At 34.9% G+C, this 47,322-nt stretch carries 55 protein-coding genes and 2 pseudogenes (1 of these 57 cut by a window edge); 7 read left to right on the top strand and 50 right to left on the bottom strand.

Features of this window, described 5'->3' with window-relative positions; translation table 11 throughout:
- Positions 1–95: 95 nt before the first annotated feature.
- From ACSKT4_RS02875 to ACSKT4_RS02785, 19 genes and pseudogenes are all read right to left on the bottom strand, one after another.
- Positions 96–557 (bottom strand): annotated as a pseudogene (locus tag ACSKT4_RS02875) (methyltransferase); the annotation flags it as partial.
- Positions 558–723: 166 nt separating this feature from the next.
- Positions 724–1,185, bottom strand: a complete 462-nt coding sequence (locus ACSKT4_RS02870; protein ID WP_465822773.1) for a VOC family protein — start codon at positions 1,183–1,185, stop codon at positions 724–726.
- A 103-nt stretch (positions 1,186–1,288) separates the two neighbouring features.
- Positions 1,289–1,684 carry an NUDIX hydrolase gene (locus ACSKT4_RS02865; RefSeq protein WP_465822772.1) on the bottom strand — a complete coding sequence of 132 codons (396 nt, stop codon included), beginning with the start codon at positions 1,682–1,684 and terminating at the stop codon, positions 1,289–1,291.
- A 235-nt stretch (positions 1,685–1,919) separates the two neighbouring features.
- Entirely contained in the window at positions 1,920–2,339 is a 420-nt protein-coding gene (locus tag ACSKT4_RS02860; RefSeq protein ID WP_186871425.1) for an RDD family protein, read from the bottom strand.
- A gap of 71 nt (positions 2,340–2,410) precedes the next feature.
- Entirely contained in the window at positions 2,411–3,205 is a 795-nt protein-coding gene (locus ACSKT4_RS02855) for an MBL fold metallo-hydrolase (protein ID WP_465822771.1), read from the bottom strand.
- Between the two features lie 65 nt (positions 3,206–3,270).
- Positions 3,271–3,606 carry a peptide ABC transporter permease gene (locus ACSKT4_RS02850; protein ID WP_465822770.1) on the bottom strand — a complete coding sequence of 112 codons (336 nt, stop codon included), beginning with the start codon at positions 3,604–3,606 and terminating at the stop codon, positions 3,271–3,273.
- A gap of 120 nt (positions 3,607–3,726) precedes the next feature.
- The gene (locus ACSKT4_RS02845) at positions 3,727–4,182 is read right to left on the bottom strand and encodes an 8-oxo-dGTP diphosphatase (RefSeq protein WP_186871428.1); all 456 of its coding nucleotides are present in this window, start codon (positions 4,180–4,182) and stop codon (positions 3,727–3,729) included.
- Between the two features lie 188 nt (positions 4,183–4,370).
- The gene (locus tag ACSKT4_RS02840) at positions 4,371–4,988 is read right to left on the bottom strand and encodes a class I SAM-dependent methyltransferase (RefSeq protein ID WP_186871429.1); all 618 of its coding nucleotides are present in this window, start codon (positions 4,986–4,988) and stop codon (positions 4,371–4,373) included.
- Positions 4,989–5,371: 383 nt separating this feature from the next.
- Positions 5,372–6,004 (bottom strand): type 1 glutamine amidotransferase family protein, encoded by a 633-nt coding sequence (locus ACSKT4_RS02835; RefSeq protein ID WP_186871430.1) that lies wholly within the window; start codon positions 6,002–6,004, stop codon positions 5,372–5,374.
- Positions 6,005–6,078: 74 nt separating this feature from the next.
- A complete protein-coding gene (locus ACSKT4_RS02830) occupies positions 6,079–7,038 on the bottom strand; it encodes a helix-turn-helix transcriptional regulator (RefSeq protein WP_186871431.1) in 960 nt (319 codons plus the stop codon).
- Between the two features lie 297 nt (positions 7,039–7,335).
- Positions 7,336–8,214, bottom strand: a complete 879-nt coding sequence (locus ACSKT4_RS02825; RefSeq protein WP_186871432.1) for a CAP domain-containing protein — start codon at positions 8,212–8,214, stop codon at positions 7,336–7,338.
- A gap of 480 nt (positions 8,215–8,694) precedes the next feature.
- Positions 8,695–9,099 (bottom strand): VOC family protein, encoded by a 405-nt coding sequence (locus ACSKT4_RS02820; protein ID WP_186871433.1) that lies wholly within the window; start codon positions 9,097–9,099, stop codon positions 8,695–8,697.
- Positions 9,100–9,278: 179 nt separating this feature from the next.
- On the bottom strand, positions 9,279–10,490 hold the full coding sequence (locus tag ACSKT4_RS02815; protein WP_186871434.1) for a serine hydrolase domain-containing protein: 1,212 nt from the start codon (positions 10,488–10,490) through the stop codon (positions 9,279–9,281).
- 74 nt (positions 10,491–10,564) lie between these two features.
- Entirely contained in the window at positions 10,565–10,999 is a 435-nt protein-coding gene (locus ACSKT4_RS02810; RefSeq protein WP_186871435.1) for a GNAT family N-acetyltransferase, read from the bottom strand.
- A 69-nt stretch (positions 11,000–11,068) separates the two neighbouring features.
- A complete protein-coding gene (locus ACSKT4_RS02805) occupies positions 11,069–11,536 on the bottom strand; it encodes an NUDIX domain-containing protein (RefSeq protein WP_222619103.1) in 468 nt (155 codons plus the stop codon).
- 87 nt (positions 11,537–11,623) lie between these two features.
- Positions 11,624–12,223 carry a RibD family protein gene (locus ACSKT4_RS02800; RefSeq protein ID WP_186871436.1) on the bottom strand — a complete coding sequence of 200 codons (600 nt, stop codon included), beginning with the start codon at positions 12,221–12,223 and terminating at the stop codon, positions 11,624–11,626.
- Between the two features lie 357 nt (positions 12,224–12,580).
- Positions 12,581–13,504 (bottom strand): helix-turn-helix domain-containing protein, encoded by a 924-nt coding sequence (locus ACSKT4_RS02795; protein ID WP_186871437.1) that lies wholly within the window; start codon positions 13,502–13,504, stop codon positions 12,581–12,583.
- A gap of 276 nt (positions 13,505–13,780) precedes the next feature.
- A pseudogene (locus ACSKT4_RS02790) lies at positions 13,781–14,294 on the bottom strand (shikimate kinase).
- 81 nt (positions 14,295–14,375) lie between these two features.
- Positions 14,376–14,636 (bottom strand): nucleoside/nucleotide kinase family protein, encoded by a 261-nt coding sequence (locus ACSKT4_RS02785; RefSeq protein ID WP_186871438.1) that lies wholly within the window; start codon positions 14,634–14,636, stop codon positions 14,376–14,378.
- Positions 14,637–14,804: 168 nt separating this feature from the next.
- Between ACSKT4_RS02785 and tnpB the strand changes: the two genes are divergently transcribed.
- A complete protein-coding gene (gene tnpB, locus ACSKT4_RS02780; protein ID WP_186871439.1) occupies positions 14,805–15,938 on the top strand; it encodes an IS200/IS605 family element RNA-guided endonuclease TnpB in 1,134 nt (377 codons plus the stop codon).
- Positions 15,939–16,049: 111 nt separating this feature from the next.
- Here the strand turns inward: tnpB and ACSKT4_RS02775 are convergent, their stop codons facing one another.
- The 10 genes from ACSKT4_RS02775 to ACSKT4_RS02730 all read right to left on the bottom strand — a co-directional run bounded on the left by ACSKT4_RS02775 (position 16,050) and on the right by ACSKT4_RS02730 (position 25,059).
- Positions 16,050–16,373 (bottom strand): nucleoside/nucleotide kinase family protein, encoded by a 324-nt coding sequence (locus ACSKT4_RS02775; protein ID WP_186871440.1) that lies wholly within the window; start codon positions 16,371–16,373, stop codon positions 16,050–16,052.
- 281 nt (positions 16,374–16,654) lie between these two features.
- Positions 16,655–16,915 carry a hypothetical protein gene (locus ACSKT4_RS02770; protein ID WP_186871441.1) on the bottom strand — a complete coding sequence of 87 codons (261 nt, stop codon included), beginning with the start codon at positions 16,913–16,915 and terminating at the stop codon, positions 16,655–16,657.
- A gap of 449 nt (positions 16,916–17,364) precedes the next feature.
- Entirely contained in the window at positions 17,365–19,362 is a 1,998-nt protein-coding gene (locus ACSKT4_RS02765; RefSeq protein WP_465822768.1) for an ABC transporter permease, read from the bottom strand.
- Positions 19,349–20,116, bottom strand: coding sequence for an ABC transporter ATP-binding protein (locus tag ACSKT4_RS02760; RefSeq protein WP_186871443.1), 768 nt, complete (start codon positions 20,114–20,116; stop codon positions 19,349–19,351). Before ACSKT4_RS02760 ends, ACSKT4_RS02765 begins: the two co-directional genes overlap by 14 nt.
- A gap of 70 nt (positions 20,117–20,186) precedes the next feature.
- Entirely contained in the window at positions 20,187–21,197 is a 1,011-nt protein-coding gene (locus ACSKT4_RS02755) for a sensor histidine kinase (protein WP_186871444.1), read from the bottom strand.
- On the bottom strand, positions 21,190–21,897 hold the full coding sequence (locus ACSKT4_RS02750; RefSeq protein WP_186871445.1) for a response regulator transcription factor: 708 nt from the start codon (positions 21,895–21,897) through the stop codon (positions 21,190–21,192). Before ACSKT4_RS02750 ends, ACSKT4_RS02755 begins: the two co-directional genes overlap by 8 nt.
- 206 nt (positions 21,898–22,103) lie before the next feature.
- Complete coding sequence (locus ACSKT4_RS02745) at positions 22,104–22,790, bottom strand: VOC family protein (protein ID WP_186871446.1); 687 nt, start codon at positions 22,788–22,790, stop codon at positions 22,104–22,106.
- Between the two features lie 194 nt (positions 22,791–22,984).
- Positions 22,985–23,461: a GNAT family N-acetyltransferase gene (locus tag ACSKT4_RS02740; protein ID WP_186871447.1), complete on the bottom strand. Its 477-nt coding sequence runs from the start codon at positions 23,459–23,461 to the stop codon at positions 22,985–22,987.
- A gap of 141 nt (positions 23,462–23,602) precedes the next feature.
- Entirely contained in the window at positions 23,603–24,157 is a 555-nt protein-coding gene (locus ACSKT4_RS02735) for a CPBP family intramembrane glutamic endopeptidase (protein WP_186871448.1), read from the bottom strand.
- Positions 24,158–24,330: 173 nt separating this feature from the next.
- The gene (locus ACSKT4_RS02730) at positions 24,331–25,059 is read right to left on the bottom strand and encodes an alpha/beta fold hydrolase (protein WP_186871456.1); all 729 of its coding nucleotides are present in this window, start codon (positions 25,057–25,059) and stop codon (positions 24,331–24,333) included.
- A gap of 482 nt (positions 25,060–25,541) precedes the next feature.
- Between ACSKT4_RS02730 and ACSKT4_RS02725 the strand changes: the two genes are divergently transcribed.
- Positions 25,542–26,498 (top strand): acetamidase/formamidase family protein, encoded by a 957-nt coding sequence (locus tag ACSKT4_RS02725; RefSeq protein WP_186871449.1) that lies wholly within the window; start codon positions 25,542–25,544, stop codon positions 26,496–26,498.
- Positions 26,499–26,656: 158 nt separating this feature from the next.
- A complete protein-coding gene (locus tag ACSKT4_RS02720; RefSeq protein WP_186871450.1) occupies positions 26,657–27,187 on the top strand; it encodes a GNAT family N-acetyltransferase in 531 nt (176 codons plus the stop codon).
- Positions 27,188–27,370: 183 nt separating this feature from the next.
- Here ACSKT4_RS02720 and ACSKT4_RS02715 read toward each other — a convergent pair whose 3' ends face one another.
- Together ACSKT4_RS02715 and ACSKT4_RS02710 are read right to left on the bottom strand one after the other, a co-directional pair.
- On the bottom strand, positions 27,371–27,781 hold the full coding sequence (locus ACSKT4_RS02715) for an NUDIX hydrolase (protein WP_186871451.1): 411 nt from the start codon (positions 27,779–27,781) through the stop codon (positions 27,371–27,373).
- A 234-nt stretch (positions 27,782–28,015) separates the two neighbouring features.
- The gene (locus ACSKT4_RS02710) at positions 28,016–28,507 is read right to left on the bottom strand and encodes a DUF2798 domain-containing protein (protein WP_186871452.1); all 492 of its coding nucleotides are present in this window, start codon (positions 28,505–28,507) and stop codon (positions 28,016–28,018) included.
- Between the two features lie 347 nt (positions 28,508–28,854).
- On the opposite strand from ACSKT4_RS02710, the gene ACSKT4_RS02705 reads away from it, so the two are divergent.
- Positions 28,855–29,769 carry a class I SAM-dependent methyltransferase gene (locus ACSKT4_RS02705; protein ID WP_186868811.1) on the top strand — a complete coding sequence of 305 codons (915 nt, stop codon included), beginning with the start codon at positions 28,855–28,857 and terminating at the stop codon, positions 29,767–29,769.
- 62 nt (positions 29,770–29,831) lie between these two features.
- Here the strand turns inward: ACSKT4_RS02705 and ACSKT4_RS02700 are convergent, their stop codons facing one another.
- The 7 genes from ACSKT4_RS02700 to ACSKT4_RS02670 all read right to left on the bottom strand — a co-directional run bounded on the left by ACSKT4_RS02700 (position 29,832) and on the right by ACSKT4_RS02670 (position 34,997).
- On the bottom strand, positions 29,832–30,527 hold the full coding sequence (locus ACSKT4_RS02700) for an aspartate/glutamate racemase family protein (protein WP_186868810.1): 696 nt from the start codon (positions 30,525–30,527) through the stop codon (positions 29,832–29,834).
- Positions 30,528–30,813: 286 nt separating this feature from the next.
- A complete protein-coding gene (locus ACSKT4_RS02695; protein WP_186868809.1) occupies positions 30,814–31,170 on the bottom strand; it encodes a VOC family protein in 357 nt (118 codons plus the stop codon).
- Positions 31,171–31,188: 18 nt separating this feature from the next.
- Entirely contained in the window at positions 31,189–31,602 is a 414-nt protein-coding gene (locus ACSKT4_RS02690) for a helix-hairpin-helix domain-containing protein (protein ID WP_186868808.1), read from the bottom strand.
- A 105-nt stretch (positions 31,603–31,707) separates the two neighbouring features.
- Positions 31,708–32,676 carry an HD domain-containing protein gene (locus tag ACSKT4_RS02685; RefSeq protein ID WP_186868807.1) on the bottom strand — a complete coding sequence of 323 codons (969 nt, stop codon included), beginning with the start codon at positions 32,674–32,676 and terminating at the stop codon, positions 31,708–31,710.
- 129 nt (positions 32,677–32,805) lie between these two features.
- Positions 32,806–33,504 (bottom strand): FAD-dependent thymidylate synthase, encoded by a 699-nt coding sequence (gene thyX, locus ACSKT4_RS02680; protein WP_186868806.1) that lies wholly within the window; start codon positions 33,502–33,504, stop codon positions 32,806–32,808.
- A 170-nt stretch (positions 33,505–33,674) separates the two neighbouring features.
- Entirely contained in the window at positions 33,675–34,607 is a 933-nt protein-coding gene (locus ACSKT4_RS02675) for a cation diffusion facilitator family transporter (RefSeq protein WP_186868805.1), read from the bottom strand.
- Positions 34,608–34,670: 63 nt separating this feature from the next.
- The gene (locus ACSKT4_RS02670; protein WP_186868804.1) at positions 34,671–34,997 is read right to left on the bottom strand and encodes an ArsR/SmtB family transcription factor; all 327 of its coding nucleotides are present in this window, start codon (positions 34,995–34,997) and stop codon (positions 34,671–34,673) included.
- A gap of 177 nt (positions 34,998–35,174) precedes the next feature.
- Here ACSKT4_RS02670 and ACSKT4_RS02665 point away from each other — a divergent pair, with 177 nt between their 5' ends.
- The gene (locus ACSKT4_RS02665; RefSeq protein ID WP_465822765.1) at positions 35,175–35,900 is read left to right on the top strand and encodes a ZIP family metal transporter; all 726 of its coding nucleotides are present in this window, start codon (positions 35,175–35,177) and stop codon (positions 35,898–35,900) included.
- 188 nt (positions 35,901–36,088) lie between these two features.
- On the opposite strand, the gene ACSKT4_RS02660 is transcribed toward ACSKT4_RS02665, so the two are convergent.
- A complete protein-coding gene (locus ACSKT4_RS02660; RefSeq protein WP_186868802.1) occupies positions 36,089–37,540 on the bottom strand; it encodes a DHA2 family efflux MFS transporter permease subunit in 1,452 nt (483 codons plus the stop codon).
- A 248-nt stretch (positions 37,541–37,788) separates the two neighbouring features.
- Between ACSKT4_RS02660 and ACSKT4_RS02655 the strand changes: the two genes are divergently transcribed.
- Positions 37,789–38,028: a Parvovirus coat protein VP1-like protein gene (locus tag ACSKT4_RS02655; protein WP_186868801.1), complete on the top strand. Its 240-nt coding sequence runs from the start codon at positions 37,789–37,791 to the stop codon at positions 38,026–38,028.
- Between the two features lie 98 nt (positions 38,029–38,126).
- On the opposite strand, the gene ACSKT4_RS02650 is transcribed toward ACSKT4_RS02655, so the two are convergent.
- The 9 genes from ACSKT4_RS02650 to ACSKT4_RS02610 all read right to left on the bottom strand — a co-directional run bounded on the left by ACSKT4_RS02650 (position 38,127) and on the right by ACSKT4_RS02610 (position 45,635).
- Positions 38,127–38,927, bottom strand: coding sequence for a PHP domain-containing protein (locus ACSKT4_RS02650; protein WP_186868800.1), 801 nt, complete (start codon positions 38,925–38,927; stop codon positions 38,127–38,129).
- On the bottom strand, positions 38,917–39,636 hold the full coding sequence (locus ACSKT4_RS02645; protein ID WP_186868799.1) for a phosphonate C-P lyase system protein PhnL: 720 nt from the start codon (positions 39,634–39,636) through the stop codon (positions 38,917–38,919). Before ACSKT4_RS02645 ends, ACSKT4_RS02650 begins: the two co-directional genes overlap by 11 nt.
- Positions 39,637–39,655: 19 nt before the next feature.
- A complete protein-coding gene (gene phnM / locus ACSKT4_RS02640) occupies positions 39,656–40,831 on the bottom strand; it encodes a phosphonate metabolism protein PhnM (RefSeq protein ID WP_211741433.1) in 1,176 nt (391 codons plus the stop codon).
- A gap of 12 nt (positions 40,832–40,843) precedes the next feature.
- Complete coding sequence (locus ACSKT4_RS02635) at positions 40,844–41,686, bottom strand: ATP-binding cassette domain-containing protein (protein WP_186868797.1); 843 nt, start codon at positions 41,684–41,686, stop codon at positions 40,844–40,846.
- Positions 41,676–42,542, bottom strand: a complete 867-nt coding sequence (locus tag ACSKT4_RS02630; RefSeq protein ID WP_186868796.1) for an alpha-D-ribose 1-methylphosphonate 5-phosphate C-P-lyase PhnJ — start codon at positions 42,540–42,542, stop codon at positions 41,676–41,678. The genes ACSKT4_RS02635 and ACSKT4_RS02630 overlap by 11 nt, the downstream gene beginning before the upstream one ends.
- Positions 42,532–43,641 carry a carbon-phosphorus lyase complex subunit PhnI gene (locus ACSKT4_RS02625; RefSeq protein ID WP_465822764.1) on the bottom strand — a complete coding sequence of 370 codons (1,110 nt, stop codon included), beginning with the start codon at positions 43,639–43,641 and terminating at the stop codon, positions 42,532–42,534. The genes ACSKT4_RS02630 and ACSKT4_RS02625 overlap by 11 nt, the downstream gene beginning before the upstream one ends.
- 2 nt (positions 43,642–43,643) lie before the next feature.
- Positions 43,644–44,237 carry a phosphonate C-P lyase system protein PhnH gene (gene phnH / locus ACSKT4_RS02620; protein ID WP_186868794.1) on the bottom strand — a complete coding sequence of 198 codons (594 nt, stop codon included), beginning with the start codon at positions 44,235–44,237 and terminating at the stop codon, positions 43,644–43,646.
- 33 nt (positions 44,238–44,270) lie between these two features.
- Positions 44,271–44,693 (bottom strand): phosphonate C-P lyase system protein PhnG, encoded by a 423-nt coding sequence (phnG, locus tag ACSKT4_RS02615; RefSeq protein ID WP_186868793.1) that lies wholly within the window; start codon positions 44,691–44,693, stop codon positions 44,271–44,273.
- 222 nt (positions 44,694–44,915) lie between these two features.
- Positions 44,916–45,635 (bottom strand): GntR family transcriptional regulator, encoded by a 720-nt coding sequence (locus tag ACSKT4_RS02610; RefSeq protein WP_222618976.1) that lies wholly within the window; start codon positions 45,633–45,635, stop codon positions 44,916–44,918.
- A gap of 259 nt (positions 45,636–45,894) precedes the next feature.
- Between ACSKT4_RS02610 and ACSKT4_RS02605 the strand changes: the two genes are divergently transcribed.
- Positions 45,895–46,377: a ribonuclease H-like YkuK family protein gene (locus ACSKT4_RS02605; protein WP_186868829.1), complete on the top strand. Its 483-nt coding sequence runs from the start codon at positions 45,895–45,897 to the stop codon at positions 46,375–46,377.
- A 12-nt stretch (positions 46,378–46,389) separates the two neighbouring features.
- Here ACSKT4_RS02605 and ACSKT4_RS02600 read toward each other — a convergent pair whose 3' ends face one another.
- Together ACSKT4_RS02600 and ACSKT4_RS02595 are read right to left on the bottom strand one after the other, a co-directional pair.
- The gene (locus ACSKT4_RS02600; protein ID WP_186868792.1) at positions 46,390–47,049 is read right to left on the bottom strand and encodes a DNA alkylation repair protein; all 660 of its coding nucleotides are present in this window, start codon (positions 47,047–47,049) and stop codon (positions 46,390–46,392) included.
- Positions 47,050–47,117: 68 nt separating this feature from the next.
- Positions 47,118–47,322 carry the final stretch of a CAP domain-containing protein gene (locus ACSKT4_RS02595; protein WP_186868791.1) on the bottom strand. Its footprint extends 416 nt past the window's final position, so the window shows 205 of its 621 coding nt (coding positions 417–621); the start codon falls outside the window, past its right edge; its stop codon occupies positions 47,118–47,120.

The following is a 47,322-nucleotide window of genomic DNA, read 5'->3' as shown; positions in this document are numbered from 1 at the left end:
GTCCATTTTTGCTTCGAAGCTTTGGACACCTCGTATGATACCAAGAGGGCTCTTTTTGTTTCAATCCTCAAATTTCTTCATTACAGGAATGCTCCTAGTTCATAAGACGACATACCTGATATCCAATGTGGTTCAAAACATATGATTTTTCCGCCATCTATAACTGAATCTACCATTCTTTGAAGCATTTTTTGAGGCTTGGGCATGTGTAATAAAAATGCATGGCAAATAGCTATGTCATATTTACACTCTAATTCAACCTCATTCGTATCTGCTAAAATGAATTCTGTGTCAAAAGGAAGATCTTGAAAATAATCGACCGCCTTATTAATAAGTTGTTGTCCTTTGTCAATCCCTGTATATTTGGATCCCTTTGGTAATAAGGGTAATAATTTCAGTCCTAAATACCCATACCCACAGCCAAAATCAATAATATTTACCGGATTAGTAATCTTCCAAACCCTACTTACTAAGAACTCTAAATAGTCATCATTATAATATAAATCTCTTGTTCCTTTGAGGTATTCCAGTTGGGTATCCCAATAATAGTCCTCCATTTAAGTCCTCTCCTAAATATACTTTTTTAATATTCTAGTAATCTTACTCGTTTAGTTTGACAATTATTGTTCACCTTTATAGTAGCTCCTTCGTTACAAGTAATTCAAAAACACTTATTACTGTGTCATTCTAATTAAGTTAAAACATTCCATTGTGTAAAAAGGATTATAATTGTATTACACTAATCATATTTCCATTTATATCAGTCAAATCAAACCGTTTAGGTTCTCCATCTCTTATAGGAGATAAAATTACACCTTTTTCTTTTAGTATATTTCTTACCTTTTCTATATCACCAACCACATAGTTAAAAGGAGTGTATTTATCTATAGGCTGAAAACCCGAAATTTGCACTAGATGAAATCCGCAATTGGTTGCTATCGATAGACTACACATTCTTTCATTTTCCCATAATAACTTAAAACCAAAAATTTCTTGGTACCAATTCATCGATTCTTTAAGATCTTTCACAGGAAGAAATACTGCATCAATCCGTTCAATAAATTTGTCTTGTACCTGTTCACGCATAATGCTCATCTCCTTGGAATATAGTTTTTTGCCATTAAAAAATTGATTGTCATTAACGTTATCTTTTTTTAAATGTGTTTGCTTATCTTCTACGAACACTTTTCCGTTAGTAACATACTCAACTAGTTTTGTGAAGGAATATTCAGAAAGTAGCGATTGAAAGACTTCGTTCAATGGTAATGCAGCTTAATTTTTGTAGTAGCTACGTGAATAAGTTTTGAAGTTGTATAGCAACTTCTTTTGGTTTAACATCTAATTCAGATAATCTACTTATATCTACCCATTCTGGTAAATATATACCTCTATTTCTCTCTTTGTCCGTGTATTCTTCACCTCGGCCAGTTCCGAATGTACCATTAATGATCTCAGATAAGAAATAGTACTGAATTCCATTATATTCAACTTCTGCTATACATTCTTTGACCTTTACTTCTACTCCCAATTCCTCAAAAGCTTCTCTTCTTGCACCAGATTCTGGTGTTTCTCCTTTTTCTATTCCACCACCGGGATACACATAATAAACTGCACCAGCATTTATTCTTTTAATTAGTGCAACTTTTTGATTTTCGATTATTACTACTGAAGCTCTATCTCGCATATCCAAAACCTCTTTATTATTAATACTAAATTTCATTAAAGTAGGAACGAATTATAGGTGTCGTTCTCATAATCTTTATTGCCAATATGCATTTATTGTTAAGTATTTCTTCATTTTATATTAACATAATTTTCAAAAAACAAAAAAGAGGCAACTGTATTAATGGTAACCTTGCCTATGCACCTATTTGATTTAACTAAGTAAGATACTGCAGTCCAAAATCCAGATTTTCACTTTACTCTGGTATATTAGATGTAACGTAAGTTCGAGCCAATAAATCATGAATAGAGCGTCTATCAGCTCTTGTGGATACTAAATAAATACTAGCAATTAGTAGAATTCCAGCAGATATGCTATAAAGTAGTTGCGCTAAAAACCCTCTGATAATCATCGTACCGAAAGTCAACTTTTCTCCTGTTAAAGAGGCTATTCGGATACCTAGAATTCGTTTCCCTACGGTATAACCATTCCAAAATAATGGAAGGAAAACATCATATAAATAAGAGAAAATCAATGCAACAATTAAAGGATGAAAGTCAAAGAGAAAATGCATTAAAAATGAAAAAACGATCATTATTACTAAATCAATCATCAACGCAAAGCCACGTTCTGTAATATCTACAGGACTATCCTTTATGATATCAATAAGAACCATTCCTCTCTATGTCATGATATTTTTAAGTATGCAATTTTTTATTCCATCCTGTTTATATTAATTCTCTAAATCTATTCCTCTATAGCTATTCGCTTATTATCATCATGAATGCTCTTCCTCCCCTCAAAAAAGCGGAACTTAGAACGACATTTGGTTTCTAAATCTCCATTATCATGAACTAGTTGTTGTAAATAATATTTAGAGAAGTTTATTCTATTTAACATTTCTTCCTTTTTTGTCGTGGTCGAACCGTGACCAGGTATTAAATAGTTGATATTGAAATGATTTAAAATATACGAAGCTCTCTCGATGGTATCTACATAATCCTTATAATTACTAAATATAAAAGGAAATTCCACATCGGATAGATAGTCACCTGAGAGGAATATCCCGTATGGTTCAATGATAGTAAATAAACTATCATTTGTATGTCCTGGTGCTTTATAAAACGTTAAAGATAGATCTCCTATATTTTTACTTTCACCATCTTTCACAATGGGTAGGTCAACCACTGGATAAGTAGGCACATAATTTCTATCGATATAATACTTTTGGTCAAACTCATAAATTCTCTGAATAATTTTTTCTTTATCCGGATTATTGATGAATTCCTCTGTTGCGATTACTTTTGCTTCTGGAAAGGCACCAGAACCTATTATATGGTCGTAATCACTATGTGTATAAATAATATAGAGTTCCTTATTATCCAAGTGCTCATCTATGAAATTCCTAACTTCCTGGATTTCACCAGGCAGCCAATTAGGATCAGTCATGATAATAACCTCATTAGATTGTATGATAGCGGTAGAAGTCATGTACAACGAGCTTTGAAAAACAGTAATATTATTCTCTTGAAAGTGAAGCATAAAATCCCCCGTTCTAAATATAAGTCTATTGTGTATTCATACTTTCGGTCTTGATAGACACTGTCTTATTTGCTGAATATCGATAGAAAGTACGAATGCTTCTTTCTTTTTAGAAGATAACCTAGTGTTAATAAAATGATGGTATAGATACTGAAGAAACCAATCATAAGAACGGCTTCACCTGTATAACTAATCGGCTCATTTCCACTATGTTCATTAATATGTACTTCTTCTGCTTTATAGCTAAGCCATAAAATACTGGAAATCATTAGATACAAAAGTACTAGGGATGCTGACTTGACATAAAATAGTACTCTGTTATTTGAAGGAATTATTTGAATTATAAATAAAAACAGACCACTATATATAATCATAAAAAAGATTATCTCTGATATCCCCATCTTATCCCCCTAAATCTAAAAACCATATAAGAACGCTAACACTTTTGTTCAATGGGAAGCTTTTGCTTCTATTGAACCATTTCTTTTAGTTCTGGTATCCTTTTACATAGTTTACTACCGTTAAAGAAACTTTGAAGTTAATCTTTCTCCCTCTTTGAAATAATACAATTCGCTAATGTCTTCTGATTCAAATAGTTGAAGCATTTTCTCAAAATCATCTGCTAGATTATAATTCAAGAGCTCCTCTCTCTTGATCCAAAATACATACCCTTCTTGAGAAGATCTTAATTCACCTTCAAACTTATTTGTTTTATAAAGAAGGACAACATAACGCTCTCCTTCTGATGTCTGAAATTGTTTGATACCACAAAGAGTTGGTGATGTAATGGTCAAACCTGTTTCTTCATATACTTCACGTATTACGGAATCAGCGAAAGATTCGGATTCGTTTACATGACCACCTGGAAATGTAATACCAGGCCAATTGGAATTTACTCTATCTTGTACCAGAACGCTTCCTTTGCCATCATAGATCATACACATATTGGTTAATACGACATTTTCACTTCTACTCACAAGTATCACCCTTCTACGTTGTTTATTGTTATAATCAATTAATTAACTGGTTTATGTATCCTGAAATAAGTCGCCAACCAGTTTACACCAATCTCCCTATGTTTCAACATAATATTCCAATAAAAATCAGCCCATCTGATGCGCTGTTTTTCGACTATAGAAACTAATAATTTCATGATAGCTCATTTCTACTTATTTCTTAAAATAACAGATTGGAAGTGTAAGGTACCCCCAACTATTTCTTTTGGTACCACGTTAAAGTATTCTATTATAAAGAACTTCGATAATAATTCTTTTAGGGTGTGATCTTCATAAAAGGAGAAGAATCTTTTAGGAATATAAGCATCATCTTGCCAGATTCCCTCTGAATTTTCACCACCATAAACTCCTAAATAAAATAATCCATTTGGTGTTAAAACTCGTTTAATTTCATTAAGAACACTTTGTATATCTTCTTTAGAAACGTGAAGTAAACAATTCATTGCCCAGATAGAATCAAAATGTTTATCAGAAAAAACAAGATTTGAAAAACTCATTACTTGAGCATTTAAACCTTTTTCTTTACATAGTTTAATCATTTCAGGCGATATATCCGTACTAAAAGTGTTTAACCCTTTTTCTTTAAAAAACAGGCTATCTTTCCCTGGTCCTGCTCCAATTTCCAATAGACTATTTACGTTTTCACTTTGTATGTAATCTAAAAAAACTTCTCTTTCTTTGACCTTCCATGCTTGCATTGTAGATGAATCTCTTTCCTGTGCCTTTGTATTATATGATTCTGCGATATTTTCTATTGTTCTTTTCATTAACTCATCCCCTTTGTTATTAGCTTATTAAACTATCTGCCTCTACTTATCCCCTTAATTTTAACATATAATTACAGAAAAAATTAAAATTTTAGAATAAAACAAGACGGCCAATAATTGCCGCCTTGTTAAAAACAATTGCCTCAGACCTTCGTTATCTTCATATATTTCATCTACATTTCTAATTTGACACCTTGATCCATCTAGTTAGCATACTCTTCAGGATTTGAGGGGGGTCTTTCAGGATTTGGGGCACCTTCTTCAGGATTTGAGAACTCCTTTTCAGGATTTCAAGCATCATCTTCAGGATTTCATTATAGGATTAACCTAAAGCATCGTTAGTTAAAGTAAATGTAATACTCATACTACAATAATCTTTCAGTTCATTTGTTTATTGAATTCATTAGCTGGTAGAAATGTTCAGGCTTATGAGTCTTATTAAGTTTATACCATGAATCTAATGTATCTGGTGCAAATACATTTAGTTTTTTCAATACTTCATTAGCAAATTCCAATGGTGCTACGCCGGAAGCAGTAATCAGATTTGTATCAGTTACCACAGGACTTCTCTCATAAAAATTATCTCCATTATAATTAGGACAAACCATTTTCAAATACTCTAAGTCATTACTAGTATGCTTTCTGGAATCTAAGTAACCCATATTCGCGAGTCCTTCTGTTGCACCACAAATGGCTGCGATAATTGTGCCAAGTTCAATTGCATCCCCAATTTTTCTCAAAATAGGTTGATGGATTTCTTCACTCCAAGTGGTACCTCCAGGTAAGATTAAAAGCTCCTCACCCTGAAGATTACATTCATCTAGGGTAATATCTGGTTTTATACTTAGTCCTCCCATTGTACTAATTACTTCTTTATTCATTCCAATTGTGACTACTTCTAAAGGTGCTAACCCTTTTTTAAAATATCTTCCTGAGTTTAGTTCAGCAATTAAATATCCATATTCCCAATCTGACATCGTATTAAATACATAAAGATAAGCAGTTTTTATTTGCATCCGTTAACACTCCAATCCTATTGATATTGCCCATTATAATACAACTTCCCTGACAGCTAACGTCAGGGGAGTTGTTATATTTGATGAAATTTTATTAAATCGGATAGAACTTCGATAAGCCTATCCTTAAGACTTATTGGCTCAATCACTTGAATAGATTTCCCATACGATAAGAGTATATTAGGTAAATATGTATGTATCATATCTTTTTCGAGAGTAAATACTGCTTGATTTGAAATACGTTCTTGCAAATAATGCCCTAAAAACCAATTTTGACAAATGTCATCTAGAGAATTTGTATTTCCTTTGATAACTACAGAAATAATTTCTTTCCCTTCATTCAAAGTTGGAAGTAGATTTTTCATAAAATAGCCCCGTGCTAAAAATTGATTTGGCTGATTAAATTTATGTTCAGTTATCAATAAATTTCCAACTCTTTCTATCCTAAAACTACGAATATCATTCCTACGGTGACAAAATCCAATTACATACCACTTATTGTTCCAATATATAATTCTATACGGATCAACCAATCTATCATTTGGTAGATTTTCACCACTTTTTTGGTATAGGATTTTTACGGAATATCCGTCTGTTATAGCCTTTTTTAACTCCTTCAAGTAAGGTACTGTAGAGGAACTTACTCCATTTATTACCTCAAGAATGGATGAATGTTGGTTTAACTTTTCTTGCTGTTCTTGATTAGAATATTTTCTTAGCTTTGAAATAGCCCTGTTTAACGATTCATCTCCGTAATATCCTGCTTCTTCTGCAAACACAGCAGCATGAAGTAATGAGGTTTGCTCTTCTAGATTGAAGATAAGGGGAGCTTGTATAAAATTATTCAATAAAGTATATCCGCCGTTATGTCCTGGTTCTGAAACTATGGGTACACCACTGATTGAAAGCGTATCAATATAACGATACACAGTTCTTATATTCATCTCTAACTTTTCGGAGATTTGTTTAGCAGTAATTTTTTCACCGGAACTTAGCATCCATAAGATTGCTAGTACATTGTCAATTTTAGGCATTTATTTGCACCTCTGTATGGTAGTTAATATAAGTCTAAACGATATTTTAATTGAGGTAAGTATTATAATAAAACAAGTATAGCGTAGTCCCCCTTTTCGTAACAAGCATCCTCGTATTATAAATTAGTAATCGTCTATTGCAGGACCATTCTTCACGCACTAAACAGGGATGGTAGCCTAATAACGTTTATACTTTATACGGAACATTCTTCCTTACAAATCCCAGGTATCTGGAACATTTTTTATCCATACAAAAAAAGAGACTAGCAATTTGCTAATCTCTTGATGAGTCCAAATTTATTTACCGATAAATTGTTGTGTCCAAATGTTCCCTTGTTCCACATACCCTACACCAATGTGTGTAAAGTTCGAATTTAGTATATTTGCACGGTGGCCTTCACTGTTCATCCAAGCATTAACTACTTCTTGTGGAGAGCGCTGGCCTTTGGCGATGTTTTCACCTGCAGTACGGTAAGTTATTCCAAAGCTTTTCATCATGTCAAATGGTGAACCATAATTTGGGCTATTATGGCTAAAGTAATTGCTTGCTGCCATATCGCGTGATTTTTCTCTCGCTACTTTACTTAATTCTGTATCAACTTTCAAGGGAGCTAAGCCATTTTTCTCTCTTTCTTGATTTGTAAGCTCGACTACTTCTTGCTCGAATTGACTTAGTTCAGATGCTTGAGATTGGTTTTTCTCAGTTTCTTCTGCTATTTGTTCTGTTGCTTGATCTTTAGCTGGAGCCTGTTCAGTTTGTTCCTTAGCCGGCTCTTTCACTGGTTGTTCTTGTTGCTCAGTCTTCTCTGGTTGAGCAGGTTCTTCCTTTTGTGCAGGTTGCTCTTGTTGCTCAGTTTTTTCCGGCTGAGCAGGTTCTTCTTTTTGTGCTGGCTGCTCTTTTTGTTCAGACTTTTCTGGTTGAGCTGGTTGTTCCTTTTGAGTTACGTTCTTATTTGCTTCTTTCCAATCAATATGATATTTTTCCATCAGTTTATTGATTAGATTATGAATTTTTGCTTGTGCTTCTTGTCCAGTCAAACTACCATTTTCTCCATTGATTGAATAGTAGAATTTATAGTTAAACGAATGATTTGATTCGGCATTTGCTGTATCAAAACCTGCTCCAAAGATAAGAGCTGCTGATAAAGCTGTAACCATTCCAATTTTCTTAAACATTGAAATTTCCCTCTCCTTTTCGCTAAATGTTTGTTTATCAACTTACGAACACATCATAACACACGTTTTTTGTAATATTTATGGATTAATTTCCCATTAACATGGTCGGAATCTACTCGTAACTCCATCATTATATAAAAACACTAGAGTTATTAACTAGAACAGAAGAATAATAGTCTTAATTTTATTGCTATAAAATAGGAAAACAGGAAATTAATTCTAGGAATATAGTATTGACAACTTTTCGCGAATGCGCTTTTTGTAACAATTATCGCTATTTTGTAATATAAATTCCGACTTATTTACGGACATAGAGGCAGAATTACTAGATAAGGAAAAATACACTTGCAGCTAATATCTCCTAGTTTCCTTCTAGTCTTCAATCCTAGCAGGGAAATGTTAGTAAGTAGTCCAGCAATCTAAATTCAGTTCAAAAGAAAAACACCTCCAAATGGGGTGCAGTCGAAGTATTATCACTATTTAAAGCTTATTTTCTGATACTCGTAGAATAGTTTCCATACGTTCTTTCTCTTCTTTTTTATTTTTATATTCAAAGAATCCAATGATATTTCCCCACGGATCAGAAAAGGTTCCCCATCTTGCTGGTACATCTTTTCGTGAATAAATCTCAAAGTTTTCTACATTCAAATCATGAATAACTCTGTTTTTCTCTTTCTCCATGTTTAAAACTCCTAAACGAAGTGGACCACTCCCTTTTGCTGGTGTACCCTTAGCAAGTTGCAACCAACTACCTGGAACAACCTCCCATTCTGCAAATCCTTCATGGGGGACAAAATCAGGTTTACGTTGAAACAGTTCTTCGTACCATTTTTGCCCTTCTTCCATATCTGGTACTCGAATCTGAACAGTCATTTCAAAAATCAAAATAATCACTCCTAAAACTATGTAATTGCATCTTAAAGATAACACTTAATGCCTAATTCAAATTCTTCTGGTTTGCTCTCTTATATTCTGTGGAGATTAAATGCTATAAGGTTAATTAGAGTGTTCTCGTTTGTATGTATGCCATAATAGTTATGATACTTGCAATCTGGGTTGATTAGCTAATCTAGCTTACTTGATAATTCAAACAAAATCTCTGGCCACCAGTCTACCTTTCCAGTTGTTATTCCATTACGAACTATAACAACATTATATTTAGGGCTAACGTAAATAACTTGACCATATTTACCATGTGCAAAGAAATCATATTCTTCTTCTCCACGATTGTAGCCTAACCACATATATGCATAATAACCGTGGTTACGGTTAAAAAAGTCCCATTGTGTAGAGCCATAATAAGAATCCTTCAAGCCCTCAATTGGTTTTGTAGAATCAATTACCCATTGACTCGAAATAACCTGTTCTTCGTTCCAGTTACCTTCATCTAAATACAATTTGCCAAATTTAGCAAAATCTATAGGTCTAGCATTTATACCACTTTCCATTTTTTCGAATCCATGCTTTTTACTGTCTATACTCCAAGAAGCTGAGAACTCCATTCCTACTGGTTCCCATAACGTCTTTTGTAAATATTCAGAAACACTTTGTTTAGTTGACCTCTCTAAAATTATCCCTAATAATAGAGGATTATAATTGTTGTATAGGAACTTCTCTCCTGGTATATCAACTAATTCAGTTTCTTCTAGAGCTAAACTCCTTAGATTAGGAGAATAATATGTTTTAGCGTCATCTCCAAATAATAATCGACCTTCCTCATAATGTATTCCAGAGGACATCATGAGTAGGTTTTGTATACTAATATCTTCAAATCCTTTATTTGTCAATTCGGGTATATAGTTAGTGATGGGTTCTTCAATACTCTCGATATATCCATCCTCTATTGCTTTACCAATCAGAAATGATACAAAAGATTTTGCAGCAGAGAAAGACGTATTTATAGACTCTCTGTTATAATCGTTAAAATATTTTTCATATATTATATGATCATCCTTAATAATAATAAATGAAGTTGTATCCGATTCGGTAAAGAACTGTTCAGCTTCTCCAATCGTATATTTTTCTTGATTATAGTTATAGCTAATATCCTTTAACACATCATCGATCAATTCTTCTTTCAAATTATAGTCGAAGGTGAAGCTATTATCCCCTTTCACAATTTCTCTGTATGCAAACTTCTGATGATCGTAAAAATCTGATTCACCCCAGAGAATATTCCTACTAACATAGGTGAATGATTTATAATCCGGTAATATGAACAGATACGATAATAAAACTAGAATTAATCCTATTAGCAAGATACTAATTTTTTTCATAAGTCCCCCATCGATTTCAATTTTCTAACTCTCTTTTATCTATAATTGACATTGGTGACCCATATAACGAATGTTTAATACAAACATGTTCTAAAAACATAGCTAACCTTATCGTAATTCATTTTTTCCTCATAAAAATGGTGTGCATTTGTTCTTTGTAAACCTGAAGACAAAGCAACACTTTCATAATTGTTTTCTTTTGCCCAATTATGAACAAAAGTAAGTAGCTTTTCTCCATACCCCTTTGAACGCCTTTTCGCATCGGTTACTAAGTCACAAACCCAAACAAATCTACCGTAGTATAGTGTAATCATAGGTTTAAAACCAATTACTGCAACTAATTCTCCTCTATCAAATAAAGCGAACATTTTATATCTATCCGTATCTCTTGCATCCAACACTAATTCGAGATATGTTTCTTCGTCTAGATGAGTTCGTAGCTGTTTCATAACCGTGAATGCTTCTAAAATTTCGTTTTGTGAATTTAATTCTTTAATTGATATAGTCATTATTATTCCCTTCTTCATCTTTAGTAGTATTTATTGAAAGTAAAAAATTAGATGCCCTTTATGGTCTCCTTACCCCATATCCCCAACATAAGTGGCAATAACATCACCTTCTGTTTCATATTTTAATAGAATTGGTATCATTGCTTTCGGGTAAAAATCAGAATTAGATAATTCTTTCATAGGTATCCACTCAATCCCTATTTGATCAGGGTCAGGTTCGATATTCTTACCTAATTTATTTAGATCTGAAGGAACTGTGCAGGAAAAAAGATGAACCACTACGTGAGTTTCGCTATCCCAACGAGCGTGTTCATGGTTTTTTCCGATATACTCACTTACAAATAGAAGCTCGTTTACTTCAACCTTTACCCCTATCTCTTCTCTACATTCCCTATTTACTGCTTCTTTTAGAGTCTCGCCTGGTTCCTGACCACCACCAGGGAGTATGTTCATAAACTTGTTATAATCATATTTTTTTACAGTTAATAGTTTCCCTTCATTGATGATAATCGCTTGAACAGAGCTTCTTATTTTCAACTATAACTCACTCCATATTCCCATTAGAATTATATAATTTATAATATTTTTAAAAGCGGATCCAATAAAGTTTCTTTCTGACTAACATTATTGCTTAAATTTATAGTGCACCCACACAGAACCTGAACCAACAAGCTTTACCTGAATCATATCTAATTTAGTTATTTCATGTACAGATTGTAATTCATCGCAATCGAATAGTGATGGTGTTCTTCTTCCGCCCACTACTAATGGAGAATACACAATACTAATTTCATCTATTAAACCCTGTCTTAAAAAAGCTCCGTTGATTGCTCCTCCACCACTTAAGCCAAGTTTTCTAAATCCCATTTCATATAACTTTTGAAGTGCTAAAGTTAGGTCAATATGGTCATCCTTGCCTGCAATAATATAGGTTATTTCTTTCGCTTCTAGTTGTTCAAAATAAGCAGGAGGAGCATCTTCTCTCGTTACAACGATGAGCCCATCTGTTTGATACCAATTAATTCGACCTCTCCCGTCAAAAACGATGTAAGCTTTTGATTTTTTAGGTTCATAAACTGATTTTTCTAATTCAATCCAGTGATTGCCATACACCATCAATGTTTCACTTCCAGATAATAATGCAACACATTCTAAGTCATCATATAACCGATGGCTTAGAATGTGCATCTCCATCAATTCCTTCTTTTGTCCATTCTGATACATTATGGTTTGGGGCAGTTGTCAGTTTTCCATCTATTGAGGAGAAAACATTTAGTATTACTTTCGGTCTATTCATTTCTCTCACCTCTATTCTTTTACTCATACATAATGGTAACATAATATTCAAAAAATAAAATCGATTTTTCTCCTGTAATTATCGGTGATAGACTACTAGAACAGAATGAATTCATTGGTTATAGTAAGAGATACCAATGTTTAGAATTAGTATCTCTTACTTTTGACTATTGATTACTATAACGGGTACTAGTTTGTCTATTTAATCAATGTAAAATATTTAATACCATCTCCGGATAATAGGCGTAAAACAGCTTCCCCATCTTCAACACTACAGTGATTTAACTATTTTTCTAACAACTCCTGAATCCATCTGCTCAACGTTGTTTTGTCAACAAACGGCGCTAGACGAGTAATCGCTTCTGGATTAACATTAGCAATTTTTCTGTCTTCCACAAGTCGATTTAAATATTCCCTTCCAAGAAAAGGTGCTAAAGAGGTGAGAAGGTGTGAATCTAAATGCCATTCCATCGTCCGGTCAACTATACTAATTAACTTTTCGCGGCTGCAGAATGGAGCAAGGTTAACGATCGTTTTCATCTCAACCTCATCACTGATTGCCTGCTCCATTAACTCATCCACTACTTCCCTTCCAGTAAACGGTGCTAATCTTGAAACAGCCTTTAAATCCATTCCATCTTTATTTGCTTGGTCAATTAATCCCCTTAACACATCTTTACTGAGGAATGGAGCCATTTTCTGAACAAACCTTATATCAAATTCATCGTCTATCGTTCTGGCTACAACCAATTCATCTAACAATTCTGTTTCGATAAATGGTGCTAAACGTACAAGCAAATCCGTATTTAATAACCGTTTATCCAGTTTTGATGTAACTTCAGTCAATTCACTTGATTTTAAGAGAGGGGCAGCATTGACTAGTCCTTCCATATCCGCTTCTCCTGTATTAATCATAGAAGAAACGTCCTCATGTCGGCTTTCAGAAAAACCTTTCATGACGTGCCCAAAGTTCTTAATATATACCGAACTATCTTCATCTGCTCCCCCATTCATTAACTCATCAATAGATACCCCAAAAGTTTGCCCAATAGTCATTAATGTTCCTATATCAGGCAATGAATCACCTCGTTCCCATTTCGACACGGCCTGATGACTAACATTCAATTTATCCGCCATTTCCATTTGTGTCCAATCTCGTTCCTTCCTTAGCTTCGAAATATAGCTTCCAACCTTACTTGTATTTAACATCCTAATTTCCTCCTAAAATTGTTTCAGCGCGCACTGTTACTGAAAGCGTAGCATATAGATCACAAGATGCCTATCAACAGTTAGTTGAGTAGAAAATTCTACTACCAGTAGAATGTAACAACATAGAATTCGGTCTTACGGCTTGTAGGTTATCATAGTGTGCAAAACAATACATCTGAATCACGGAAAAAACATAGCAGAATTAAGCTGTTTTTACCGTTCAGTTACTATAAGGTTGTAAATTTAATTATCAGCAAGAATAGTTGAGGTTTTACGTTATAAATTAAATCTTTGTTTGATCATTTCTGCTACAACTTCCGTACTTATGTTGGTATTATCTATCTTTATATAGTTCTTAAATTTAATTTCATCTTCCAATGAATTCAAACTATATTTTTCCATTGATTGGATTAAATCTTTTTCTGACCACTCAATATTCCTCTTGGAAGGTTTATGTTCGATTCAAACTTTTATTTCGTAAAAGTCTTTTCTCTATATCAGCTTCAAGCTCTACTTAATAAACAGTGCCACCTCTTGATTCAAACAGTCGGGACACTTTATTAACGTATTCCCAATGGGCTTTTAAATCAAAAGCCCAGACATATGTAAAAATAATACCGTATAAATTACTTTTGGATACCTCTTCAAAAATCTCCTGTCGAAACAGATTAACAAGCCTCTTTCCTTCTTTTGTACCGTAGTCGAAAAATTGACTAACTAAATCGATTGTCATGTGATTATAAAACAGCTTTAACTTTGTTATTTTGGCTAACTCCTGTCCAACAGTCATTTTACCAACTGCTTGAGGTCCAAAAAGAAGTACCAATTCTTTTACTACCTCCTTCCTATAAATTTAATAAAGCCAGTAAATCTATTCGTTTATAATATTATGATAAATTTTATCTACTATAATAGAAGGTGGTAGTGTTCCATCCACAATGAAATCCGAACAGGGTTTAATAGACTGGATCATTTCCAAATAGCCTCTTCTCCCTCTCGATAAGTAGTTCTCCATTTCATTTAATATACTTTCTTTAGAACGATTATTATAATCTCGGACTACTCTACGCGCCATGGCAATATCCAAAGGCGTATCAATATTAACAGCCAAATCTATTGAACTTTTTATCATCAATAGGCGAGAAGACTCCCACCTCAAGGAATGGGAAATGAGTAGGTGGGAGATGAATCGCCATCTCTTGTCCGACTATTCAAGTGCTTCCATTCTTCCCTGAAATGACCTATCCACCATGCAACATATGGTATAATAAGGTATCTGATACAGAGAGAGGTGAAAGCAATGCTCATCAAAAAAGCCTACAAATTCCGTATCTATCCAACAAATGAACAGAAAAGACAGATTGCGAAAACCATCGGCTGTTCTCGTTTTGTCTTCAACCATTTTTTAGTAAAATGGAACGACACCTACAAACAAACCGGAAAAGGACTGACGTATAACGCTTGTTCTGCTCAACTACCTCAATTGAAAAAAGAATTAAGCTGGTTAAAAGAAGTAGACAGCATCGCAGTCCAATCTTCCCTCCGAAACCTCTCTGATGCCTTCTCCCGATTCTTCCAAAAGCAAAATAAAGCCCCGCGATTTAAGTCCAAAAAGCATCCGGTTCAATCCTACACAACGAAGCAGATCAACGGAAATATCTCCATGGAAGGGAACAAAATCAAACTACCTAAATTAGGGCTCGTTCGCTTTGCCAAAAGCCGTGAAGTACATGGTCGTATTATCAATGCTACGGTAAGACGTAATCCAAGCGGAAAATATTTCATCTCTATACTGGCAGAAACAGACATACAACCATTAGCAAAAACAGAATCCGCTATCGGAATCGACTTAGGCATCACGGACTTTGCGATTCTTTCTGATGGTCGCAAGATTGACAATAACAAGTTTACTTCCAACATGGAAAAGAAGTTAAAACGAGAACAACGCAAACTATCCAGACGTGCTTTGCATGCGAAAAACAACGGAATCAACTTACTCGATGCCAAAAACTATCAAAAACAAAAACGCTACGTTGCAAGATTGTATGAAAGAGTGCTGAATCAACGTGCCGACTTCCTGAATAAGTTAAGTACAGCCATCATCAAAAACCACGATGTCATCTGTATCGAAGACTTGAACACGAAAGGAATGTTGCGCAATCATAAACTAGCGAAATCTATCGCTGACGTATCATGGTCTAGTTTTGTGACGAAATTACAGTACAAAGCGGATTGGTATGGTAAAACCCTGGTGAAAATAAGTAGGTGGTTCCCATCCAGTCAACGATGTTCTGCTTGTGGACTTCACACTGGCAAGAAGTCGCTTGAGGTAAGAGAATGGACTTGTCCAGCTTGTCACATGCATCATGATCGAGATGTCAATGCGAGTAAAAATATTCTAGCTGAAGGATTACGAATCGTAGCTTCAGCTTAAACAACCTATAAAACCGTAGGGACTACGGGGATAGCTTGGTAAAGAAGAGAAACCGCTGTTAGTTAAGAAATACCACGAACAAGTACGCTCTGTTCCCAAGAATCCCCCACTTCAAACATCCTGCAAGGAGGTTAAGTGGGGGTAGTTCAACTTAGCGTGTTTATAGGCAAACGGATAATCCAATATAATGTATTCTAATGGGGAATCAATCAATTCTTTTAAATCTACAAAAAACTCATCCAAATTCCATTCATCATAGACAGCTCCTTTGTCAACCCAATCAATAATATCAATAGGTCCCTCCACATCATAATCATCAAAGAATAATACTTTTGAATTGGTTAACCTTTTATTTAATCGTTTCGTGATGATTGTTTTTCCTCCACCAGACACTCCTGCAATGGAAATAACAAATGGATAGTTTCTTTTGTTCACCGTAACTCCCCTCCTATTTAACATCTACCTTACTCACTTAACTTAATTTTCAAAAATATATATGTAAAAATAAAGATCATCAATAAGATGACCTTACTATTTCTTTTACTGATATGCTTACATATCTTCTATTTTCTTATTCCAATCAATATGATTCCGTAATAAAACATAGTAGATTGTATTTACTTGAGGAAGTGTAAATATACTTAACATAACCATTTATACAAAATTACTCAGCGTTCATTCTATTGAAGTAACATTTGAGCAAATTAAAAAAGAAACTAAACCAGTATAAAAAGTACTACGATCAATATGGTTACAAAGGCAATACTAAAAATAGCTTTTTCTCTAGTTGTAACACCTATCTTATTTTCAGCAAAACGCAAAAAGCTAATAAGTAATATAGAACCCATCACGGCCAAAGCCTGCCCAAGCGTATCTTGAATAATCGTTATGTATCTTACTATAGCTAACACGGTAAGTAATAAACCTAAATAGCCGATTATTAAATAAACATACTTTTTCTTTCCTTCATTATTCACACCATATCCTCCTAGAAGTCTAATTCAATAACAGTCCCTATTCGTTTTATGTTGAGAATTGGACTAAAAATATATACTAATCTCGCAAAGTTTTTGCTGCATATACACAAAACAACACCAAACTTATCTATTATTTCCAATTTATTCCAATAATTCTATGACAGGATTGTTTTGTTTTTCAATGGTTTTTAGCCTTTTTTCCATGATACTTGAAGAAAAAAATATAATTAGTACAATAGCAATTCCTATTATTAATTCCAACCCTATTCCCCCCGTTACAACATCGGCATCATTTCATTACATATAGTGCTTACTACTTATACGATTTACATCTATAAAAGTTACATACTTATTCTACAACATTTCTTCTCGAGGGAATGAGCTTGGTTACGATAAGAAGTAGAATAAAAGAAGGAAGTCTTTCCATAATAGAAGACTTCCCCCTTTTGTCATGACTTTTGATCTCCCATAATTTCCTTCATAAAACGATGCTTCGCTAGAAGATAATAGGCAATCTGTAATACAAAATAAAAAACCGCAACAATCATAAAATTTACCGTAAATAATGGGTTATCAACGATTCCCCCTGCATCTTTCGCAAAAATAGCAACATAACTAAAGGCAATACCCAAGCCTAACAACGGTGCTAAAAAGAATAGCAAACGCAACTCTTTTGCTAAAACCTTTCGTATTTCTTTTTTCGTCATACCAATTTTATATAACTTATGGAATGTCATTCGCTCTTGATCGATGGATGAAAAGATATTCAAATATAACACCATAAACGAAGAAACGAAAAATAGGGCACCAAGAAAGCTAGACATAAAAAATAGAATGCCCCCAGCTTTTCTATTGGAATTATAGACCTCTATTTTAGCTTGTGGCTCCAATAACACTTCCTCCGTGCTGTAATCTAACCGAGATAGTAATGGATCTTGTCCTTCTATTCCATTTTGTTTCTTTAATTGTTCCTTCCATGTCACATATGCATCACCAGATTTTTCCCAGTTAGATAGGTTTAATACATGAATCGTTGATTTGTACACTTCAAGTTTTTGAGCAATCCGATCATAATCATCGGGATGCACAATGATAAAATTAACCTCATATATGTTAAGTTGATCAAATACCGGTTCTATAATGGATTGCTTTTCCGTTAACTTGATTTCTTTTAGAGCAATTGAATATTTCCCTTCCCCATTCTCATGGTCTACATACGGGTCATGATACTCGGGGGTTATGTTATCTAATCGAATCATTTCTCCTGGAGATACTTCCACATGTTTCGAATACATTTGATTAAACTGTTCTGCAGAAAGAAAACTATACCGATTGAAATAATCTCCTAGAGGACTTTGTTCAAAGTAATCTAGGACATCTAAAGTTACATGCTCCTTAATCTCATGATTATCTGTATTAAATAGTTGTTTTAATTCATCATCCGAGATGGCGTTCTTCATAGCTGTCTGCGCAAAAGATACATCATAAATACGTTGTTCCTCAGCCAATTTCTCTGCAGAAGCGTAGAAATATAGTAACATAGAGGTGTAAAAAATCGTAACCATGGTCATCGTAATCAATAGTAATGAAATTCCTTTTACCTGTTTAAACTTATATTCCACATTTGCTAAAAATAACATCCGATTATAATAAACGGATTTTCTCGATCTCGCGAGCTGTATCAAAAAACTCCCAAAATGGGATATAGTGAAAAACAGACCGCTAAGTAAACTAATTAATCCAACAAGAAGTACTAAACCATCATTTATATCGTAATCAGAATTTGAGAAAAAATAATATTGAAAATTGATAGAACCAATAACTAATAGTAGCCCGACTCCACCAAGCAAAGGACTACGAACTTTATTCTTCTCTGTTACACGATCCTCTTTAAAGATTGTTAAAACTTCTTCTCTTCTAATATCGAGGATAGATTTAGCTACACCAATTGAAAAAACAATTAAAAAGACCCCTACCGTTGTAGCAAACATCGTTATATGTAGTTCAAAAGCAATTGATTCCATTTCTAAAACATGCATCAATAACAGAAAGAACAAACGGGAAAAGATACTACCTGATAACAGCCCTACTCCTAGTGATAATAGAGCAATGGCGCTATTCTCCAGTAAGAGAACTTTACTAATATCCTTATCCGACATCCCCACCATCATAAAGAGTCCAAATTCCTTTTTCCTCCGCTTGATAAAAACCGAATGGGCATAATGGATAAAAAACACCGTAAAGACTATTAATGCAACCGATGGAATCATTAAGATAGTAGATAGGGATTCTCCATCCATTTCATTCGCATTCCGAATGCCTTCATTAAAGTACACCGTAGAAAACATAAAGAAAACCATTACTACAAAGCTATTGCACAGAAAATAGAAGAGATATTTTCTGTAGTTAACCTTCGCCATTTTCCAAACGAGTTCAATGAACGTCATGGCTTTTTCCTCCTAAAACTGCAAGGTTGTCCATAATTTGATCCAAAAACTGTTTCCTGCTTCCCTTTTTATTTATCTGGGAATGAATACGCCCATCTTTAATAAAAATGACTTTTTGGCAATAACTAGCTGCAAACACATCATGTGTGACAATTAATATCGTTGTTTGCAATGTAGTAATGATTTCTTCAAAGCATTCCAAAATGGCAGTAGATGATTTAGAATCTAGGTTTCCTGTCGGTTCATCGGCTAATATAATATCTGGTTCATTCACCAAAGCCCGTGTAACTGCTGCACGCTGTTGTTGTCCACCAGATACATGATATGGATATTTGTTTTGTAAATGGCGGATACCAAATAACTCCATTAATTCGTCTGCTTTTTGTTCCATCTGGCTAGCAGATTTCTTTTCTAATACCATCGGTAAATAAATATTTTCTTTAATGGTTAAGCTATCCAGTAAATTAAATTCCTGAAACACAAATCCTAGCGTCTTCCTTCTAAATAAAGCAAGCTCCTCCTTCTCCATGGTGCTTAATTCATCTCCTGCAATACGAACAGAGCCTGCAGAGGGCTTATCTATCCCGCTTAAAATATTCAACAAAGTGGTCTTCCCACTTCCAGATGGCCCCATAATCGCAACAAACTCACCCTTTTGGATTGATAGATTAATTCCATCCAGTGCTGTTGTTGCTCCTTCTTGTTGATGATCTCCATAAATTTTCATTAATCGTTCCGTACGTACAATTTCCATTTCATCGCCTCCTCTCTGTATACTGTAATAAACTTCCAATAATACAGCCATCGGTTACACTAAAAATACCTTACATTTTTGTAAGGTACTGAATTGTGACAGTTGTCCCTTTCTCGACCCCTGATTGAATCGTTAAGCTATGTCCTAATTTCTCGCTAATTCTTCTAGCTAAATAGAGTCCAATACCGGATGCATTTCGTTCCGTTCGGCCGTTTTCTCCTGTGAAAAATGGTTCAAAAATCCGGTCTATGTCGTAAGAAGGGATGCCGATGCCTTGATCGATTATCGAAACCAAACACTTGTCTTCGACTATCTCCATCGAAATCTTGATTTGTTTTCCTTTCCCACCAGAATATTTAATCGCATTGGACAGAAATTGATCGATCAATATTTTATTCCACTTTTTATCTGTTAGGACGTATAACGAATCATAGGAACACTCCATAACAGGATAGACGTGATGGTAGATGAATTCACTTTTACGTTCATTAATAGCCTCCCGAAACGAGGCAACAAGATCAACCGCACGAACCTCTAGGTCATTTTCAAAACGTTGCATTCGAATCATCGTGAGACCTTGCTCTATCCTTATTTGCAATCTATTATTTTCTTGCTTTAATCTCGTGATATACTCCTCTTCTTTCCCTCGTTCATCAGTATGACGCTCCATGATAAGTTCCATCACAGAAACAGGTGTTTTCAAATGATGAATCCAATGCGATAAGAACGCCATATCTTCCTTATGCTGTTCCACTAATGTGCTATGTATTGCCTTTGCTTGACGATTGTTTTTATCAATTAGTTGCTTCACACGTGTTTGTTCTATTGTCATTGGATGAATTTCTGCATATTCATCCTCCAATAAGAGCCTAATACGTTTATGGAACTGATAATACTTCGCTCCATCCAAGCACATAATCACAACTAGAAAAAAGACGCCAATACCGAATGGATAAAAGAATTCCTTCTCCATCGGATCACTTAAATAATTAAATAAAATGATCGTTACGATACTTAACAAATAAGAAATGAGCAGTAATGTTCGATCTTTGACATAATCTCTCAGAATAGATTTACTCATCACTATCACCCATTATTGGGTACTCAAGCATATAACCTACCCCGCGTTTACTTTTAATCATCGTATCTGGTAGTCCAACTGCCACTAACTTCTGCTTGATTCTCGACATATTAACCGTTAATGTATTATCATCAACAAAGGTAATATCATCCCAGACTTCTTCAATTAATTCCTCTCTCGTCAAAAATTTCCCATGATAATCGATCAATTTCTTTAGGAGTTTATATTCATTTTTACTTAACTCTTCATGAATACCTTTATGGCTCATCGTTAGCTTCTGACTATCGATACATAAACCTTCCACACAACAAATACTAGTATCGGAATGTGCATACTCACCATACACTCTACGGATGGTAGCTTTTACTTTGGATAATAATTTGTCAAACGTAAAAGGCTTTGTAATGTAGTCATCTGCTCCAAATTCTATAGCCATGATTTGATCCACATCATCACTTTTGGCTGAAATCATAATGATAGGCACATTAGAATGTTTACGCAAACTGTGACATAAAAAATATCCATCAAAATATGGTAAATGAATATCTAAAAGAACAAGATCGGGATTATACTCTAAAAAATCTTTGGTTACGTTTTTAAAATCCGTTTGTATCATCACTTCATAGTTATGTTCCTCAAGTGATTCTTTCATCAATGATCGTAATTCATAATCATCTTCCACTATGAACAATTTGTACACAATTTTCTCTCTCCCTTAGCGACTAGATTAATACGAAGGGTATTCTACTAGCTAACTAGCTATCTCTCTTTCTAACTACTTCAAAACTTACAGTTACAACTATATCATTTGGTTATAGCGATGCAAAATGAAAAAAGACCATCAATCGATGATCCTTAGTTTCATTTCGTTAGCTTTTTCAATGAGCTGGTGGTATTATGATTCTCCTATTGTCCCTTATAAACCTCTAAAACATGCTCAGAGGTTACAACTATTTTACTATTAGTTGCGGTTACTATTTCCATGGGGTATGTAGCGGATAATTTATCAGAAAATATCCATTCCCTACCAGGCTGATTTAGTATTATAAATATTCCCTTTGATCTATCTCCCATAAAGTTAAGGGATGTTGAAGATAAAGGAGCATTATCTCGTTCATGAATACCAATCGTCATTAGTTTTTTCCCAGCACTTATAGCATCCTTCATGGTAAGTCCAATTTCACTAATATTTACTATTCCTTCTTCAATGGAAAAAGGCTCCTCACCCTTTTTGGATATGGAATGTCTTGAAATGAACTCCACAATGTTACCTGCAGGATCATAAAAATATAAAGCATGAGCTGGTAGGTTAGAAAAAAATGCTTCGTCTTCTTCTTCCCTTGTATTCAATTCTACTCTTTCTTTAACCCATGATTTCGCTTCAACAAACTTATTAGCTAGAATGTTAAAAGCAAAATGATAATATGGATTGCCTTTTACACCTTCAGAAGTAAACTCCAGTTGGCTTGTACCAACTCTAATACGAAAACTATACTCATCCTCCCTAACTAAAGGAAACCCGAACATATCGACGTAGAAGGCTCTCATTTCTTTTATATGACGTGTTTGGAGTGTCAATGATTTGATTTCCACTATGTAATACACCTCTTTTCTCGTAACTCTTTGGGAATTAGTATAGTTTATATAGATGAATTTTTAAAATACTATTTTTATATTGGAACATATAAGTAAAACTTATTACAAAATAGTAGATTTATAAGTAGATAGAACTAACAAACATCGGTGTTTCGTTACATTACAATTTTCCTTATGTTTGCTAGTAAAATTTATAAATCCAAATTAAAAATAAACTGTTCACCAATCCGACCAATTTTTCTCCTACCCGTATCCTTAAACCCTACTTTTGAGTATAATTTCTGAGCGGGAAAATTTTTATGATTAACCGCTAATACAATTTCATCGCAGCTAGGAAATTCACTTTTAACAAAATCGCGTAGAAGGAGCATTGCTTGTTTAGCATATCCTTTACCTTGCTCAGCATAATTAACAGACAGTGTCGTTAATAACATAGCATTGGGATTATTTGAATACTCCTTTATCCGATCAGTGGAGTGTAATAGAAAGAAACCAACTGGCTTATTTCCACATAGTAAGACAATACGATGCTGCCCTTCCTTCACTACCTTATATTTAGATGGTAATGCCGTAAATTGTGCTTGTTCTTCAGGAAGTTCAAAAGTAGCTAATTCCTTCATATGCTCATTCGAAAAATGCTCCAACTTAACTTCATCTATTGATTGCATAAACAAAATCCTTCCTCATCTATTTAAATTACTGTTTGCGTCCATCTAATACCAACAACTATATGACATTAACCTCCGTTTCTTCTTTTGAAATAAGCTGATTATAAGAGGCGATCATTCATCATATTTACCAATTGTACCTTAGTAGAAAACAGTTACTAGCAAATTATACAAAGAATGAAGAATAATGACAGACCAAAGCGAATTACTCTTTTTATACACAAATCCAAAAATAATCCCCATTACAAAGACATTTAATATAGAACCTAAAACATAAGGGAATCCGAACATATCTTTATAAAACCAAATAGGGAAATGAATCGATACAAAGAGTAAAGCTGTAATGGCATTCGCTACCCAAAATCGAAATGAATCCATAAGTTTTCTTAATATAAACCCCCTAAAGACAATTTCCTCGGTTATTCCAACTAATAGAATTGTATTAAGCCATTGGTTAAACCCTAATTGAAAATCAACTTGCTCTAAAACAGAAAAGTTTACTACTACAAAATAGAATATGAAAACGACAGATCCCCATCCGGCCCATTTCAAACCTTTTCTATCGTTTTGACGTAACCTTAAATAGGAAAATGCATTTCTTTGTTCTATCAGTCTAATTAAATATATAACTGGAACGATCCAGATTACTATTTTAACTATGGCTGATACTAATGTTCTCGGTATAGAATCTAACAAATCTAAATATTGAACTAACCATATCTCTCTAATACACCATAGGATAAAGAATATTATGAAATACACCCAGATATAATTTTTATTTACACTTGAGTTTATTAGAAGCTCCCCCATTTCTCTTATAAAATCATGCCTCTCTTACTTCATGAATTCTACAAAATAATAATAGTTTATTATGATTCTACCAGTACAAAGAATTCTTTCAACTCCTTTAGAAGATTTTCTATGTTAGGTTCAAATATATTATGATCGGAATCCTCCAATACAACTAAGTTAGAATTTGGAAATCTCTCCAAATATTGATTGCTATCTTTTGGTGATAGTAGTGACCCAGTTTTCCCACCTCGAATAATAAGAACAGGACACAGAATATTGCCTAATCTATCCCAAAATGATACTTGCTTTGATTCTCTTTGAATTCCATATAATGAATGTATTTTCATCCTTTCTGGTAAAGGCTTACCTCTCCAAATAGGTAAAGCGGTAAATTGCTCTACCCAATTAGTCGGGAGTTGGGAGTGATAAGCAGGATAATCCCCCAACACTAGACCTTTAATTGAATTTAAATTGCTTAGAGCATACCCTAATGTGTAGGAAACTCCTCTTGAATAGCCCATAATGATCAATTCATTTATTTTAAGGTGTTTAATCACTGCATCAATATCACTTATATGATCTTCTAACGTATATCCTACTTCAGGATCATCGCTTTTTCCCCTTCCTCTTAGCGAAATTGCAATACATCTCCTAGGATATAGCGATTGAATTAGAGGAATATAATCTTCTGCGGACTCTGAAAGACCTGGAACGATAACGAAAGGTGTTTCGTTTTTTGTTGAATTTGACTTGCTGTCTATAAATTCAATTAATGTACCTTTATTACTTACTAGATTACTATCCATTTTCACTCATACTCCCCTTTTTATTATTTTGCAAATAAATTCCATTTAAATATGAAAAATTCCTTCTATTTTCTAGAATTGTTTGTGGGCGAACGTGTAGTAATACAAAATGTAAACATATAGAGTTTTTTGTTCATTATTTCGTTTTTTCCACTCCTTTTATTTTCATATTTTTTGAAAGTATACTGTTATTACTTCGTAGAGTAATTTAAAATTAATCATAGCGTAATTTTAATTGAAATAATTAGATATTTCAATTATTATATATAAGAGGTCAGTAATCAGTAATAAATAACATAGCCAATCTTCTTTTATTTCTAATACGTAGTAGAATTTGCAGTGTTTTTAACAAAGAATACTTGCAAGCTTGCTTGTGACAACCGTTTCTACATTTTTAGGTAAGGTAAGTACCTTATTATCTCTCAAAAAAATTAGCGTTACGAAAACTTTACAATCATATTTTTAGAAGGAGGTTTTCAATTATGACAAAAATTCACCAATTAAGCCCGAGTTCTAAATCACTCCACGGCTTCTTCAGTAAAGATTTAGAACCTGCATTAGAAATAGATTCAGGAGATACCGTTCATTTTAAAACACTGGACAGCGCATGGGGTGTTGCGAAACGGAAAGCAATAGGTGAACCTAGAGAAAGATTTAGCGATGTTCAGCCACACCGGATACCTAAGGGGTTTGGTCATTCATTAATTGGTCCTATCAATATTAAGCAAGCAAGCCCAGGGCAAACTTTAGAAGTTCAGATTAATGAAATTATACCTGGGTTGTGGGGATGGACTTCAGCAGGTGGGTTCCCTAGCTACTGGAATCAGAGATTAGGAATGGTTGAAGAAAAAGAAGTAATGTTAGACTTTGAATTAGATACTAATCAAATGATTGGAAAAAGCCAATTTGGAAATTTTGATTTCACAGTAAAGCTGACTCCCTTCATGGGAATTATGGGTATGCCACCGTCTACACCAGGACAACATACCACCATTTCACCCCGGTCAACCGGAGGAAATATTGACTGCAAAGAGTTACAAGCCGGTAGCATATTGTATTTACCAATTGAAGTAGAGGGCGGTTTGTTTTCTACAGGAGATGGGCATGCTGCACAAGGAGATGGTGAAGTTAGTGGTCCCGCATTAGAATGTCCTATGGAAAAAGTCAGTTTGACATTTAATGTTTTAGACGATTTTCCAATACAAAGACCTATGGCTAAAACTAAGGATGGATGGCTTACGATGGCATTTCACGAAAACCTAGAGGAAGCAATGTGGATTGCTTTAGATGACATGCTACAACTTATATCAAATTTATACAATATATCTCGAACAGAAGCATACGCATATGCTTCGTTAGTTGTTGACTTAAGAGTTACCCAAATCGTAAATACTGCAAAAGGAGTTCATGCATTTCTTCCGTTTGATGCATTAAGATAGTTTACGCCATAAAAATTAATCCTTATTACAAGTAATCAAGTAATCCAATCATTTTTTTGTTATAATTATTTTGACTTTTATGTGAAGGGACTGAACTATGCGCAGATATCAATATTCCAAACCTCATAATAAAATAATACACATTGGAGGCTAAAATATTGATTACCGAACTACGAACAGAAAGATTACTGCTGAAAAAAATGGAAGTATCCCATTCTTCTAGTCTATTTAAAATCTGGTCTGATCCCGATGTAACAAAGTTTATGAATATTAATAGTTTCACAGATGAAAGTCAAGCAATAGAAATGATTGAAATGCTTGACATGTTATACGAAGAAAGTAAAGCTATTCGTTACTCCATTTTTCATTTAGAGTCCAACCAAATTATAGGTTCTTGTGGTTACAACTCCTTAGACTTTGAAAATTTAAAAGCAGAAATTGGATATGAAATTAGTAAAGAATATTGGGGTAACGGATTTGCTTCAGAAGCTATCCTTACACTAGTAAGTTATGCGTTTCATAATCTTAATTTCAATAGGATTGAAGCAAAAATTGAACCTGATAATAAAAATTCAATTAAGCTTGTTGAAAAGTTGAATTTTCAATTTGAAGGTACTCTAAGAAGATCGGAAAGATCAAAAGACACGTTTATTGATCTAAATATGTATTCAAAATTAGTAACTGATTAATTTTAGTTTAAAAAGCCTATATAAAAAATATAGGCTTTTTAATAACTTAAGGCTTCCAACAATTGAAGTGTATCTTTATCAGTAATCGGCTTTTACTCATACACTTCCCTGTCAGCACTTTTATTAAGTTCGTTGATAAAAAAATCTACTAGTACCCCTTTAACAAAAGAAATCGCTATAACATTATGATTGATAAGTATAAATAGAGGAAGATGTAATTAGGCTTTCTACACCGTTTGGATGGTATGGCATTAATGTATTTGCTGTGTTGTAATCAACCCATCTTACCTCTAGGATTTCATCCGTATACTTAATTTCACATTCTCCCCCTATTACATCTGCTTTGAATGTAATAAATAACACGTGGTGATTCTCTTCTTTAAAAAACGCTTCATTAATTGCTACTACACTTCCTACCTTAACAGTTAACCCTGTCTCTTCCTCTACTTCACGAATAACTGCCTGTTCTAGAGTTTCACCATTTTCTACTGCTCCCCCTGGTAACGACCAACCTTGACCAGCATTATTAACCATAACTATTTGCTCTTTATCCTTGTTACAAATCAAAGCATAAACAACGTCAATCCTTTGCATATTGTCCTCCCCCACATTAACTGAACCAATAATATTGGTTTATTGTATTAGTACTTAACTTTTCTAACTATTTTTAGAAAATACTTACTCCTTCTAAACTATCGTCTTTTATATTCATTATTTAGACAAATTTTAGAAAAAATACCATTACAGTATCTCAACCAAAAAAGCTTTTGCGTCTTGCAAAAAGTCTCCTTTTTCTATTTAAAATAACAGCGAACTGCTAATAAGCCATTACACTCCTCGTAACTCACTATGTTTAGTTGATTTAATATACCTACTAAATATAAAACGAACAAAAGGACCCATAATGATAATTTGTAGAGGTAAAGCCATAATCAAGTTACTGCTGAAAATGACAACATAATCTTTTACAACTGAACTAGAAGTAAAACCATTATGAATATAAGTTGTAACTAAACCGTAAATAGACATAAAAAAAGCCATTCCAATTACCATACATATTGAAATTGCTAGTACTGTATAGATTTTCTTTTTGGTATTTGCAGTTATTTTTAAAGCAATTTTTTTAGCATTAGGTCCTACTATTAACATATCTAGAATTAATGCAATAACAAAACCAATTAGAAAATCGGATAATCCTTCCATAATAGTCATTTTACCAATCATACCATTTAAATAATAATTATAAACAGTCATCAGTAAAACCATCCCAAAACACATCATTACTCCAAATTGTAGACTTTCTTTCTTAGTTGTCGGCAATTATATCATCCTCTCTTTTTATACCTTTGTATTATAGTGATTATATAAACACTTTCGTAAGTGAACATTTTGTGAACGTTTATGATAATAGAAGTTGCAGATCAATTTTGTTTGAGTTGACTTAGGCTAGTTCTTTAATATAAAAGTCTCTATAACGGAACTAACCTCAATCAAACTATAATCCACCTTAATAATAACCTAAATTCACCGGAAAAAAGCTAAAAAAATCACACCAAAAATATTGACAAATATTTTTATTTATGCTATAATTTACAATTATCAAATTGTTTTATATAATAAGGTTCTCCTGGCCAGGGGAATCTTATTTTTTTATAGGAGGAAATGGTTTGAAACAGAATGAGTCTAGTTTAACTTCCTTAGTATCAGCATTTGGTCGAGCTTATCACAGTAAAAATGACACACCAATCATTTTTGATGATTTTATAGTAATCAATTTAATTTCCGAAGATGATTTTGCAGCTATTAGCCAGAATATGATTAATGGTATAACATTTTTTAACAAGGATATCGGGGAAAGATTTAAAGAAAATCCAGATGAGATTTTAAAATGGATTACCCAAGTACAGCTCTCCCCAACACCTATAGCACGCTCAGCCTATTGTGAGAGTGTATTACTTAATGAAATTAATTTAGGCGCCCAACAGTATGTGATACTTGGGGCTGGTTTAGACACTTTCTGCTTTCGACATCCAGAATTAGAAGACAAATTAGATATATTTGAAATTGATTATCCTGCTACACAAGAATTTAAAAAGAAGAAGTTAGCAAAAGCTAATTTCTCTATACCAAACAATCTGCATTTTGTTCCTATGGATTTTACTAGTAAGTTATCTCACCGTGATTTAATTGATGTAGGGTTTGATAACAAGAAGACCTTCTTTAGCTTATTAGGTGTATCCTATTATTTAACGAAAGAGGAGATTGCGAGTTTAATAGGTGAATTATTCGCTACCGTTCCAACAGGTAGCTCTATTGTTTTTGATTATGCAGATGAAAATCTATTTAAAGTAAAAGGAAAATCTAATCGTGTTGAAAACATGGTTAAGATGGCTTCTGCAAGCGGAGAACCAATGAAATCGAGTTTCACGTATAGTGAGATGGAGAAAATGTTAGAACAATCAGGTTTACTAATTTATGAACATTTAACACCAACTAAAATAAATGAGGTTTATTTCAAAAATAGAACAGATTATTTGTCCGCATTCGAGACAATACATTATATCCACGCTGTTAAGAAATAGCCTGCTAATAAATTCAAGAGTCTCTCAATGATTACCATATTGAGAGACTCTATTTGTAATCTTCATGTATTGTCTATAGCAATGTTTACAGCTTCAGTGGCATGAATTACCGTTGTATCAAACAACGGAACTTCTGAATCTTCAGGTTTAAATAATAATCCAATTTCGGTACAACCTAAGATAATTCCTTCTGCACCATTTTTAACTAAATTATGAATTACATCCTTGTAATAATCCTTTGATGATTTATTAATTTCCCCTAAACATAACTCTTCATAAATAATCCTATTCACTTGTAACCTTTCTTCATTATTTGGAACAACCACATGGATTCCTTGTGACTCAAGTCGAGACTTATAAAAATCTTGTTCCATCGTATATTTAGTCCCAAGTAATCCAATTGTTTTTATGTTAGCTTTTAAGATTTGGGTTGCCGTGGCGTCAGCAATATGTAAAACAGGTATTTCTATCTTTTCTTCTATTGAATCAATGACTTTGTGCATCGTATTCGTACAGATTACTATAAAATCTGCACCGGCTTTTTCTAACGATAATGCAACTTCACCTAAAGCTTGACCTGCCTTTTCCCAATTACCTTCTGCTTGATATTGTTCAATTTCGCTAAAATCAACATTATACAAAAGACATTTCGCTGAATGTAAACCACCTAATTTATTTTTCACTTCTTCGTTTATGATGCGGTAATATTCTAAGGAGGATTCCCAACTCATTCCCCCTATAAGTCCAATCGTTTTCATTACTATCTCTCCCTACTTAAATAACTATATTTGATGCGTATAATTACCATAAAATTAATATGAATCAAATCCACTCTGATAGTCTGTACATACTTAGCCATTTAGTTTATGATACCATAATAAGGTTATTGTAACTGGAAAAATCAAGAGCTCTCCACCATTTAACATCATTTATGATTTATATTGGTAAATTGTAAAGATCTACCTTAAGCCTTCTATAAAAAAAGGATTCTACTTAACTGTTGAACAAATAAGTAGAATCCTTTATGTATATCTATTATAGGAACTAACTACCTGAATCTTGAACAAAACCTAACTCATTACCATCTAAATCACTTATAGTAAATTTTTTAGTCCCATAAGGGGTTGAAAACAGTTCTTCTATTACATTTACTTTATCTTTTACATCATTCCATAATATCTCTACATCTGTTACATTAAAATTAAAACGTCCATGTGATGGGTAATTTTTATCTTCCATGATGGCAAAAGTTGCTCCACTATCAGCCTCAAAATGGGCATAGTTAGGTTTTTCGGGTGGCCATGTTGCTGCAACCTTTAATCCTAAATTTGTTTGATACCAATCTATTGCTAAAGCTAAATCTTTCACATTAACTCGTACATGTGATAAGTTGGTCTTCATCTTTCCTACCCCTTCCTTTTAATCATACCAGGCAGATTGAGGTCTATTTGCTGGGTAACCGTTTTTTTCTCGATACTTTTTTCTTTCATGTGTAAAATCAAACCATTGCTTTTTACTAGTTGGGTGATTCGCATAGTATACGACACATCGAATTTGGTCCTCCACACATCCATCTGTCCATACGCCTAACTGTTGTTCTAATTCATCAAATAATTGTGCACCTTGTTTGTCTTTTATTTCGTTTAATGAATAGATGTTTAATTGATAAACCAATTTTTCAGCTAATTTATAACCAATAGATGGTACAGTTTGAAATTCAGCTAATCCTTTAATAATTCTCGCCCTATCAATTGAAGCATTTAATAGACTAGCTATTCTTTCCGTGTGAAGTGTACGTATTTCAGTTAATTTCACTTTAGCTTTCCTAAGCATTACTCTTTCTTCTAGTGTTAGTGGTAATTTAGGATTAGAACTCGAATGGTCTCCTCCTTATTCATTATTCGTTATACATCAAGAATCTTTATCAAATCTTTCAGTCTAGTTAGAAGCAATCACTACTTCTGAATGAAAAGATAATCCATTCAATTCTTCTAGTATTTTTTGTGCAGCTATACTATATTGTGTTATTGGTTTTCCTTCATACATTGGCACCTTACTGTATACTTTTCTAATGCTAATTGGATACCCACTTCCCGTATTGGAATCATTAATTGTAATTCGATCTGGTTCAAAGAGTAGCGTATTGATTAAGTCCTTGGCTTTACTAGAAGTAGATGCTTTTAACATCGACACAACTTCTGTATCTGTTAAACGCGCAAATCCACTCTTATTCATGGGCTCTGAAGACCAGTGAACCTTAATAGACTCAGCCAAGATTCTATCTACAGCGACCATGTATGGCGATAGAAACAGTTTATGATCTGACAAGATAAGTTCTAATAGGTAGTGTCCTGTTTCTAAATCCGTATCGATTCCTTTAGAGGTACATGTCATTCTGTCTAATAAATCTTTAGGAAGCATTTCCACCATACCAGCCATATACGTATCTCTTAAAAAACTATCCAAATGATCAATTCCAAGTATATTGTCCTTTCCTGTGATAGGTGATGGTTCATTTAAAATTTTAATGATTACATTCGGATCAATATTATGGGCCTTTAACATAGAAGATATTTCCTCTTCTTCTATATATTGTTCTGTTAATTGATGGTGATCAAATCCAAGCGTTTTTTCTACCGCGTGGGAGAAAGGCAGATGTCCGATATCATGTAACAAGGCTGCAACTCGTAATTCTATGTCATTTGGAAAATAGAAAGAAGTTAATTTCCAAACACCTATAGAATGTTCAAATCTACTATGTACAACAGGTGAAACGAGTGCTCCGGCACCGAAATGTGCTAATTGCTTCAGCCTTCGAAGCGGTTTGCTTTTAATTAATTGTATTTCGAGATCAGTTGGTTTGATTGGTGGATAAAGTGCTTCTAAGATTAGTTTCGTTTCGCTCATAAATTATTTAATTCCTTCCATTTTGACTTTTCTTAGTTCGATAGTGGAACCATTAGGTAGAGATACAAATAAGCGATAATATTCCTCATATTAATTGACTAATAATACTCTAATTTTATGGGTGATTTATCAATCTGAGTGTTTCAGAAGTGCATCCAGTGATATAGGGAATTTTTGGTAAGTTATTTCTTTAACTGCATTAGCAAGTATTCTAATTTCATACTGCGCATCCTCTGGTAGTCTCAATTTCAAGAAATGAGCTACACCCTGTAATGAGCCTGTCCAATAATATCTCACAAACATCGAATAGGCGGCAAGGAATAGTCGAGCTTGTTCCGGTGCAATTCCAGCTTCCATTGCTTCTTCGTATAGACGCTCACCTTCCGCAACATGTTCTTCTAGTTTCTTCGTAAAAGTACTACCTACGGATGGGTGTAATGCTTTACCTGATCCTTGTTTAGAATTTGCAGGCTTTGTTCTCCATTCATCATCATGTGGAATATAAAATGTTGGTTCTTCTGTAATATATCGGCGAGATGATTCGTTCCAAGCAACAAAAGGATCTTGGAAGCCTGAGCCGATGATATGCTTCCAATGTTGCCTTGCAACATACAGTGGGACATATACCTCAAATTGCAGCGAAGTGTGCCTAAATGGACTGGTATGTCCCTCCCGTGCCAGAAAATCTATCAGTCTTTCATCTTTTTCATCTAGCATTTCTTTTTTCTTGTTGTACGACACTCGAGCTGAATTAACAACAGATAGGTCTGAACCCATATGATCCTGTAAGATGACATAGCCACCATTTAATATGTCTATTTTCGTCATAGCATCCCGCCTCTCATTTTCCTGTCTAAATTTTACCAAAATTATATCCTATTTAAAACTAATCACATTTTAAATTTGGAAAGCTATCCCTTTAACATCTGTATTTTAGATTAAAATTACCTAAAAAAATAACCCCGATTGAAATTTCAATGGGGCCTGTTTCCTATTACCTAATATTCATGCGTAAAGGGTAATTGATTCTGTTGACATAATGGCGAATCTACATGTGGATGTTCCTCGTTCTCCATCTGTACCGTGACGTGGTTTATTCCTTTATGCTCTAATTCATGTTCAACCTCTCTTAAAATCTCTTGGCTTTGGAGAACAGATAGATTTTCATCTACAACCGCATGACATGAAAGAGCATGCTGCCCACTCGTAATACTCCATACATGTAAATCATGAATCTTTTGAATACCTTTTACACTCTCGATCGTTTTTATAACGGTCTCGGTATCGCAGCTTTTTGGAGCCCCTTCCATTAAAACGTGTACAGCATCTTTGGTCACTCTAAAGCCACTAATTAGCACAAGGATCGCAACTAGTACACTAGCTAGTGGGTCCGCCCATCCCCATCCAAAGAACATCATACATAATGCGGCTGTTACGGCTCCTACAGATCCAAGTAAATCACCTAAAACATGTAGAAAAGCTGCACGCATATTTAAATTTTCTTTCGTATCACTGCGCATTAATATCCAGGCAACCATTATATTAACGAGGAGACCAATAAAAGCGATAATGAACATACCGGTAGATGCAACCTCAGGTGGTTCTGAGAATCGATGATATGCTTCATAAAATATATATAGAGATATTACTATGAGGGTAACCCCATTAAATACTGCTGCTAATATTTCAAACCTTTTATAACCGTATGTTTTTTTATAATTTGCTGCTTTCTCCCCTAATCTAAAGGCTAGTAGTCCTACACCAAGAGAAATGGCATCACTCAACATATGCCCAGCATCAGAAAGGAGTGCAAGACTATTAGTGAAGATTCCCCCAACTGCTTCTACCACCATATATGTCGTAATTATAATAAAGCTTAACATTAACATTTTTTTATTTGTAGTGTGTGTATGGTTATGATCGTGTCCCATTATATCCCACCTTCTAATATTAAAATATGAGCATTTATTCATATAATGATGAAAAGGAACAAATTAGTTATGACAAGCATGATCAATCATTTGTTTCAGCATATTCATTACATGTTCATCATCTTGAGAATAATACAACGTTGTACCCTCCCGGCGATATTTTACTAAACGTAAATTTTTCAAGAAGCGTAATTGATGCGAAACTGTTGACTGCCTTAACTGTAAGGTTTCCGCTATTCCATTTACTGAGTATTCGTGATGAATTAAAAGATTTAGTATCCGGATTCTCGTTGGATCACCCAATGCCTTAAACGTTTGTGAAACAACGAATAACGTCTCTTCATCCAAATCCTTATTATTAAACGCTGTCTGATTTTGATTATTATCCATAAGATCTTCTCCTTTACACTTATTCCTAGGGTTAAGATAAATTCATTAATGTGTATATATTAGTATATGTTCATATTATAAAACAAGAAATGGATCATGGTCAATAATTTATAAATACCGTATAAATAGTGGGACAAGGCAATATAAATTAACAAAGGAAGGAAAAGGAGTCGTATGATGGCATTCATATGGTTATCAGGAGTAATTGCCTCTGCATTGGGTATTAGTGCTGGGGGTGGACTAGCATGGTTCATGAAGCGTATCCATGGTAGTGTTAGCTTTTTATATTCTCTCTGCGGCGGATTAATAATTGGCCTATTATTTATTGAAATGATCCCTAAAAGTATCCAACTTGGCGGTTGGGTTATATTTGCTCTTGGGACTGCAACTGGAGTTATTCTGTATCTATGTATTCATCGTGTCATAAACATGATAACCCTTGTAACAGATACTCAACAAAAAGTTCTCTTACTCCGTACTGGAGTTCTATTAACCATTAGTATTGCAATGCATAATTTCCCAGTTGGGCTGGCGCTTGGAGCAGCTATCGGTACGGAAATTGGCAAACCCATGTTATTAACCATCCTGTTACACAATATTCCTGAAGGAGTGATCATTTTTACTCCACTATTTTTAGCTGGGTACGGCTTCTTCACTTCGTTGGTAATCACAGCTGTGCTCACCGTCCCAGTAGCAATAGGCTCGTTACTTGGGTTATTTATTACTGCCGAAGTCCCTCTTTTATTTGCTTTTATGATTAATATTGCCATCTCTATGATTTTCATAGTCGCAGTAAGAGAAATTGTTTGGGAAGCAATGAAAAAATCTTCTATATGGTATGGTTTACTAGTTAGTCTATTTGGTATCACATTGGTCTATATGTATTTTACTTTTATTAACTAATATCTTAGGTTCATTTTAATCAACAATTAAACCTTCTTGAAATACTGTCGGTACATTGTACGAGACTAAACTGCAGTATTCCCTACAGTTGAACTTTTCTGTACAATAATACCCTTTTACACAGTAAAACTCCTCCACCACAAAGGAAGAGGAGTTTTATTTTGGATTATTACTCCATAAGGGAGATTTCATGATGATGCAGAATTAGTTTCTCTAGCTTTTAATCTCTCTTGATCTTTTCTTTCCAATTCTTCTTGGGATTGACGCTTATCTTTAATAAAGAGAGCAATCAACAATCCGACTAATGAAAGTGCTGCTACAACAATGAAAGCTACATTGGCACCATAAATGTCTGGATTGACAATTTCCCTACTTGCTGCACTCTCCTCTGATGTCGTCATGACTGTAACGAGAATTGCTGTACCTACAGAAGCCGCTATTTGTCTCATCGTATTATCCATTGCAGCCCCGTGTGGAATTAATCGTTTAGGTAATTGATTTAATCCAGCGGTTGCAATCGGCATCATTACCATCGACAGTCCGAACATTCGGATACTGTATAGAATGGTTATAAAAGCTAATGAAGTCGATGTATCTAATCTAGTAAACGGGATTGACGATACGGTAATGATTATTAATCCAATTATTACTAGTTTTTTAGCACCGAATTTATCAAAGATTCTACCTGTAATTGGTGACATCAATCCAGTAATTAATGCTCCAGGTAACAGAGCTAAACCAGCTTCAAAGGCTGTAAACTCACGCATATTTTGCATATATAGTGGTATTAATGTCTCCACGCCAATTAATCCCATAAAAGCGATCATGCCTATCGCAACGGCCAGCGGGAAAATGGAATAAGTAAACACTCTGAATTCGAGCATTGGATGCTTTAGCTTTAATTGTCTTAGAATGAATCCGAATAATGCTACCACACCAACACCAAGTGATATGATAGTCATCATAGCCAACCAGCCATTATTTCCTGCTGAAGTAAATCCATATAGTAATCCACCAAATCCAAATGAAGATAAAATAATGGAAAGAATATCGAATTTTGGTTTCTGTAACTCTGTTACATTTTTCAAAGCAAAGCAAGCTATGACAATATCAATTACTGCAATTGGCAGAATAATAAAGAATAACAATCTCCACGAGTAATGTTCCGTCACATACCCAGACAAAGCGGGACCGATCGCTGGAGCAAACGAGATTACCAGTCCAATTAGTCCCATTGCAGCACCACGTCTATGTACAGGGAAAATCATTAAAAATACCGTCTGCATCAATGGTAACATAACCCCAGCGCCAGCAGATTGGATGACACGGCCTATTAATAATGTGGAAAAGTTAGGCGCGATACCTGCAACTAGTGTCCCAACTGCAAATATACTCATCGCTGTAATAAACAATTGCCTCGTCGTAAAACGTTCTAATAAAAACGCACTAACTGGAATCATAATCCCATTAACCAACATGAACACAGTAGTTAGCCATTGTCCAGTATTCGCTGTAATTCCCATTTCTTCCATTATTGGTGGGATAGCGGTTATCATTAGCGTTTGATTCAAAATGGCAATAAACGAACCTGCTAATAACAATGGTACTATCATTTTTCTGTTTACTTCTATATTCTGCATAAATACCCTCTCTTCCACCTATCTTAATGTCTGTAATCATATACTTTATACAGGATACATGAATCCATTCTATTAATCTATAAGTTTGCTTACTGCCAATAGCTTACTTTGGCAAGTCTTGGAATGCTTGATTTAACAATAAACTTCCTAATTTCAATGACGATAAATATTAACGCCTATTATCTCGTTCTATCCCTAGCATACATTATTACATGTATGGCACTAATAAAGAATAGGAGGGAATCACGATGATCTGTTTACCAGGCTACCGTTATTGTGGGCCAGGATGTAGTGGTCCAGGAGCACCTACCAATAAGCTTGACTACTTCTGTCTGCAGCATGATCAATGCTACCAGAGAGGTCTACCAAGAAGACTTTGTGATGAACAATTTTTACGACAACTTGCACCATATATGACTAGACGAGATAAATTAGGTAGAGATGCGCGATTGATGTATCGGGTTATTTCGTTTAAATTGGGTTTCTAAACAAACAAAAACACTAACTTAGCCCATCAAGACTAAATAAGACAATCACAAATCCATTCGATTGTCTTATTTTCTATTATTTATTTTTTTATAGATGGCTAACTTAGTAGCGGGTTTAATGGACTAGTGATATCGCCTATTTGAATGGGGACACCAAAGCTCCCGTGATAATCTGACCCACCCGTCATAACTAAGTTGTACGATTTTGCTAGTACCTCCACTTTTCTGTGATCTTGTTCTGTATGATCGATATGGTTCCGTTCAATACCACCTAGTCCGACCTCTACTAGCTCAGGAACCAAATCATAGGAATCTAGTTGTCCAGGATGTGCGACAACTGCCAATCCACCATCTTTTACAATTGCCTCCACTGCAGCGAATACATCGACATACTCAATATCGCCAGCAATAAGATTTTTAAATAGCTTTTGATATAGTTCTTTATACGTTGTTGAGGAATAAGGGGCTTTTATTAAATAATCCATCACATGTTGTTTATAAATCGTCTGACTTGGTAACGCCTTTTCCTTTATGATATCCGGCTCTATTTCATAACCAAGTTTTCTTAATTGTTGGATTTGCCATAGCGATAACTCATTTCTTCTTTCCAATATAGGGTTACAAACCTTAAGGATATGGGATGCAACAGGTCTATAATGGTAACCGAGTATATGAACCTTACGTTTTCTTTTATAATCAAAGGCGGATATTTCAATTCCAGGGATGGTCGTAATATTATATGCTCGACCAACTTGACGGATTATATCTTGTCCGTCAACTGTGTCATGATCTACAAGACTAATGTGGGTTACACCATTTTGCTTAGCCTTCGTCATAATCGTTTCTATGGAATCAGCCCCATCAGAATAATGACTATGTACATGGAGATCAGCTTTCATTACGAACACCCGCTTTTATGATAGTTGGTTTCGTACTCATGTTAAAAATTTGATCACAGAGATTATCCATGAACGTAATATCGTGAAAAATTCCTACTAATGTCGTCCCACTTGCTTTTAATTTCTCGATAACTTCTCTAACCTTTTCTTTCGATTGATGATCTAGGCTAGCAGTTGGTTCATCTAACAACAATAGTCTTGGTTTTTTAACTGTTGCCATTGCTATGTTTAATCGTAACTTCTCACCACCAGAAAATGTATTCGGAAATGTGTCCCATAGACTTGGGTCCAGCTCGAAATGTTCGAGTGCTGCCTCCGCTTGGCACTTTGCACGGAAATCAGATTCTCCCATTTCCAAAACAGCCTTTTCTACTAATTGTCTGCACGTCCTTCTTGGCATGACATTTAAAAATTGAGAAACATAGCCAATCTCATGTTTTCGTAAATAAATCACTTGTCTTTCTGTTGCTTTCGTTAAATCAAGTCGTCCAAATCTCTCAGACTCAAATAATATATTCCCTTGATTGGGAATGTATGTACGATAAATGCTCTTTAATATGGTAGATTTGCCACTACCACTTTTTCCAACAATGCCAATAAACTGGCCCTTCTCTAGTTGAAAGCTAATCCCATTTATAGCTTGCCTTGTCGTACCGAGATAGTGATTAATAAAATTCTTTCCCAGATTATGAACTTCTAAAATGGCCATGACCTTCCCTCCTATCGTTCTACCTATAATTGGTTGTTGTGATGACTTGACCATTTACCATCGTCATCGTTAACATCGGATAGCCGTCTTCCATTCGTTCAATGATAAGTAAATCTGCCTTTTTACCAGGGTGAATCGAACCTAGGTCTTGGCCCAAATGTACAGCCTTAGCAGGATTGATCGTAACCATGTTAAACATATCATGTAGCTTGTTATTATGTTTTTCATGTAATTCAAAAATAGCATGTAGTAATGCAGATGGATAATAATCACTGCAAAGAATGTCGACAAACTGATGCTGGATCGCTTCAATAGCAGAAAGATTTCCCGAATGAGATCCACCTAGCAATACATTAGGAGCACCAACTAATGTTCGTAACCCTAATTCTTTTGCTTTCTTCGCCACTTCCAAGGTAATAGGGAATTCACTTATAGTCGTCCCGAAGGATTGTACTAATTCTAGCTTATCTATATGGTCATCATCATGGGAAGCAATGGCAATTCCATTGTCTATTGCTATCCTTGCTATTTCTGATATTTCACGTAAACTTAAAGACGCTCTGCTTTTTCGTTCTGCAATAATAACATCCACCTCATCATCTGATACGTTACGATAGCCTTTAATCGTATGGCGGAAGACTTCTAAATCACGATATTGGCCTTGACCAGGTGTATGATCCATGAAGGATAATAGATGAACCTTGTCTTGTTTTATATTTTGGATTAAGTTTTCCACACCATCCATATTATCTATCTCAAATCTAGCATGCAGACGATGACGAATTAAATGGGGCTGAGTAGCTGTTCGATCAATGGCATCCACCAGTCGCTGGACATTTTCAGGATAGCGCATTGGTTTATGGGAGAAGATATCTTCTTGGTAAAAAGATAACGAATGAAAAATGGTAGTAATTCCATGACTGATTAAGTTCTTCTCCGCTTCTCTAAGACTCATATTTACGTCCATAATACTTGTAGGTCTTGGCGAGACAATCGTCTCAATGTAGTCAGAATGGATGTCTATAAAACCAGGGGAAATATAGCCACCCTTTGCATCGATAAACTTCTTATCCGATCCATACTCAATATCGCTCTCTAAGATAATATCCTGAATGCGATCACCCTTAATCACGACAGCATGCCCTTCTATAATTCCTGTTTCCATGACAATTTTTCCGTTATGGATAATAATCAAAGTACGTACCTCCTATAACAACGAATAAACTAATTGTTGCGTATATTTATCAGTCGGATCCTCTAAAATTTGATCTGTTAATCCTTGCTCCACAATCTCACCATTTAACATGACAATAGTACGATCGGCCAGCATTCGGATGACAGCTAAATCATGCGATACAACAATCATACTAATCCCAAACTCACGTTGTATCCGTTTAATTAGGTCTAATACATCTGCCTGTACAGAAAGATCCAGTCCAGTTGTTACTTCATCTAAAAATAAAACAGGTGGGTTATTCGAGAGAGCCTTAGCAATTTGAACTCGCTGCTGCATACCACCCGAAAAATTCCGCGGCTCCTCTTTCATTCGAAAGACAGGAATTTGCACGATGTCAAGCAATCGTTTTCCAATTTCCTCCATATTACCAACATGGCGATTTCCAGCAGCAATTAATTTTTCTGCGATATTGCCTATAGAAGAAAAATTCATTTTTAATCCATGTACAGGATTTTGATAGACCATTCCATATTTGTAATTTCGAATATATCGCTTCTTTTGCGATGACAATTCAAATAAGTTGTCTCCGATAAATTCCTCATCATCGAGATACACTTCCCCAGTAGTTACTTCTGAGTCAAAATAAAGACATTTCATTAAGCTAGATTTTCCACTTCCGCTTTCTCCAACTACACCAAGTATTTCACCAGCAAATAAATCAAGTGAGATATTCCGACAAGCATAAACCGTTCCACATACTTCACAATAATTTTTGGATAAAGCTCTATTATCTGGGTTTTTACAGTTATTACACCCCGGTCCAAATTGCTGATTTAAATTTCGAACAGCTAATAGTGGTTGTTCATCCTTCACTAGTCCCCACCTCTTCTCTTTCCTTTTTATTCAACTGTTCTATACAGAAATTAGTATCATTACATTGAAACACCCGCTCACCTCTATGGTGATCGATTAACTCATCAAGAAATACACCACTTGTTCCGCATAGATGACATGACTTATCTGTAAAATCTTCTGTTCTGAAAGGATGGTCATCAAATGCCAAGGAAACGACATCGGTATAAGGTGGAATTGCATAGATTTTCTTTTCTCTACCCGCTCCAAATAGAATAAGTGCCTCGGATTGATTGAGCTTTTCATTATCGAAACGCGGAATAGGACTAGGTGCCATCACGTAACGACCATTCACATAGACAGGGTGATCTGCTCCGGTGGACGTTGTACCATGCTTCATGATTTGCTCAAATAGCATAAGCCAGGCACCACTATATTCTTCTTCTGAATGAAGTAGTTTCGTTATTGTATTTTTTGCTTCATATGTCCGAAGTGGTTCCGGTTCAGGCACTTGTAGCACAAGGATTTGATCATTCGTTAGATGAATTTCAGGAATTCGATGTCTTGATTGAATTAATGTTGCCTCCCTTGTTTGCTCGGTTATCGCTACACCTGTCGTTTCATGGACAAGTTTCTTAATATTAACAGCATTCACCGATTCATCTGAACCTTGGTCAATGACTTTTAATACATCCCTCTTCCCGATAACTGATAATGTAATCTGGAGACCGCCCGTACCCCAGCCACGAGCTATCGGCATCTCCCTTGATGCAAACGGTACTTGATATCCAGGTATCGCAACAGCCTTCAGAATGCTACGGCGTATTTCTTTTTTAGATCCTTCATCTAAAAAAGCAAAATGAGGGCTAGTCTTCATGTTTTTTTCCTCCTTGTTTCACGGTTCTCACACTATCAAGTTTGGATTGGAATGTGACATAATGCGGTAGTTTCAAATGGGATATAAAACCAGTCGACTCTACGGAATCAATATGTAATAAAACAAATTCCTCGTCATGGGTTGGAAAATCAGCTTCTGGATGCTCCAAGCATTGATCGAGAATGCTCATAGCTATTGCTTTCGTTTCATTCTGACCAAAACAAATCCCATAGCCAATCTCAAATTCTAGTTCTTCCCTTTGCTGCGTATGTTTCTTAACTGGAACAAACGACTCCACTTCTGTTAATTTCACTTCACCAATGTAATAATTTTCCTCCTCGTTTCCTGTTTCTGTAGCTGGTGCAATATAGATCGGTGCCATCCCAACACGAACCTCTCCGACTGTTGGATGGACTTGTCCATAGCCCCGTAACGATGCATAGCCCAATGATGTAACGGTACCTGTTTGACCGCGGGTTAACGTTTGTAATCGTTGACTTCGAGTAGCAGGAAATTGTAGACTTTTTTTCGTAATATCGTCAGGTGGTTCATTATTTTCCACATAACTAGTAAACAACCCCTCTTTACGTAAATACTCCACTACTTTAGGAAAATAGATTAATTCATTACGAGGATGGTCCTTGGATAGCTCCGCTTCATAAGCCGATAACCATTGCTTCATTTCTACTTTTGTCTCATTTAATAACGTATAATCTAGCAAACGGTGGCTATAATCATTTGTAGCCCCTAGTATCTGGCCACCCGGAATATCCTTAAAGCTAGCAGAAATCCTGCGTTCGACAAACATACTCTCTGAATCTACTGTTTCACTATAGTATAGTCTTGGTAATGTAGAGCGGTGGGCTCGAAGTAGAAATACAGCCTCCTCCATACTCCCTTCAGCTTGTTTAATTGCTAGTGCCGCTAACGTTAGTTCATATAGACTAGCTTCAGACATCACCTGATCAATTAATGACCGCATTGTAGTTAGGATGGTGTGTATCTCTAATACCTCTTGACCCTTTAATCGCTCATACCGTAATCGTTTCAACGATGCTTCAATTGCTTCAGTTCCACCTTTTACTGCTACATAACCCATTCCTAAGCACCTCCTAGCGATTCGATAGTAGTTGTACGTGGTATACAAACAACCTGTAAGCTTGCATCCGTAACAATCATATCTATACCTAACGGATACTCTTTCACTAGCTCATTTCGTTTAGCAAAGATTGCGTTCGATAGATTTACCTGGATAGTAGTTTGCTGGTTAATACCTGGTCCACTTAAACGCAAACTCCTTCCTGTCCTAATTGATGCACACTCCAGCATCCATGTTGCCGAATATTGTGGATCCATTAGATTACCTATCTTACACTCTTCCATTGCCTGTACAATGGTCCTGTCATCTGTACCTTGTAAAACAATCACAAAGTCAGCTTCTTCCATCGGTACTATTTTTGCAGATGTGTAATCCATGATCTGTTTTTGAAGCTCATTCTGCTGATTATTAGTCAAAATATGAAAGCCGATTTCTGCATCAAATAGAGTTAGCATTGTTAACATAGTTGCTTCGTGACATTTCCAACTAGAGAGGTTAAAAGAAGTCTCGTTTAATTTCGAAATTTCACCAGGTCGCGACATACTATGAAGTAAATTACGGAATACAGCTTGTGTGTCATGTACAATATTCATCATCATTACAAATCTCCTTTACATAGATAAGGCTAACTATACTTGCATCGTATCAAAATGGACTTTAGTCGCTAGTAGTTCAGTTTGTTTTTTAATTTTTGATTCTAAGAGCGCTTTTTCCTCTTTTAATAAGGGCTCTTCCCATTCTATTGTCTCTTTCAGATTCGCTTTATAAGCTGCATCGATGATGGCTAAGTGTTTTGCCAGCTCATCTTTCATCCCAGTTACAATACCGATTCCAATATGACCTTTTATATCCACTTTCGCTTCGGTTATGACTACCTCGCCAAGATAGAATAGCGAGCTTTTAGCGGTTTCTCTCATTTTTATCATCGTCAGTCCATATCTAGGGGAAATCACTTCTCGATATGGATATTGCAGCATAATTGTTTCTGCTAATTCTTTTGCTAATTCTGATCTCCCTTGAATAAGTATTTCGGTTCTTCTTCGACGATTCATTTAGCCATCTCCTTTCTTCTACGTCCATGGTAACTTGTTGCCAAGTTACCATGTGTTAAGAAATGTTGAAGTATTTGTAAATTCATTTAACAAAGATAATATAAAAAACTAGCACATTTGCTAGAAAATAAGCGAATGTGCTAGTTTTTATCATGAGGCGGTATGGTTATTTATATTCCCTATCTACGAATGTAAAAACACATACCTAATGATAAATGTTTTTCACGGATCGGTTGTGATATCATATTTAAATTGGTCACTACGATATAGTATTTTCGTATATTCTAAAATGCTATTTGAGTCTTGGTCTACACAATCCGTCTCCAGAATAATTAGTGGAACCATACTATTACAAGATAATAAATGTTGTTCCTCTAGAGTGGGAAACGTAATACTGAGATAGGTTTTTCTGCTAGAAAATCGTTCCGTCCCTTGTTGACGGTAGTAGTCAAACATAGAATGAATCGTTGGACTATCTTGTTTAATCGTTGGAAAACGATGCTCACTTACGTAGGAATAATGGATAGCCATTGGGACGCCATTTATGATACGTAACCTTCCAATTTGATAAACCGTATCCGTTTCTTTGGCTTGTAAAATATCATATATTTTTGGTTCGAAAAGAATTTTTTTACATGATATCGTGACGGTCTTTAAATCATGCCCCATAGATTTCATTTTTTCCGTAAAACTCGTTTTTCCTGTAAGCGAAAGTTGGATAGGTATGGATTTGTCTTTTAAATACCTCCCTTTCCCTTGTACAGAATAAATATAAGAGCGCTCTTCTAATTTAATCAAGGCATTTCTAACCGTTATTCTAGGTACATCATATTTTTCAGCGAGCTCATTCTCAGAAGGTAACTTAGACCCTGGTAGGAGCTTCTTTTCTATAATTTGTTGGATTAAGTCATCGATAATTACAGCTTCTTTATGGATACCCAACGCAACCGATTCCCCTCTTTCCTTACGTATAACGCATTTGTACTTTTAGCTTATAACATATTATAAGCGTATTGCATTAACTAATGGTAATAACAAAATTAAAATTGTTAAGATTTTCAAGGAAATTTTACATTAGCTAAGGAATAGTACTACATACTTTCGCTACACTAAGTAGTAAGAAGTCCCAAACATAGGAGGTTCTATCGTGGCTAACCTAAGATTATTAGATTTCAGCTTTCAAAATTTAACACATAAACATATGACCTTTCATGAAGTTTTCCAGCATATCGTTCGATTTATGAAAAAAGATCCAACCGGAAGGTATCGGTTAATATTTGGTACCGATTCACAAATACACCCAACCTACACTCGATTTATAACTGGAATTGTCATTCATTGTGAATCAAAGGGTGCATGGGCGTGTATTCGAAAAGTTGTCGTACCAAGAAAAATGACCAATCTACATGAACGAATTTCCTACGAAACAACCTTGACAGAGGAAGTCGTATCCATGTTCACCGAAGATAAAAAAAATCAATTGATTAATATTGTCTTACCCAATATATATAAAGGATCTTCCTTTACGATTGAAGGTCATATTGACATAGGCGCCAATAGTCAAAATAAAACAAGAATGTTTGTAAATGAAATGGTTGGAAGGATGGAATCTTTAGGGATAGAACCAAAGATTAAGCCTGAATCCTTTGTAGCGAGTTCCTATGCTAATCGATTTACTAAATAGCACGGCTCTCGCTTAGATGTATTTACTTCCTTCGCGTATGCTTAATTTTGCTAAATCATTTTCCTGGATAAACATTCTTACAGATGCAGGGTTGGTTTTGGAATATTCTCGTAAAGCCCAGCCAATTGCCTTTTGTATAAAAAACTCTGTACTTGAAGCATTTATTTTTATGTACGTATATAGCAATTCTTCATTTGTCCTATCCTTATATTTCAACTGAAATAAGATAGCAGTTCTTCTAAGCCACATATTTTCATGATGAGCCCATTGCGCTATTCTTTCTGGGATCACCTCTGGAGATTCCATTGCTATTTTGCCAATCGGCTTTTGTGCCAACATATCCACTGTATCCCACCAGGATTTTGTTGTAATCAACTTCTCCAATAATTCAAGTTGTTCTTTTCCCACCTTAGGAAGCATCTTTTCGATATAATCCAATGCAATATTCTGATACTCTCTTTCCCTCCGTTCCCATAAAGCTTGTACAAGATTCACATTAAACGGTTCTTTCGTTATACCGGTTTGTTTAAAAAATTGATTGGATATATTTCTTCTTTCCGGGGTTTTAATACCGAGGAAAGGAAAACGTTTCTTCATGTACCTTTCCATATGATAAGCGTTCTCATGATTACGATTTCGTTCAAGTTCAGTGACTAACCGCTCTAGCAACATTAATCTCCCCCTCATTAGTAAAATAGTAAGGTCTAATAAGACGTGAGCCAAAATTAGACCTTAACAAACTAAGATCCGGTAAACAATTGTACCCAAGCACCATGGTAATACCCCACACCAATGGAATCAAAGTTCGGATTTAATATGTTATCTCGGTGTCCTGGCGAATTCATCCATGCATTCATTACCGCTTGTGGGGAATCTTGGCCTTTCGCAATATTTTCACCTGCAGTTCGATACATAACACCAAACGTTTTCAACATATCAAATGGC

The sequence above is a fragment of the Ornithinibacillus liuyingii genome, assembly GCF_055550225.1.
The sequence above is the reverse complement of the archived record's forward strand: the minus strand, read 5'-3'. Positions and strand labels throughout refer to the sequence as shown.

Coding starts and splice junctions, on each gene's coding strand:
- ACSKT4_RS02865 (WP_465822772.1), bottom strand. CDS start 1,684: ATGCGAGATAGAGCTTCAGTAGTAATAATCGAAAATCAAAAAGTTGCA.
- ACSKT4_RS02605 (WP_186868829.1), top strand. CDS start 45,895: ATGACCTTTCATGAAGTTTTCCAGCATATCGTTCGATTTATGAAAAAA.
- ACSKT4_RS02655 (WP_186868801.1), top strand. CDS start 37,789: ATGATCTGTTTACCAGGCTACCGTTATTGTGGGCCAGGATGTAGTGGT.
- ACSKT4_RS02825 (WP_186871432.1), bottom strand. CDS start 8,214: ATGTTTAAGAAAATTGGAATGGTTACAGCTTTATCAGCAGCTCTTATC.
- ACSKT4_RS02785 (WP_186871438.1), bottom strand. CDS start 14,636: ATGATAAAAAGTTCAATAGATTTGGCTGTTAATATTGATACGCCTTTG.
- ACSKT4_RS02685 (WP_186868807.1), bottom strand. CDS start 32,676: ATGAGCGAAACGAAACTAATCTTAGAAGCACTTTATCCACCAATCAAA.
- ACSKT4_RS02765 (WP_465822768.1), bottom strand. CDS start 19,362: ATGACGTTCATTGAACTCGTTTGGAAAATGGCGAAGGTTAACTACAGA.
- ACSKT4_RS02810 (WP_186871435.1), bottom strand. CDS start 10,999: ATGACTATATCAATTAAAGAATTAAATTCACAAAACGAAATTTTAGAA.
- ACSKT4_RS02700 (WP_186868810.1), bottom strand. CDS start 30,527: ATGAAAACGATTGGACTTATAGGGGGAATGAGTTGGGAATCCTCCTTA.
- ACSKT4_RS02670 (WP_186868804.1), bottom strand. CDS start 34,997: ATGGATAATAATCAAAATCAGACAGCGTTTAATAATAAGGATTTGGAT.
- ACSKT4_RS02815 (WP_186871434.1), bottom strand. CDS start 10,490: ATGAAAAAAATTAGTATCTTGCTAATAGGATTAATTCTAGTTTTATTA.
- ACSKT4_RS02740 (WP_186871447.1), bottom strand. CDS start 23,461: ATGCAATCAATAGATGAAGTTAAGTTGGAGCATTTTTCGAATGAGCAT.
- ACSKT4_RS02830 (WP_186871431.1), bottom strand. CDS start 7,038: ATGCCTAAAATTGACAATGTACTAGCAATCTTATGGATGCTAAGTTCC.
- ACSKT4_RS02630 (WP_186868796.1), bottom strand. CDS start 42,542: ATGAAGACTAGCCCTCATTTTGCTTTTTTAGATGAAGGATCTAAAAAA.
- ACSKT4_RS02695 (WP_186868809.1), bottom strand. CDS start 31,170: ATGAAGACCAACTTATCACATGTACGAGTTAATGTGAAAGATTTAGCT.
- ACSKT4_RS02840 (WP_186871429.1), bottom strand. CDS start 4,988: ATGAAAAGAACAATAGAAAATATCGCAGAATCATATAATACAAAGGCA.
- tnpB (WP_186871439.1), top strand. CDS start 14,805: ATGCTCATCAAAAAAGCCTACAAATTCCGTATCTATCCAACAAATGAA.
- ACSKT4_RS02795 (WP_186871437.1), bottom strand. CDS start 13,504: ATGTTAAATACAAGTAAGGTTGGAAGCTATATTTCGAAGCTAAGGAAG.
- phnG (WP_186868793.1), bottom strand. CDS start 44,693: ATGAATCGTCGAAGAAGAACCGAAATACTTATTCAAGGGAGATCAGAA.
- ACSKT4_RS02625 (WP_465822764.1), bottom strand. CDS start 43,641: ATGGGTTATGTAGCAGTAAAAGGTGGAACTGAAGCAATTGAAGCATCG.
- ACSKT4_RS02725 (WP_186871449.1), top strand. CDS start 25,542: ATGACAAAAATTCACCAATTAAGCCCGAGTTCTAAATCACTCCACGGC.
- ACSKT4_RS02800 (WP_186871436.1), bottom strand. CDS start 12,223: ATGTATCAGAATGGACAAAAGAAGGAATTGATGGAGATGCACATTCTA.
- ACSKT4_RS02600 (WP_186868792.1), bottom strand. CDS start 47,049: ATGTTGCTAGAGCGGTTAGTCACTGAACTTGAACGAAATCGTAATCAT.
- phnH (WP_186868794.1), bottom strand. CDS start 44,237: ATGATGAATATTGTACATGACACACAAGCTGTATTCCGTAATTTACTT.
- ACSKT4_RS02715 (WP_186871451.1), bottom strand. CDS start 27,781: ATGCAAAGGATTGACGTTGTTTATGCTTTGATTTGTAACAAGGATAAA.
- thyX (WP_186868806.1), bottom strand. CDS start 33,504: ATGACGAAAATAGACATATTAAATGGTGGCTATGTCATCTTACAGGAT.
- ACSKT4_RS02660 (WP_186868802.1), bottom strand. CDS start 37,540: ATGCAGAATATAGAAGTAAACAGAAAAATGATAGTACCATTGTTATTA.
- ACSKT4_RS02675 (WP_186868805.1), bottom strand. CDS start 34,607: ATGGGACACGATCATAACCATACACACACTACAAATAAAAAAATGTTA.
- ACSKT4_RS02850 (WP_465822770.1), bottom strand. CDS start 3,606: ATGGGGATATCAGAGATAATCTTTTTTATGATTATATATAGTGGTCTG.
- ACSKT4_RS02755 (WP_186871444.1), bottom strand. CDS start 21,197: ATGAGTAAATCTATTCTGAGAGATTATGTCAAAGATCGAACATTACTG.
- ACSKT4_RS02665 (WP_465822765.1), top strand. CDS start 35,175: ATGGCATTCATATGGTTATCAGGAGTAATTGCCTCTGCATTGGGTATT.
- ACSKT4_RS02835 (WP_186871430.1), bottom strand. CDS start 6,004: ATGCAAATAAAAACTGCTTATCTTTATGTATTTAATACGATGTCAGAT.
- ACSKT4_RS02650 (WP_186868800.1), bottom strand. CDS start 38,927: ATGAAAGCTGATCTCCATGTACATAGTCATTATTCTGATGGGGCTGAT.
- ACSKT4_RS02645 (WP_186868799.1), bottom strand. CDS start 39,636: ATGGCCATTTTAGAAGTTCATAATCTGGGAAAGAATTTTATTAATCAC.
- ACSKT4_RS02690 (WP_186868808.1), bottom strand. CDS start 31,602: ATGCTTAGGAAAGCTAAAGTGAAATTAACTGAAATACGTACACTTCAC.
- ACSKT4_RS02730 (WP_186871456.1), bottom strand. CDS start 25,059: ATGGATAGTAATCTAGTAAGTAATAAAGGTACATTAATTGAATTTATA.
- ACSKT4_RS02760 (WP_186871443.1), bottom strand. CDS start 20,116: ATGGAAATTGTACGTACGGAACGATTAATGAAAATTTATGGAGATCAT.
- ACSKT4_RS02855 (WP_465822771.1), bottom strand. CDS start 3,205: ATGCTTCACTTTCAAGAGAATAATATTACTGTTTTTCAAAGCTCGTTG.
- ACSKT4_RS02860 (WP_186871425.1), bottom strand. CDS start 2,339: ATGGTTCTTATTGATATCATAAAGGATAGTCCTGTAGATATTACAGAA.